Source organism: Pseudomonas sp. BS-2016 (assembly GCF_001806145.1).
Taxonomy (GTDB): Bacteria; Pseudomonadota; Gammaproteobacteria; order Pseudomonadales; family Pseudomonadaceae; genus Aquipseudomonas; species Aquipseudomonas lundensis.
Genome location: NZ_MLCT01000030.1, coordinates 112,852 through 170,522 on the forward strand (window position 1 = coordinate 112,852; position 57,671 = coordinate 170,522).

The 57,671-nt window shown below is 52.4% G+C and carries 42 protein-coding genes (2 of these 42 only partly in view); 23 read left to right on the top strand and 19 right to left on the bottom strand.

The genetic code is table 11. The features are described from left to right. The 5 genes from BKD70_RS15865 to sdhC form a co-directional block, all read right to left on the bottom strand. On the bottom strand, positions 1-1,105 hold the start of the coding sequence (locus BKD70_RS15865) for a 2-oxoglutarate dehydrogenase E1 component (protein WP_047274264.1). The gene continues 1,727 nt to the left of window position 1, outside the view; the window shows 1,105 of its 2,832 coding nt (coding positions 1-1,105); the start codon lies at positions 1,103-1,105; the stop codon falls past the left edge of the window. A 259-nt stretch (positions 1,106-1,364) separates the two neighbouring features. Beyond that, positions 1,365-2,069 (bottom strand): succinate dehydrogenase iron-sulfur subunit, encoded by a 705-nt coding sequence (locus tag BKD70_RS15870; protein WP_047274262.1) that lies wholly within the window; start codon positions 2,067-2,069, stop codon positions 1,365-1,367. A gap of 11 nt (positions 2,070-2,080) precedes the next feature. After that, positions 2,081-3,856 carry a succinate dehydrogenase flavoprotein subunit gene (sdhA, locus tag BKD70_RS15875; RefSeq protein WP_047274260.1) on the bottom strand — a complete coding sequence of 592 codons (1,776 nt, stop codon included), beginning with the start codon at positions 3,854-3,856 and terminating at the stop codon, positions 2,081-2,083. 3 nt (positions 3,857-3,859) lie between these two features. Then, complete coding sequence (gene sdhD, locus BKD70_RS15880) at positions 3,860-4,228, bottom strand: succinate dehydrogenase, hydrophobic membrane anchor protein (protein WP_003446906.1); 369 nt, start codon at positions 4,226-4,228, stop codon at positions 3,860-3,862. Next, positions 4,222-4,608, bottom strand: coding sequence for a succinate dehydrogenase, cytochrome b556 subunit (gene sdhC / locus BKD70_RS15885; protein ID WP_070411961.1), 387 nt, complete (start codon positions 4,606-4,608; stop codon positions 4,222-4,224). Before sdhC ends, sdhD begins: the two co-directional genes overlap by 7 nt. A gap of 351 nt (positions 4,609-4,959) precedes the next feature. Here sdhC and gltA point away from each other — a divergent pair, with 351 nt between their 5' ends. Continuing rightward, complete coding sequence (gltA, locus tag BKD70_RS15890) at positions 4,960-6,249, top strand: citrate synthase (RefSeq protein WP_047274256.1); 1,290 nt, start codon at positions 4,960-4,962, stop codon at positions 6,247-6,249. 326 nt (positions 6,250-6,575) lie between these two features. Here the strand turns inward: gltA and BKD70_RS15895 are convergent, their stop codons facing one another. From BKD70_RS15895 to BKD70_RS15905, 3 genes are all read right to left on the bottom strand, one after another. Next, complete coding sequence (locus BKD70_RS15895) at positions 6,576-8,234, bottom strand: cation acetate symporter (protein WP_047274254.1); 1,659 nt, start codon at positions 8,232-8,234, stop codon at positions 6,576-6,578. Next, positions 8,231-8,542: a DUF485 domain-containing protein gene (locus BKD70_RS15900; protein WP_047274253.1), complete on the bottom strand. Its 312-nt coding sequence runs from the start codon at positions 8,540-8,542 to the stop codon at positions 8,231-8,233. Before BKD70_RS15900 ends, BKD70_RS15895 begins: the two co-directional genes overlap by 4 nt. Positions 8,543-8,768: 226 nt before the next feature. Then, positions 8,769-9,620 (bottom strand): glycine betaine ABC transporter substrate-binding protein, encoded by an 852-nt coding sequence (locus tag BKD70_RS15905; RefSeq protein ID WP_047274250.1) that lies wholly within the window; start codon positions 9,618-9,620, stop codon positions 8,769-8,771. A 212-nt stretch (positions 9,621-9,832) separates the two neighbouring features. On the opposite strand from BKD70_RS15905, the gene BKD70_RS15910 reads away from it, so the two are divergent. Further along, a complete protein-coding gene (locus tag BKD70_RS15910; RefSeq protein WP_047274248.1) occupies positions 9,833-11,386 on the top strand; it encodes a glycosyl hydrolase family 17 protein in 1,554 nt (517 codons plus the stop codon). Between the two features lie 77 nt (positions 11,387-11,463). Here the strand turns inward: BKD70_RS15910 and BKD70_RS15915 are convergent, their stop codons facing one another. After that, positions 11,464-11,829 carry a hypothetical protein gene (locus BKD70_RS15915; RefSeq protein WP_047274247.1) on the bottom strand — a complete coding sequence of 122 codons (366 nt, stop codon included), beginning with the start codon at positions 11,827-11,829 and terminating at the stop codon, positions 11,464-11,466. A 229-nt stretch (positions 11,830-12,058) separates the two neighbouring features. On the opposite strand from BKD70_RS15915, the gene BKD70_RS15920 reads away from it, so the two are divergent. After that, positions 12,059-13,357: a serine/threonine protein kinase gene (locus BKD70_RS15920; RefSeq protein WP_047274245.1), complete on the top strand. Its 1,299-nt coding sequence runs from the start codon at positions 12,059-12,061 to the stop codon at positions 13,355-13,357. Next, positions 13,350-14,138, top strand: coding sequence for a VacJ family lipoprotein (locus tag BKD70_RS15925; protein ID WP_047274243.1), 789 nt, complete (start codon positions 13,350-13,352; stop codon positions 14,136-14,138). The genes BKD70_RS15920 and BKD70_RS15925 overlap by 8 nt, the downstream gene beginning before the upstream one ends. 938 nt (positions 14,139-15,076) lie before the next feature. Here the strand turns inward: BKD70_RS15925 and BKD70_RS15930 are convergent. From BKD70_RS15930 to BKD70_RS15950, 5 genes are all read right to left on the bottom strand, one after another. Next, entirely contained in the window at positions 15,077-18,745 is a 3,669-nt protein-coding gene (locus BKD70_RS15930) for an RHS repeat domain-containing protein (protein ID WP_052892153.1), read from the bottom strand. 154 nt (positions 18,746-18,899) lie between these two features. Beyond that, positions 18,900-19,376 (bottom strand): hypothetical protein, encoded by a 477-nt coding sequence (locus BKD70_RS15935; protein ID WP_047274241.1) that lies wholly within the window; start codon positions 19,374-19,376, stop codon positions 18,900-18,902. A 47-nt stretch (positions 19,377-19,423) separates the two neighbouring features. After that, positions 19,424-22,396: a hypothetical protein gene (locus BKD70_RS15940; RefSeq protein ID WP_047274240.1), complete on the bottom strand. Its 2,973-nt coding sequence runs from the start codon at positions 22,394-22,396 to the stop codon at positions 19,424-19,426. A gap of 49 nt (positions 22,397-22,445) precedes the next feature. Continuing rightward, positions 22,446-24,791, bottom strand: a complete 2,346-nt coding sequence (locus BKD70_RS15945) for a hypothetical protein (protein WP_047274238.1) — start codon at positions 24,789-24,791, stop codon at positions 22,446-22,448. A gap of 42 nt (positions 24,792-24,833) precedes the next feature. After that, complete coding sequence (locus BKD70_RS15950; RefSeq protein ID WP_047274236.1) at positions 24,834-26,630, bottom strand: hypothetical protein; 1,797 nt, start codon at positions 26,628-26,630, stop codon at positions 24,834-24,836. 303 nt (positions 26,631-26,933) lie between these two features. On the opposite strand from BKD70_RS15950, the gene BKD70_RS15955 reads away from it, so the two are divergent. The 5 genes from BKD70_RS15955 (at position 26,934) to BKD70_RS15975 (ending at position 37,283) form a co-directional block, all read left to right on the top strand. Beyond that, on the top strand, positions 26,934-31,976 hold the full coding sequence (locus BKD70_RS15955) for an RHS repeat domain-containing protein (protein ID WP_052892152.1): 5,043 nt from the start codon (positions 26,934-26,936) through the stop codon (positions 31,974-31,976). A gap of 243 nt (positions 31,977-32,219) precedes the next feature. Beyond that, positions 32,220-32,768, top strand: coding sequence for a fimbrial protein (locus BKD70_RS15960; protein ID WP_047274234.1), 549 nt, complete (start codon positions 32,220-32,222; stop codon positions 32,766-32,768). 77 nt (positions 32,769-32,845) lie between these two features. After that, a complete protein-coding gene (locus BKD70_RS15965) occupies positions 32,846-33,601 on the top strand; it encodes a molecular chaperone (RefSeq protein ID WP_080960318.1) in 756 nt (251 codons plus the stop codon). A gap of 35 nt (positions 33,602-33,636) precedes the next feature. Next, the gene (locus tag BKD70_RS15970; protein ID WP_052892151.1) at positions 33,637-36,135 is read left to right on the top strand and encodes a fimbria/pilus outer membrane usher protein; all 2,499 of its coding nucleotides are present in this window, start codon (positions 33,637-33,639) and stop codon (positions 36,133-36,135) included. Positions 36,136-36,368: 233 nt separating this feature from the next. Next, positions 36,369-37,283, top strand: coding sequence for a fimbrial protein (locus BKD70_RS15975; protein ID WP_170320296.1), 915 nt, complete (start codon positions 36,369-36,371; stop codon positions 37,281-37,283). A 44-nt stretch (positions 37,284-37,327) separates the two neighbouring features. Here the strand turns inward: BKD70_RS15975 and BKD70_RS15980 are convergent, their stop codons facing one another. The 3 genes from BKD70_RS15980 to BKD70_RS15990 all read right to left on the bottom strand — a co-directional run bounded on the left by BKD70_RS15980 (position 37,328) and on the right by BKD70_RS15990 (position 43,379). Then, complete coding sequence (locus tag BKD70_RS15980) at positions 37,328-38,845, bottom strand: hypothetical protein (protein ID WP_047274232.1); 1,518 nt, start codon at positions 38,843-38,845, stop codon at positions 37,328-37,330. A 186-nt stretch (positions 38,846-39,031) separates the two neighbouring features. Further along, entirely contained in the window at positions 39,032-41,245 is a 2,214-nt protein-coding gene (locus tag BKD70_RS15985; RefSeq protein ID WP_047274547.1) for an autotransporter outer membrane beta-barrel domain-containing protein, read from the bottom strand. 163 nt (positions 41,246-41,408) lie between these two features. Continuing rightward, positions 41,409-43,379 (bottom strand): hypothetical protein, encoded by a 1,971-nt coding sequence (locus BKD70_RS15990; RefSeq protein ID WP_047274230.1) that lies wholly within the window; start codon positions 43,377-43,379, stop codon positions 41,409-41,411. A 192-nt stretch (positions 43,380-43,571) separates the two neighbouring features. Here BKD70_RS15990 and BKD70_RS25695 point away from each other — a divergent pair, with 192 nt between their 5' ends. Next, positions 43,572-43,859: a DUF6124 family protein gene (locus BKD70_RS25695; protein ID WP_371057953.1), complete on the top strand. Its 288-nt coding sequence runs from the start codon at positions 43,572-43,574 to the stop codon at positions 43,857-43,859. Between the two features lie 68 nt (positions 43,860-43,927). Here the strand turns inward: BKD70_RS25695 and BKD70_RS16000 are convergent, their stop codons facing one another. Further along, positions 43,928-44,860, bottom strand: coding sequence for a lipid A biosynthesis lauroyl acyltransferase (locus tag BKD70_RS16000; protein WP_047274228.1), 933 nt, complete (start codon positions 44,858-44,860; stop codon positions 43,928-43,930). A 120-nt stretch (positions 44,861-44,980) separates the two neighbouring features. Here BKD70_RS16000 and minC point away from each other — a divergent pair, with 120 nt between their 5' ends. From minC to BKD70_RS16035, 7 genes are all read left to right on the top strand, one after another. After that, complete coding sequence (gene minC / locus BKD70_RS16005) at positions 44,981-45,718, top strand: septum site-determining protein MinC (protein WP_047274226.1); 738 nt, start codon at positions 44,981-44,983, stop codon at positions 45,716-45,718. A gap of 201 nt (positions 45,719-45,919) precedes the next feature. Continuing rightward, positions 45,920-46,732 carry a septum site-determining protein MinD gene (gene minD / locus BKD70_RS16010; RefSeq protein ID WP_047274223.1) on the top strand — a complete coding sequence of 271 codons (813 nt, stop codon included), beginning with the start codon at positions 45,920-45,922 and terminating at the stop codon, positions 46,730-46,732. A gap of 3 nt (positions 46,733-46,735) precedes the next feature. Further along, positions 46,736-46,990, top strand: coding sequence for a cell division topological specificity factor MinE (gene minE / locus BKD70_RS16015; protein WP_003175252.1), 255 nt, complete (start codon positions 46,736-46,738; stop codon positions 46,988-46,990). A gap of 90 nt (positions 46,991-47,080) precedes the next feature. Beyond that, positions 47,081-47,716: an RluA family pseudouridine synthase gene (locus BKD70_RS16020; RefSeq protein WP_047274219.1), complete on the top strand. Its 636-nt coding sequence runs from the start codon at positions 47,081-47,083 to the stop codon at positions 47,714-47,716. A gap of 122 nt (positions 47,717-47,838) precedes the next feature. Continuing rightward, positions 47,839-49,128, top strand: a complete 1,290-nt coding sequence (locus tag BKD70_RS16025; protein ID WP_047274218.1) for a M18 family aminopeptidase — start codon at positions 47,839-47,841, stop codon at positions 49,126-49,128. A gap of 135 nt (positions 49,129-49,263) precedes the next feature. Further along, the gene (locus tag BKD70_RS16030) at positions 49,264-49,446 is read left to right on the top strand and encodes a hypothetical protein (protein ID WP_047274215.1); all 183 of its coding nucleotides are present in this window, start codon (positions 49,264-49,266) and stop codon (positions 49,444-49,446) included. 290 nt (positions 49,447-49,736) lie between these two features. Then, positions 49,737-51,893 (top strand): mechanosensitive ion channel family protein, encoded by a 2,157-nt coding sequence (locus BKD70_RS16035; protein WP_047274213.1) that lies wholly within the window; start codon positions 49,737-49,739, stop codon positions 51,891-51,893. Here BKD70_RS16035 and BKD70_RS16040 read toward each other — a convergent pair. After that, complete coding sequence (locus BKD70_RS16040) at positions 51,890-52,612, bottom strand: UTRA domain-containing protein (protein WP_047274211.1); 723 nt, start codon at positions 52,610-52,612, stop codon at positions 51,890-51,892. The genes BKD70_RS16035 and BKD70_RS16040 overlap by 4 nt on opposite strands. 333 nt (positions 52,613-52,945) lie before the next feature. Here BKD70_RS16040 and BKD70_RS16045 point away from each other — a divergent pair, with 333 nt between their 5' ends. The 6 genes from BKD70_RS16045 to BKD70_RS16070 all read left to right on the top strand — a co-directional run. Then, the gene (locus BKD70_RS16045) at positions 52,946-54,013 is read left to right on the top strand and encodes an ABC transporter substrate-binding protein (protein WP_047274209.1); all 1,068 of its coding nucleotides are present in this window, start codon (positions 52,946-52,948) and stop codon (positions 54,011-54,013) included. A gap of 79 nt (positions 54,014-54,092) precedes the next feature. Further along, positions 54,093-54,908, top strand: a complete 816-nt coding sequence (locus BKD70_RS16050) for an alkaline phosphatase family protein (protein ID WP_047274207.1) — start codon at positions 54,093-54,095, stop codon at positions 54,906-54,908. Continuing rightward, on the top strand, positions 54,905-55,741 hold the full coding sequence (locus BKD70_RS16055; RefSeq protein WP_047274205.1) for an ABC transporter permease subunit: 837 nt from the start codon (positions 54,905-54,907) through the stop codon (positions 55,739-55,741). The genes BKD70_RS16050 and BKD70_RS16055 overlap by 4 nt, the downstream gene beginning before the upstream one ends. Then, positions 55,728-56,528: an ABC transporter permease gene (locus BKD70_RS16060; protein WP_047274203.1), complete on the top strand. Its 801-nt coding sequence runs from the start codon at positions 55,728-55,730 to the stop codon at positions 56,526-56,528. Before BKD70_RS16055 ends, BKD70_RS16060 begins: the two co-directional genes overlap by 14 nt. Further along, positions 56,525-57,514 (top strand): ABC transporter ATP-binding protein, encoded by a 990-nt coding sequence (locus tag BKD70_RS16065; protein WP_047274201.1) that lies wholly within the window; start codon positions 56,525-56,527, stop codon positions 57,512-57,514. The genes BKD70_RS16060 and BKD70_RS16065 overlap by 4 nt, the downstream gene beginning before the upstream one ends. A 34-nt stretch (positions 57,515-57,548) precedes the next feature. Further along, positions 57,549-57,671 carry the start of an HAD family phosphatase gene (locus BKD70_RS16070; protein ID WP_047274199.1) on the top strand. The gene runs 531 nt beyond the window's last position, so only the first 123 of its 654 coding nucleotides appear in the window; its start codon is at positions 57,549-57,551; the stop codon falls past the right edge of the window.

The window sequence follows — 57,671 nt, forward strand, 5'->3', positions numbered from 1 at the left end:
GACCTGCGAACGCAGCGTCACCGTGGATGGAAATCGGCAGAACCTTGTCGCCCGTCTTGTCGTTACGACGATCCTGGCGTGCACGTACAGACCCTTCAACCACCGGAGAAACGATTTCCAGGTGGGACGGGTTAAACGCCATTGCCAGGTGAACTTCGCCACCGGAGGTCATGACGTTGGAGGAGAAGCCCTGGTGGTATTTAACGTCACCGGAACCCAGCTCGATCTTTTTCTTGCCTTCGAACTCGTCGAACAACTCGCGCGGGTTTTTGCCGAAGGTGTTCACCAATACGTTCAGACGACCACGGTGGGCCATGCCGATGACGATTTCTTTGGTGCCGTAGTTGCCCGAACGCTGGATCAGCTCGTCCAGCAAAGGAATCAGGCTCTCGCCACCTTCCAGGCCGAAACGCTTGGTGCCCGGGTATTTGGTGCCCAGGTATTTTTCCAGACCTTCGGCAGCCGTGACGCGCTCAAGCAGATGGCTTTTGACTTCAGCCGAATACGTTGGGCGGCCGCGCACGCTTTCGAGGCGCTGTTCAAACCAGTGGCGCTGCTCGGAATCGACGATGTGCGTGAACTCTGCGCCAATGGTGCGGCAATATGTCTGCTGCAACGCTTCGAGAATTTCGCGTAGGCTCGCTTCCTCTTTGCCGATGTACAGGTCGCCGGCACGGAAGGTCGTATCAAGATCGGCATTGGTCAAGCCGTAATGATTGATCGACAGGTCTGCAGGTGCAGGACGCTGCCACAGCCCCAGCGGATCAAGCTGGGCTGCCTGGTGGCCGCGCATCCGATAGGCCTGGATCAATCGCAGCACTTCAACCTGCTTCTTCTCGTGCTCACTGCTCACGCTCCCGGCGGAAACCGGTTGGGCGCGGCGCTGGTTCTTTGCCAGCAGCACGAAATGGTCGCGGATTGTGGAGTGCGAAACATCGTTGGCAGAGTTGCCGTCAGTCGGCAACGTCTGAAATTTGGTGCGCCATTCTTCTGGCACAGCGTTAGGGTCGTGCAGGTAGAGCTCGTAGAGCTCTTCCACATAGGCAGCGTTACCACCTGAAAGATAGCCGCTGTTCCACATGCGCTGCATCACGCTTTCTTGCATGCTTGGTCACCCTCGGTTAGGGGACACCATCGACGAGAACACCAGAGCATGCTTGAGAAAGTCCGAATACAGCGACTAAAACAAGCCACTTAGGATCACGCTGATAGTCCGGGTACCAGCCCGGATGCCCCTGCTGGTCTCATTTCTTCAAAATAAGAGCCGCAACTTTGTGAGCTGCTGCTCAGGTTAAAACTACGGCGCCGGTTGAAGCCTGCGCCGCAGCATCTTCGGTTACAGCGATCTACGGTAGAGCGGTGTATCAGACGCCGCTTTGCAGCAGCATGCTACGCACGTGGCCGATGGCCTTAGTCGGGTTCAGACCCTTCGGACACACGTTCACGCAGTTCATGATCCCGCGGCAGCGGAATACGCTGAACGGGTCATCCAGTGAAGCCAGACGCTCGCTGGTCTTGGTGTCACGGCTGTCAGCCAGGAAACGGTAGGCTTGAAGCAGTGCAGCAGGGCCCAGGAACTTGTCCGGGTTCCACCAGAAGGACGGGCACGAAGTCGAGCAGCAAGCGCACAGGATGCACTCGTACAGACCGTCGAGCTTTTCACGCTCTTCTGGCGATTGCAGACGTTCGATGGCCGGGGCCGGCGTATCGTTCTGCAGGAACGGCTTCACCTTCTCGTATTGCTTGTAGAAGATGCTCATGTCGACGACCAGGTCACGGATAACCGGCAAACCTGGCAGCGGACGGATCACCAACTTGTTACCTTTTACGACAGCGGACAGCGGCGTTACGCACGCCAGGCCGTTCTTGCCGTTGATGTTCATGCCGTCGGAGCCACACACGCCTTCGCGGCAAGAGCGACGATAGGAAAAACCTTCGTCCTGCTCTTTGATCAGGGCCAGAACGTCCAGCACCATGAGGTCTTTACCATTGGTATTGACCTGGAACTCTTGCATGAACGGTGCAGCGTCCTGATCCGGGTTGTAGCGATAAACACTGACTTTCAACATATCGGCCACCCTTAGTAAGTACGAACCATTGGCTGGAAGGTCGGAACGGTTTTCGGCGAGAAGTTCACCGCACGCTTGGCTACGCGTTTCTCACCCGGGAAGTACAGGGTGTGGCACAGCCAGTTAACGTCGTCACGATCTTCGTAGTCTTCACGGGCGTGAGCACCGCGCGATTCTTTACGGGTTTCAGCAGCGATTGCAGTGGCTTCAGCCACTTCAAGCAGGTTTTGCAGCTCAAGTGCTTCGATACGGGCCGTGTTGAATGCCTGGCTCTTATCGTTGATTTTCACGTTGGCGATGCGCTTGCGCAGTTCTTGCAGCTGGGCAATACCCTTCTGCATGTATTCGCCGGTACGGAATACACCGAAGTAGTTCTGCATGCAGCTTTGCAGCTCTTTACGCAGGGTAGCCACGTCTTCGCCATCAGTGCGCGAGTTCAAGCCATCCAGACGTGCCAGGGCAGCGTCGATATCAGCCTGACGTGGACGGGCGTAATCAACGCCTTCTTTCAGGGTCTGCTCAAGGAACAGGCCAGCCGCACGACCGAACACCACCAGGTCGAGCAACGAGTTGCCGCCCAGACGGTTGGCACCGTGAACCGATACGCACGCCACTTCACCGACCGCGAACAGGCCAGGAATGATTGCGTCATTGCCTTCAGCGTCCTGAGTAATTGCCTGGCCATGAATGTTGGTGGCAACACCGCCCATCATGTAGTGGCAAGTAGGAACTACTGGAACTGGCGCCAGAACCGGGTCAACGTGCGCGAACGTTTTGGACAGTTCGCAGATGCCTGGCAGACGGCTGTGCAGCACTTCTTCACCCAGGTGATCGAGTTTCAGCATCACGTGGTCGCCATCCGGACCGCAACCGTTGCCCGCGATGATTTCTTTAACCATCGAGCGAGCTACTACGTCACGTCCAGCCAGGTCTTTGGCGTTCGGCGCATAACGCTCCATGAAACGCTCGCCGTGCTTGTTGATCAGGTATCCACCTTCACCGCGGCAACCTTCTGTAACCAGTACACCCGCGCCGGCGATACCGGTTGGGTGGAACTGCCACATCTCGATGTCCTGCACCGGAACGCCTGCACGCAGCGCCATGCCAATACCGTCACCGGTGTTGATCAGGGCGTTGGTGGTGGAGGAGTAGATACGGCCTGCACCGCCAGTCGCCAACACGGTTGCGTTCGCGCGAACGTAAGAGGTTTCACCTGTTTCAATGCAGATGACGATCATGCCGACAAAGGCGCCGTCTTCGTTCTTGACCAGATCGACACCGTAGTATTCGTTCAGGAATACAGTGCCAGCCTTCAGGTTGGCCTGGTACAGAGTGTGCAGCAGGGCGTGACCGGTACGGTCAGCTGCGGCGCATGTACGGGCAGCCTGGCCGCCCTTACCGAAATCTTTCGACTGGCCGCCGAAAGGACGCTGATAAATGCGACCCTGTTCGGTGCGGGAGAACGGCAAGCCCATGTGTTCAAGCTCGAACACGGCTTCCGGTCCTACGGAACACATGTATTCGATAGCGTCCTGGTCACCGATGTAGTCGGAACCCTTGACGGTATCGTACATGTGCCAGCGCCAGTCATCGTTCGGGTCTGCAGACGCGATGGCGCAGGTGATGCCACCCTGTGCCGATACGGTGTGCGAACGGGTCGGGAAGACTTTGGTGATTACAGCAGTCTTGTGACCGCCTTGTGCCAGCTGCAGGGCAGCACGCATGCCAGCACCGCCGCCGCCTACAATGATGGCGTCGAACGAAAGTGTATTAACTGTGTTAGCCATGACTCAGATACCCCAAAGAATCTGCACACCCCAGACGAAGTAAGCGAACATTGCAACGCCGCATACTGCCTGGAAGAGGAAACGTACTGCTGTCGCGGACTTGCCCAGCGCCATCGGCGTCAGGTAGTCGGTCGCGATGGTCCACATGCCGACCCAGGCGTGAGCGCCGAGTGCAACAAGAGCCAGCAGACTGAAGATACGCATCCAGTTGCTTGCGAACAGCTCATGCCATTGGGCGTAGCCAATGCCAGGGTTCGCAACGAGGTACCCGATCAGGAAGATGAAATAAGCCGCTAGAACGACCGCAGACACACGCTGTGCCATCCAGTCATAGAGGCCCGAACGCGACAGGTTCGTAACGCTGGTTACCATATCCAAACTCCCGCCAGAACGATCATCACCACGGAAATGACGATTACGATTTTCGAGCCCAGTTTGCCGCCTTCCAGCGTCTCACCGATGCCCATGTCCATGATCAAATGGCGAATACCTGCCACCAAGTGGTACAGCAAGGCAGAGAGCAGGCCCCACGCTACGAATTTGGCCAGCGGACTGGTCAAGCATGCCTTCACCTCGGCAAAACCTTCTTCCGAACCCAGGGATTTGCTCAATGCATAAAGCATGATGCCCAGGCCGAGAAAGAGAATGATGCCCGATACACGGTGCAGAAATGACGTAACGCCGGTAATGGGGAGTTTGATGGTCCTTAGGTCTAGGTTTACAGGTCGTTGGCTATTCACGGCTTTTTTCACACTGAAGAGCCCCTAACAATCAGGGCAAGTTTGTTGGGATGTGCACTGGTCAGGTACCCACCACCCAGGGAGTGACGACCCCCATCTAAACGGGCCCAAAAGCCCCTGGCGGTCGGCTGCCGAGTATAGACAGTTAGGTCACTAATGACAACGCAATCACCTCCCCCTAATAGCTCATTGCAATGAAGCTACAAAAGGCGTAAACGGCAGGGATAATCGCTAAAAAATGCTCCTGAAAGCCTTGTACAGCAAGACTTTAGGCAAATTGACATTCAAATTTATCTCACTATAGTGGTGCGGGCCCTGCGTGGGGGGTCTGTCTGATGATTTCAAGCATAAATAGGAGGCCACATGGCTGACAAAAAAGCGCAGTTGATCATCGAGGGCGCAGCCCCCGTCGAGCTGCCCATTTTAACTGGCACCGTGGGTCCCGATGTAATCGATGTGCGAGGCCTCACGGCCACGGGCCGGTTCACATTTGACCCTGGCTTCATGTCGACCGCGTCCTGCGAGTCGAAGATCACCTATATTGATGGTGACAACGGTATCCTGCTGCACCGCGGCTACCCGATCGAACAACTGGCCGAACACTCTGACTACCTTGAAACCGCTTATCTGCTGCTGAACGGCGAACTGCCGACCGCAGAGCAGAAAGCCCAGTTCGTCAGCACCGTCAAGAACCACACCATGGTTCACGAACAGCTGAAGACCTTTTTCAACGGCTTCCGTCGCGACGCCCACCCGATGGCCGTCATGTGCGGCGTAGTCGGCGCCCTGTCTGCCTTCTACCACGACTCCCTCGACATCAATAACCCGCAGCATCGCGAAATTTCCGCGATCCGCCTGGTTGCCAAGATGCCGACCCTGGCCGCAATGGTTTACAAGTACTCCATGGGCCAGCCCATGATGTACCCGCGTAACGACCTGAGCTACGCCGAAAACTTCCTGCACATGATGTTCAACACCCCGTGCGAGATCAAACCGATCAGCCCGGTGCTGGCCAAGGCCATGGATAAGATCTTTATCCTGCACGCCGACCACGAACAGAACGCGTCGACGTCCACCGTACGCCTGGCAGGCTCTTCGGGTGCCAATCCGTTCGCCTGTATTGCGGCGGGCATCGCTGCACTGTGGGGCCCTGCTCACGGCGGCGCCAACGAAGCCGTACTGACCATGCTCGACGAAATTGGCGATGTCTCCAACATCGACACGTTCATCGCCAAGGCCAAGGACAAGAACGACCCGTTCAAACTGATGGGCTTCGGTCACCGCGTTTACAAAAACCGCGACCCGCGCGCAACGGTCATGAAAAAGACCTGCGACGAAGTGCTTAAAGAACTGGGCATCCAGAACGATCCGCAACTCGAACTGGCCATGCGCCTGGAAGAGATCGCCCTGACCGACCCGTACTTCATCGAACGCTCGCTGTACCCGAACGTCGACTTCTACTCGGGGATCATCCTCAAGGCGATCGGCATTCCAACCAGCATGTTCACCGTGATCTTTGCCCTGTCGCGTACCGTGGGCTGGATCTCGCACTGGAAAGAAATGCTCTCCAGCCCGTACAAGATTGGCCGTCCGCGCCAGCTGTACACCGGCTACGAGCAGCGTGACCTGACCAAACTCGAAGACCGCAAGTAAGCGTCCGTCTAACGACCGCGCGACACCTGCAATAAATACGGCCTCTCTCCAGAGGCCGTATTTTTTGCCCTGAATTCTCCCCCGCCGCCCCAACACAGCGCGCACGCATAACGCAACGCTACCCGCCCCAGACCCTGCCGTTACTGGCAAGCACGCGCCCTCGGCCTCAAATCACCCCCCCAGCGCGCCTGAAGATTAAACTCACCACGCACCACAACTGCCTCGATTGCCGCACGGCACCAACGACCCCCTTTTTCAGGCATGCAAAAAATCCCCCTGCCTTTCGACAGGGGGATTTCAGGTTATTCCAGCCTTACAGCATGACCTTAGTGAGAAACCGCCCCGCTTGCCCCCAGGCCCGTCTGTGAACGCACAAACTGAGGGAAGAACAGCGCGCGCTCTTTCTCGGCCGACTTGGACTTGTCAGTGATCGAGAAGAACCAGATACCCACGAATGCAATGATCATGGAGAACAGCGCAGGGTATTCGTAAGGGAAGATGGCTTTTTCATGATGAAGGATCTGCACCCAAATGGTCGGGCCTAGAACCATCAAGCCAACGGCACTGACCAGCCCCAGCCAGCCGCCAATCATTGCACCGCGCGTGGTGAGGTTTTTCCAGTACATGGAAAGCAGCAACACCGGGAAGTTACAACTGGCTGCAATGGAGAACGCCAGGCCCACCATGAACGCAATGTTCTGGCTTTCAAACAAGATGCCAAGGCCAATTGCCAGCACACCGAGAGCGATGGTGGTGATTTTCGAGACGCGAATCTCGTCCTTGTCGTTTGCCTTGCCCTTTTTGATGACGCTGGCATACAAGTCGTGAGACACCGCCGAAGCACCTGCCAACGTCAGGCCCGCTACCACCGCCAGAATCGTTGCGAAAGCGACAGCCGAAATGAAGCCCAGGAAGATACTGCCACCCACGGCATCGGCCAAATGCACGGCCGCCATGTTATTGCCGCCCAGCAGCGCGCCTGCCGCATCTTTAAACGCAGGGTTCGTGCTGACAAGGATGATCGCGCCGAACCCGATGATGAACGTCAGAATGTAGAAGTAACCAATGAAGCCAGTCGCATAGAGCACGCTCTTACGGGCTTCCTTGGCATCACTCACCGTGAAGAAGCGCATGAGAATGTGTGGCAGGCCAGCCGTACCGAACATCAGGGCCAGACCCAGTGAAAACGCCGAGATCGGGTCCTTCACCAGACCGCCAGGGCTCATGATGGCTTCACCTTTGGGGTGAACCTGCACCGCTTCGGCAAACAGCGAATTGAAGTCGAAGTTGACGTGCTTCATCACCATGACAGCCATGAACGTCGCACCGGATAACAACAGCACCGCTTTGATGATCTGTACCCACGTGGTGGCCAGCATGCCGCCGAACAGCACATACAGGCACATCAGGATGCCCACCAGGATTACCGCAACGTGGTAATCAAGACCGAACAGCAGCTGGATCAGCTTGCCCGCACCCACCATCTGGGCGATCAGGTAAAACGCCACCACCACCAGCGATCCGCAGGCCGACAAAGAGCGGATCTGAGTTTGCCCAAGACGGTAGGACGCCACGTCGGCAAAGGTGTACTTGCCCAAGTTACGCAGACGTTCCGCAATCAGGAACAGGATGATGGGCCAGCCCACCAAAAAGCCGATGGAATAAATCAGGCCATCGTAGCCCGAGGTGTACACCAGCGCGGAAATACCCAAAAAGGACGCGGCCGACATGTAGTCACCCGCAATCGCCAGACCGTTCTGGAAACCGGTGATCTTGCCGCCCGCGGCGTAGTAGTCCGCCGCCGACTTGTTACGCTTGGAGGCCCAATACGTGATGCACAGTGTGGCGCCTACGAACACCACAAACATGATGATCGCCGACACGTTGAGAGGTTGCTTCTGCACTTCGCCGGTCAGGGCTTCGCCCGCCCAGACGCCAGAAGACAAGGCTGCCAGGCCCAGTGTTGCCAATAGACGCCGGATCATTGCGCAGCCTCCTTGAGAATTGCATTGTTCAGGTCGTCAAACTCGCCATTGGCACGGTGTATATAAATAGCTGTCAGCACAAACGCTGAAACAATCAGCCCGACACCGATCGGTATTCCCCAAGTAATGGACGAACCGGGGCTCAACTTCGCCCCCATGATGTGCGACCCGTAGGCAATCAACAGGATAAAACCGGCATACAACCCAAGCATGATCGCCGAAAGAATCCAGGCGAAACGCTCTCTTTTTTTAACCAGCTCCTTGAAACGGGGGCTGTTTTGAATCGTGAGGTAAATGCTGTCGTTCATTATTTTTGTCCTCGCAGCACAGATGAGATGGAACGATTTCACTATTAGGGGGCTTCAATTTCTAAGCCAGACGACTTTAGTAGTAGAACCACCTATTCACTGTAGCCCCCGGTTTATCTGGCCTGCATGGAAGTTGACATCATTTTGCCTGCCCCAGAAACGCAAAAACCGCCTGACGCACGCATCAGGCGGTTACGCAAACACCGGGCTAGACACCTCGCCGTTTTTATTGAGTCCACTCAGCGACACGATCGGGGTGTTTGGCTACCCACTCCCGAGCCGCCACTTCTGGCTTCTCACCTTCCTGTATGGCCAGCATCACTTCGCCAATTTCGTCTTTCGATGCCCACTGGAATTTTTTCAAAAAGGCCGCCACCTCCGGCGCTTTGCTGTCCAGCGCTTTGCTGCCAACACTGTTAACGGTTTCTGCGGCCCCATAGACCTGCTTTGGATCATCGAGAAAACGCAATTTCCATTTGGCAAACATCCAGTGCGGTACCCAACCGGTGACCACCACCGGTTCATTTTTGGCATAGGCACGCCCCAGTTCTGAGGTCATGGCCGCACCGGAGCTGGCTTGCAGCTTATAGCCCAGGCCGTAATCTTTGATGGCCTGATCCGTTTTGAGCATCACACCGGACCCCGCATCAATCCCGACTATTTTTTGCTTATAACCCTTGTCCTCTTTAAGGTCGGCAATCGATTGGGCGTTGACGTATTCAGGCACGATCAAACCGATTTTCGCGTCTTTGAAATTGGGACCGTAATCCACCACTTTGTCCTTATTCTTCGCCCAGTATTCACCATGGGTCACGGGCAACCAGGCGGACAACATAGCGTCCAGCTTACCGGTGGCCACACCCTGCCACATGATCCCGGTCGCCACCGGCATCAACTTCACGTCATAACCCAACTTTTGCTTAATCACCTCTGCGGCCACATGGGTCGTGGCCACACTGTCTGACCAACCATCGACATAACCGATATTAAGTGTGGGCTTTGCCTGCGCACAGGCCACGCCTGCCCCCATCGCCAGCACCAAGGCAGTCCCCACACTCAAGAGTCGTCGCATCTTCATCAATGAATCCTCACCGTGTCGGGCCCGACGGGTGCCGGACCGCTTGAACCCGTATTTCGATGATCGACCCCTGATTAAATGCAACCTGCTCTGACGGCGACCTCAAGGCAACTGCAAACGACATGTGCCCAGACGTAACAAAATCATTCGCACGCGCTGACTCGCCTCAATTGCAGGTAAGATGCGCGGCTTTGCTCCCATACGGCCCGACCATGTCTGCGACTGCCCGCTTTCCTGCATTCCCTTATCTCTTTGCGTGCTTACTGAGCCTGTTTGCCGTGGCCGGTTTCTGGTATGGCCTGGGCCAGCCGGTGATCCTGCCCGATGCGGCCACGCCCACCCACAAGTTGCAGTGCGCCTCCTACACGCCGTTCGACAAGGACCAATCGCCTTTCGATCAACCTTTCGTGCCGCGCATTGAGCGCATGGATGCAGATCTGGCCCTTCTGGCAACGCGCTTTGAGTGCGTGCGCACCTACTCCCAGGCCGGGCTTGAAGCCCTGCCCGAGCTGGCTCGCAAACACGGGCTCAAGGTGATGATGGGGGCCTGGGTCAGCCGCGACCCGGTGGCCACTGCCGCTGAAGTCAACGCGCTGATCGCATCGGCCAATGCACACCCGGATATCGTCAGTTCGGTCATCGTGGGTAATGAGGCATTGCTGCGCAAGGAAATCACTGCCCCGCAACTGGTCCAACTGATCGAGCAGGTGAAAAGCCAGATCAAACAACCGGTGACCTACGCGGACGTCTGGGAGTTCTGGCTGCAACACCCGGAAATCGCGCCCGCGGTCGACTTCCTGACCATCCACCTGCTGCCCTATTGGGAAGACGACCCTGCGGGGATCGATCAGGCGGTCAACCATGTCGCCCAAATTCGCCAAGCTTTCGGCAGCAAATTTGCACCCAAAGACATCGTGATCGGTGAAACCGGCTGGCCAAGCGAAGGTCGCCAACGCGAAACTGCACTGCCCAGCCGGGTCAATGAAGCCAGGTTCATTCGTGGCTTTGTCACGCTGGCCGAGCAGAACGGCTGGAAATACAACCTGATCGAAGCCTTCGACCAACCCTGGAAACGCGGCAGTGAAGGCGCCGTTGGCGGTTACTGGGGCCTGTTCGATGCCGATCGTCAAGACAAAGGCATACTCGCCGGGCCCGTGACCAACTTGCCCCACTGGCCCGTTTGGCTCGGCCTCGGCGGCGCAGTATTCATCGCCACCCTGCTGATCGGCGGACGGGTTCGCAGTACCCGTGCAGCACTGCTATTGCCTGCATTAGGCGCACTGTCGGGGTGCTCGATCATTGCTTGGGCGCAACTCGCGTCAGTCACCAGCCGTTATGCCGGTGAATGGATAGGGGCCGCAGCACTGCTGTTGCTCAACCTCATCGTCATGGCCCACGCTGCGTCGGCATTGGGGCAAAGAGACGGATGGCGCGAGCGCCTGTTCAATGTGCTTGAACGCCGCGCTGGCTGGTGGCTGGCCGCTGCGGGGTTCGCCGGAGCCGTCCTGATGCTTGGCCTGGTGTTTGAACCGCGTTATCGCAGCTTCCCGAGCGCTGCGTTGTTGCTGCCGGCACTGGTGTACCTGCTGCGCCCCGTGCGCGGGCCGCGCCGTGAATTGGGGTTGTTGGCGTTTATCATCGGTGCGGGGATTCCATTGCAGCTGTACGGTGAAGGTCTGCGCAATGAACAGGCCTGGGGCTGGGCGCTGGTAAGCGCATTACTGGTCGTGGCGCTGTGGCGCAGCGTCAGGTTGCGCCGCCCTTAGTCACGCTAGAACAACGCGAGGCGCACCGACCCGGCGTCTCGCGCAGCTCATCAGCCCCCACAAGGCAAACGCATCGTTCAAACGCGCTTGGCCCTCACCAGGCGCAATCCTGCAATCACCACCGCAAACACGGCGAGACTGGCGTTATACAACGCCAGTGCTGGCAACCCGAAGACCAAGGCCAGCACCGCCAACGCACGGCCAAGGCGGCCGCGTACAAAAAAAGCCACCACCGCCGTGGCAATGGCTGCCCAACCCAGCACCCTGAAATGAATCAACAAGCCCAAGTTAGCGCGCAACTGGCACTCCCAACGGGTCGCCTCGGCCACGCAGGTGCCCACCCACTGCGGATCCTCCATCAAGCCATAACGCAGGCCATAACCGGCAGCCAGCCACAGGGGCACAGCCATAAACAGCAATATCAACGGCAAACGAGGGCGCATAACAACTCCGATAGGCAAAAGCGGCGCTCAGCTTAATCACACTTGTCGGGTATGCAAGCCTTGCAATCAGATATCTGTTCACTAAAGTCAATCAACGTGTATCGTCTGGTAGCCATTTGCCGCCTGCGACGCGTGGGGGGATTTATTTAGGGGTGCAAAAGGCACTTCGAAGGTAGCCCTGTGGTCATAGCCTGCGAATCTTCTCAGCTCCTTCTCTAGGATAGTCTTCATGCTTCGTTCTCTGTCCCTTGCTGCCCTGCTGGGCGGCCTTATATTGAGTGCGTCCGCACAGGCGGTCGATGTCGACCCCGCAACCTATGGCTACCCGATCACCAATCCGTTCGAAGCCACGATCGCCACCACGCCACCGCAGATGCGCCCTTATCTGCCGAGCGAAGATGACATTCGGCAATCGGATTACAGCCTGACCCTGCGCCCGGAGCGTGAGTTCACCCTGCCCGCCAACTTTTGGGCAGTCAAAAAACTCACCTACCGCATGGCCAGACAAGACCACCCGGCCCCCTTGATGTTCCTGATTGCCGGCACCGGCGCGCCTTACAACAGCAGCCTCAACGAATATCTGAAAAAACTGTTTTACCAAGCCGGCTACCACGTGGTGCAGCTGTCATCGCCCACCAGCTATGACTTCATGAGCGCGGCCTCTCGCTTTGCCACCCCGGGTATCAGCCAATACGATGCCGAAGACCTGTATCACGTCATGCAAGCGGTCCGCGCACAGCAGGCCGACGTTCCGGTGACCGACTATTACCTCAGCGGCTACAGCCTGGGCGCGCTCGACGCAGCCTTCGTCAGCCATCTGGATGAGACGCGCAAGAGCTTCAACTTCAAAAAAGTGCTGATGCTTAACCCGCCAGTCAATCTGTACACCTCCATCAGCAACCTCGACAAACTGGTTCAAACCGAAGTCAAGGGCATCAACAACAGCACCACCTTCTATGAGCTGGTACTGAACAAGTTGACCCGGTACTTCAAGCAGAAAGGCTACGTCGACCTCAACGCCGCACTGGTGTACGACATCCAGAACTCCAAGGAACGACTGACCAACGAACAAATGGCGATGCTGATCGGCACTATGTTCCGCTTTTCGTCAGCCGACATCGTGTTCACCTCCGACCTGATCAACCGTCGCGGCCTGATCACCCCGCCAAACTACCCGATCACCGAAGGCACCAGCCTCACGCCGTTCCTCAAGCGCTCGCTGCTGTGCGACTTCGATTGTTACCTGACAGAGCAAGTCATCCCCATGTGGCGGGCCCGCACCGATGGCGGCACGTTATTGCAATTGATCGACCAGGTGAGCCTCTACGCGCTGAAGGACTACCTGCAAAACAGCCCGAAGATTGCCGTGATGCACAACGCCGACGACATCATCCTCGGCCCCGGCGATCTTGGGTTTCTGCGTAAAACCTTCGGCAATCGGCTGACGGTTTACCCGTATGGCGGCCATTGCGGCAACCTCAACTACCGTGTCAACGCTGACGATATGCTGGAGTTCTTCCGTGGCTAAACATTTATTACTGGTCGCCGCCCTGCTCAGCGCCGGCATCGCCCAAGCGGACAACAGCAAGGCCAACCTCGAACGCACCCAAGACGTCGATGGTTTCACCCAACCTTTGAAACTCCTGAAGTTCAACCCCGGCCTGGATCAACGTGAATTTGAACGCGCCACCATGAACGCCCTGAGCGTTTATGACCCGCTGGAGTCCGTGAACCGCCGGATCTACCACTTCAACTACCGCTTCGATCAGTGGGTGTTCCTGCCGGTCGTCAACGGCTACCGCTACGTGACACCCAGTTTTGTGCGCACAGGCGTGAGCAACTTCTTCAACAACCTGGGTGACGTCCCCAACCTGTTTAACAGCCTGCTGCAACTCAAAGGGCAGCGCTCGCTGGAAACCACCGGGCGACTGCTGTTGAACACCACCCTTGGCGTCGGCGGCCTGTGGGACCCGGCCACGTCGATGGGCTTGCCTCGCGTGAGCGAAGACTTCGGCCAGACCTTGGGTTTCTATGGCGTTCCAGGGGGGGCTTACTTGATGCTGCCGATTCTTGGCCCGTCCAACCTGCGGGACACCACAGGGCTAGTGGTCGACTACGGCGTCAATCAGGAAATCAACTTCCTCAACGTGCCCCACGAAAGCACGCGTCATCCGGAAATCTGGGTACTGGGTGCTGTCGACAAGCGCTACACCACCAGCTTCCGTTATGGACAGTTCGACTCACCGTTTGAGTACGACAAGTTGCGTTATATCTACACCGAGGCACGCAAGCTGCAAATTGCAGAATAGGTTAACTCCCACACAGCCAACTGAAGTGCCAGCGGGCTTAAGTTGGCTGTGGAGTGAGTACTCTGTGCCGATTAAAAAACAGCGTTATACATGACAAAATTCCTTAAACGTATAGATGTATCCTAAAAACACATTGCTAAACACCTTGTTAACGTGCGCCCCTAATACGCTTACTCTGGATTAGTCGTATGTTAACTACCCAATGGCCTGAAGATAGTACAGAGCCCACCGTAAGAATTATTCTCGCCGATGACCACCCCGTAGTACTACTTGGGACTCGCGTGGCTTTGAAAAAATATCCAGACCTCACGTGCCTATCATCGCAGAGGCTTCGTGTACAGATTCATTACTTCGAGCATTTGACCACAGCCCATGCGCTCTTCTAATCACAGATATTTCTATGCCGGGAGGCACATTTGTTGACGGCATCAGTTTGATAGGCTATCTATGCAGAAAATACAAAAATCATTGTCATGACAATGACTAACAATGAACTAATACTAAAGCATTTGCTTGATCTCAACAGACACGGACTCTTCGACAAGCACGCCTCACTCAACGAACTCAACAAGGCTGTTCAGTATGTCATTCAGGGCAGAAGATAGATAAGCCAGGGTTTTTCATCAACACTGACGGCGAGCCACTGTGGCCAACCTAGGCAAAATGCGCTATCAATAAAATAAGTTGAAGTTATGCGCTTACTGGCAACCGGCCTTGCAGGCCGAGAAATAGCCACACAGGTAAACCGCAGTGAAAACAATTAGCCGACAAAAACGCTCAGCCATGCATAAAATGGGAATCAACAGCCTCAGCAAGTTGAACACTGTCACTTGGAATGGTTTTTAAGCGTAGCGACGGGATTGTCTTCTCAAATGCAGTCCAAAAAAGCCTGAGCAACACTTGTATGCATCGCTCAGGCCAGCGCAAGCATTGATGAACTAAGGAGTGACAGGCTCACTCACATTAATCAGGCGCCCTAAATCGTCATAAAACAAAGCACGTCCGCATTCATCCTTAGTCATATTCCCATCGTCATCATATTCCAGATCAATCTGTGACGGATAACTGGCATGCGTGTTAACTACTTTACTCAATTGCACAGGATCTAAATTATCGTAGTAGTAGGTGGCAATATTGGACTGGTTAGCAAAAGACGTTTTGACACGCGTGATATTATCCAACGCATCAAACCTGAATATTTGCTCATCAATGGTATTCCCGTAAGGATCAACAGGCTTCTGAGTTCCCTCACATGTATATTTTGTTAGTCTAGCCCGCGCATCATATTCGTATGACTGATCCCGTAACACTTCACCATCATCGCCCTCTTCATTAAGGCTGATTAACACTCGCCGCTCAAGATTATCTACAGCTGTGTACATTTGCGACAGCTTCTGCTTGGCACCATTAAGATCAAAAATTCTTTCTATTTCTCGACCAAATTCATCATATTGCAACTCAATAATGACGAACCGCTCATTTAACTCATCCGTTGCATCTGTGGTTGTAATCCTCTTGGTCTGCCCTAGTTCATCATACGTAAAGTAGGAAGCTATGTTGCCCAAACAGGTCGAGCTCACGCGACCGCCCTTTTCAAAATCATACTCATAATCCTGAGTATTACCCAGCACATCCGTGTAAGCCAATATAAGGCCACGCAAGGAATAACGATAAGACATCGAATACTCCCCCATCACCTCACGACTGAGCTCGCCAGTACTGAAATAATCACGGGTCATTGTGACTCCGTTCTCAGAGCATGAGTTCATGCGAGCATTGGAAGGATCATAGTTATAAATAGCTTCTACACCATTTAGTTTTCTTAATTTTGGTTCCTCCCCCAGCAGTGGATTATATTCATAGTCAATGCTTCTATTACGAGATTTGATGACTTTATTCGGCTGAGTCTGACCGAGAGCGTATTCATACGATTGCTCACGCATACCGATCGTAGACGATGACATGCGACCTAGCCCATCAAACTTTTGTGTCCCAAGCAATTTATCGTCCACACTAATAGAGACCGGCAGATCTTCGATGGTATGCAATGCATAATCACGCGTTACGATTGCACCACCAGGCAGTGTGGTATGTATAGTTCGATCATAAGCATCATACGAATAAAGCGTACTATTAGAGAGCGCATCCACCTCTTTAGATTTACGTCCAAGGCCGTCATATTCGTAAGCGTGAGTACTGTAAAGAGTGCCCAGCTCATTAAACCGCTGGATCCGTACAGGGTTATCAAATTTGTCAATATAAGTTACAGTCTTGCCAGTTGTTTTGGTGACATTACCATCATTGTCTACAGATTGCTGCCAAGAAGTTTTGATACCTCCTTGCTGCCAGTCATCAGCTCCGCGGGGTTCCATAACCTCGTACGTTTCCACGCTATCAGGTCCAACCGAACAGAACTGCTGCCCCCAATCGTCATAACGCAAGTGAGTGACTAGAGGCCAATCCTTTTCCTCCTCCCAATCATATTCAGTTTCTTCTACCAACTGACCCAACGCATCATACAATGCCGCATAAGTAGGTCTAATAAGCTGCGCATTTAACTTGCTGTCAACGTTCATACGCTGCTCAGCAATCGTTCGATTGAAACCGTCGAAAAAAGTAAACGTCAAAACACCCTTAACATTCTTTGACGTTTGTGTTGCTTGGTCCCCAGGCTTTGAACACAATATGTAACTGTAATTGCGTGCGGCTTCATAGTCAGTACCGGGTGCCACAGTTTCGCGAGTGATGCGCTGCAAAGCATCGTACTCATAACGTATTTCAACATCGTTATCATCACGAACCAATAACGGCTGCCCAGAATAAATAGAGGCTTCACTCAATACCGTTTTGGTATGCGAATCCACATCAGATCTATTGACAATTTTAGTTCGTACTAGACCAGAGCCCGAATCGTTTTTAGCGGAAACGACTAACTCATACTCATATTCAGTTGTCATGACATGGCCATTTATATTGAGCGTTTCACGCGCTAATAAGCCATGACGCAATGGGTCAGTCACATCATTATTGTATTCATATTGAGTGCTCTGCAATACCTGAGTGGATTGGGTATCAATAGATTCCAGCAATGCGGTGTCCATAACGTGCCATTGATCTAACACATTATTGACAGAAGGTAATAACTTATAAGTGTAAGTAGTACTCAGTACAGGGGCTGCATGCACAGCCGTGAGTTCCGGTTTGATAGTTGTATTCTTCAGATGCCGTATAAAACCTTTAGGATCAGGCGGACAGGCTTGCCCTTCTCCTTCCCAAGGATAATACGTCGACGTCACAATCACACCGTTTGCTTGTTTAAACAGCGTCTCATTACCCTGCATATCATATTCTCGATACTCAGTCTGGCTACGTAACAAAGACTCTGTATTCGAACTCCATTGAGTAGTCGTGTTTTTAGGCAACTGGCAGTATGGCCATTGCTGACTGAAAGGCACATCAAATTGAAGATAGTACTCCGTGCTAACGGTCATCACGTTAACGCCTTGAGTGGTTAGCTCCGATGTCAACAAATGAAAACTATTGAATAGCCGCTCTATTGTTTTTACAGCTTGCCCCGCCACATGCCAAGACTCCGTAGACTGGTACACATAATCCATCGATGCTTGATACAGGTTATCAGCACCTGAATTATCCCAAGTGATACCAGATCCGGCACCCAAGAAGTTAGTATCAGAGTAGCTGTACTGAGTCTCGACTATTTCTTGGCCGAAACCCGGGTCGCGCTTGCAGTGCGTAACTCGGGGTAAAGTGGTACTAAAAGCGCCCGGTGGTAATGGATGCCCCGACCAGTCATAAGTAATATCGTCCTGACCGCCCACTGGGGTCTGAGCTTGAACAATAAACATGAGACCCGTTACGGGATCCTTCCGGTACTTGAACCTCCAGCTTGCCCGCTCAGGTGTGGGCAAAACTAAGGACTCAACAGTGTTGTCACTACCGAGCAACAGTTCGAAGGTCGCTAAGGGTGTGCCTTGCTCACCCGCGTAGGGGTGCACATGCATGACCACGTTATTGTCAGAACCACGTGTTGAGTTAAAAATAGTCTGAGCCTGTTCATCTTCAATACGTGTCAATAAGAAGGGGAAATACAAGTGCTCATAAAAAAAAGAAACCGTACGGCCTTCTATAGAATGTGCACGGGTAGGTAATGCCATTTTCGACCCCGTCGCTCCCAGTTCTTCTAACTCCTCGAGCAGTCCAGACTTGTGGGCAACCAAGTATCGCCCATTACCCTGATCATAAAACTTGAAACTAAGAATTTTTTGTTCTTCGATTTCGCACAAGCCTTCCATGCCTGGGAGAACGCGATTGACTTTGAATGTCTCACCCGAACTCAAGGAAATAATAGAACGCACTGGATCATATTCAGTCCGTTGTAAAGACCAGCCCAGCCCACAGCCCATATCTTGTGCATTGAGGGGGTTAAACAAAAGTTGAAGAGATAGCTCAGGCCCTGCAAGGTTATTAACTTTTAGCGCAGGCAGACTAACAGCGACTGTGTATTGCCCTGTACGCGGGTCAACCCCTCCCTGCAAATAGCTTAAAAAATTAAATGCATTCGAATGAACAGCGGTAGATGCTGCCATGACGGCCTCCATCAACAACAAGTAAGAAGCTCAGGCTGGCCTAGCTAACGCACTGCGTTAGCCGCCCAAATAAATAAAGCCAACCTGAATTTTTGATACCCAATTTAGTACTTGAGCACCTGAAATATATTGACGTTGCGACTTTAAACAATGGCTATTCAGAGCGTATTATTTCTAAGCAGGTCCATTTGCCTCCAACCGTACCACCGGTCCCATGCTTTTCAATTAGTCGCAACCCAGGTGTGATAACTGCCCCTTCTTCAAAACTTGAAATCTCAGCAAGGCGAACAAGCACTGTAGTGACCTCATACTTTATAGTTTTAAGCCTGAAATAAAAGTTCTCATCTTTCCCACAATCCCCTGCATCCGAGAGGATAATGGTCGCAGCCGACGGCACATTGAGCAACTTAAAACTATAGAGCTCATCATTCCTACATTTATTACCTTCACCCAGCCTATGCTTCCCCGTGGTAAATGTGAATTCACAGTCCTTATTATCATTACCATCAAACAGCTCTATCATTCCATCTTCCGCTGTTATTTTCACATTTGATGATTCATCCGCCGCCGCGTAAGCTGCAAACCCAACAACCAGCGCCAAAGCGAACCCTGGTATTAATAACTTTTTCATTTCACATCCTCATCTCAAACAACATTAAACCTTTAGAATATTAATTATTATAAAAATCTAACCGCTAAATTTTCCCGATCATGCACTTTCTCTTCCGGAAAACTTACCTCCATAAGATACCAACATCCATACTCGTCCATCACATTGGCAAAAATTGAATCGTACAAGGCATCACGTACTATTAGTGCTTCGCCCTCTTTGGCATCACCATAACGTACATCATCTGTACGATGCATACTGAATATAATGCCTCCTACAGCTGCGGGCCGTGCCACCGGAATTGTCAGTGCTCCTTCCTTTGTCACCAACAGATTCAAGTCAGGATCAAACTGCAAATGATTTTTTTTTGGTTCTCCCTCTGGTATGCCTTCCAGTAAGGCTGGGTTCCACGCATACCCGGTATAACTGAACATTGTTTCCTCTTGAAGCCTCGACTCCCAGCGAACAGTAGACTTACGAGCAAAACCGCCACTGTCTTGATCGGTCGTAAACTTAAAACTCGCGATTTTTCTATTCAAAAAATTAAACTCGTAATAAGCAATAGTTCTCAATTTAAAATCGTATTCAGATCCAGGTTCAGGTTCAGGTTCGAGCGCAACAGTTCGTGCTAAATGCTGCTGCGAGGGTGCGGATGAATCAGCTGACACGAGACGTGTGCCATCGTCGATCTCGGTCCTGACGAAAGTAAATTCATTTTCTTGGATTTTAGGAATTTCTATAGGGGTCAGCGTTACCTTACCTAAGCTTTCATTCAATTCAGTTGAATACCAGGTTTTATTAAGAGCTCCTCCGATGAAACTCATGTGAAAAGTACTGTTCTCTTTTGCCGGTGCCGTGGTATGAACGTATATCTCCAGCCTAACTGTACTTTCCTCATCCAAAGGTACAGGTAGGGAGGCTGACACGGAAGCGCTTGAAACAGGATACAGATGAACACTATTAGCAATAGTATGGGTCGCCCAGCTAACAGACGTTCCGGGAATGATACCTGACTGCTCAGGTAATAACGGATCCACGACGGACCCATTACTGAATAAAAGTCTCAGGGTTTGTAATTCTTCTGCAGAAGGACGAATTGAATCTTGACCCACTTTCTTAGTTTCAATGACGACAGCTAACTTGATTTGCTGCAATCCATTACGATAGGCATATCCAGCATCTGTCAAACTTCCTCTACTGTCCAGTACCCTTATGCTGAACGTGTTGAGGTCTTTCCAGTCGGGTTCATCTTCAAACCGATCAAGCTCTACCGTGCTATAAAAGGATCTCGTTAAACCTTGATAAATCCAATCACATTTAATAATAGAGACAGACGCGGTAACCGTATCAGGCGCGGTGAACTCACCGACGGAGGGATCCTTAAATTCACCCTCACCACTAATGACACTCCAATGCTTAGTGCCCTCGCCTGTATCATCAGCAATTTCGAAAAGCTGCGACGCAGACCGTTTCATGTGACGAACATAACTAGGTGAAACCTTACTTGTAAGAAAATCATTAAACAACAAAACCGTTGAGGACGCTGATTGATCAGTGGACGCATCGTAAGCGGTGATGATTTGTACCGTTTCGAACTCGGCTTGTTCAAAAGTGGGAGGGGTATAGATCGCGGTATTGGGCGTAGGGAACTCCAGTGTACCGACGTCAGGCTGTGACAGAGTCCAGGTCAACTGTGACCGTGAGGTAGAGGTGACACTTAATTTGATCGGCTTAGGGTTTTGTTCAATAATTCTACTACTGAGTTGAGGGGCCACTACCATATTATCTACAAAGACTGACACACCGGCAGAAACAGTGAAGACCCTATCCTCTTGATAGACTGTTCCAGTAATGACGACTCGCACTGTGTCATGTCCGATATATTCCTGATCCGCAGCAGTATAGACACCACTTGAGCTTATTGAACCAGCGGCATTTAGGGTGCGACTGTTCAAACTTTTTGCTGTCCATACCACACCGGTTACAGGTACACCTTGAGCATCTAAAAGTTTAAATGTCTCAGACTTACCCGCCTGTAATGTCACCATCGAAGGCTCAATGGCTAACTGAGTGCTTGCCGGATTTACATTACCAAAATTTACATAGTCATGGGGAGTCGCAGTGTCCTTACTTTCAAACACCTCTGCGCCAGGATACAGCAAACTACTTAATTTAGAGATCTGCTCATCCCCTACATACCTTTTCCATTTTTCAGCAACTACGATGGCTGCTGAATAAATACTTACGCCCTCCTCTTCATCGTCAGGAATTAAGTAAGGAAAACCTGAGCCCTCACTCGGCAACACCCCTTTCTCTTTATCACCGGCCACCCGAATGAAAACCACCACACCCCCATCCCCGTAATTTGAGGCGGCAATTTTTTCAGCTCCCGGAGCACGTTGAGTCAAAATGGCAAACTCTTTAGGGGCCAAAGGATCATATTGACTGACATCCAGCATTCCAAGAACGAAGACGCGCTGATAGACGGGCAAACTCTCAAAGTAATCTTTAAATGCAAGGCCTATTGCCGCTTGGTCCAGGTAGTCCGGTAATACATCACAGGTAAAATCGACCCCCTCTTTTAAATCCATGATAACCAGGCCCTGATCATTGATAGAACCCGCCACCACCGATAATTTAATACGAAGTTTTAATTGATAGCCCTGTGATTCTCGGATCCTGAGGCTCGTTGCCACTCGCGCCACCCTTTCACCGGGCTGCATCATCAGCACAGTGCCAGACACCATATTCATAGTGACAGTGGCATAAGACTCATCCAGCGAAGCTTCATCGGCAAATGACAATAAAGGCTTGCCCAGCATAATCGACTCAAGCTGTACTGTGGCCGAAGCGTTCCCCTCAAGAGTAACAGCACCTTTAAACGCAGGGATAAAACTATACCCTTGCATACGCGTGATGTATTGCTGCTCTAAAAAACGATTGATTCGCGTGCGATTGAATACAGTTATCGCCCCCCAACCGGACATCACTGATTTACCAGCCATTTGATTCAAAATTTCGTTGCGAGAATTAGTACCCATTGCTTTCACCTTACATGGACTGCCAGAGGAATAAATTACGAACCACTTCTTATTCACCACCTTCATAAGGACTTAGCGGTAAGGGAATCAGAATATAAGAAAGTGCAGAACTACCAAAATAAGAGGTATTGCAACCGACCAATGCAAACGGTTCTTTTACTTCAGCAGCTTGCGTATACAGACCCGTTTCACTAATAGTGCCTGCCCCCCCTAACAACACATTAAATTCAGTAAATGGGGTCACATCATCCTTACCCACCTTACATTGCAACTGAACAGTGGTGGCAGTCGCCGAGCCTTCAGTCATGGCGGAATTGATATTGACAGCATGATTAACAACGATAATCGCGCGCTGTTCTAAACCGTTACTATCTGTCAAAATTATTTCATCAACGACGTAAGCATCCTCTACCTCATCATAGGGTCGTGGCGTGTAAACATTAGAGAAGCCTTCCTCAAGGTCGAGTGTGCCTTCAGTACCGGTTTTTTTAAGTGACCATTTAGGCGGAATACCGTCTGCTGTATTGGCGGTCAGCGTAACTTTATCTGCGTCACTTGGATCTTCGCCGATTACCTTTACAGTAACCAAGGGGTTAACGGTAATGGTCTTTTTCAACACACTTACCAACGCGTAGGTTTTGTAACCTCCCTGTGTGGCAATGACACGGACACGTGCTTGTGAGCCTTGGTAATTACCGAGATCTGGCGCAGTATATAGACCGCTAGTCGCATCAATGCTGCCAATAAACAGAGGGTCACCCGAGGCACTTTCAATAGACCACGTGACACCCGTAGCTCCCAGAGGGGTGATGGCAAACTGCTGGGTTTCGCCGTTTAGCATCACAGCTTCCATAGGCGTGATTTCATAGGCTGCTTGACTCGGACCCACCTCACCAAACATCACCAAATCATTCGGCAGGGCGCAAGAAGACAACAATACGGTATCTTCGTTTTTGAACAGAATACTTTCAAGAACAAACGTATTCAATTCGGGTAAATCAGAAATAACTTCAACCGTTGGGGTAATTATCGTGTTGTCCAGCTCAGGTAAATATTCATCCCTGAATTGAGGGCACAATTCCTCGATGGCGCGTCTAAGATGGGCGGTAGCGTCTGGTATATTTGTACATTCAATGCCTCGCCCCCATTCAATTACATGGCTCATCACATCAGAAGCAACCACACCACTTCCATCCGATTTGACTATGTACTCAACCTCAGAGAATGCTAGCCAAGACTGCTTAATAAGCCCGTGCCATCTCTCTCCCCATTGATTATTGAAACCCGCCTGCACACCAGCCGCATTGGAAGCAATCCATCTGGAACGCAAGACACCGTTATCGACACCAACCGATAAACCATTTCCATCACTAGGATCTCCAAAAAAAAATTCTTGGCTGCTAATTTTGACGGGGTATGTCGAGCCGTCTTCTACATAATAATATTCTTTAGCTTGCGAAATGCGACTTCCAGAAATCACATTCAGCTTATAAAGATTGCCATCCAGTACCACGCGAGTGTCAGCCGATGGATAATAATTCAGTATTTGGTGGCTAACAGCCTTATCGAGTAGTGTTTTTTGCCCCAAAATAATAACAGCAGAGTTGAGCTCTGTTAAATATTTAAAATCCTCGGGCAGTGAGTAACCTGCGACGTCACCCTCCATACTTACACATATGATTAACTCACCATCAGCTATCTCCGCAGCCTCTCCCCGCTTACGTACCGATAGCTTAACGATTGCAGGCTTCAGATATTGATTTTTACTGGTATCAATCTGACTTAAGGCCCACACTTTTTTGTCATCAGGTAGCGCAGATTCAAAATAGGCTTTAAAGGCGCTCCCCACCTCAACTTGATCAAGGTAATTATTATTAACATCGACAGAGAATTCAGTACCTTTTGCTATATTAAACATTACTTGATTTTTGTCGTTAACCGTTCCAGTTTCCAGGTTCATAATCATTGACAATACTTGACCGTCCAAGGGGTCAAACACCGAGATAGAAGTCACAATTCCTTTTGCCGCTACCGTTTTATAAGACCCTGCGACGATAGGCATTCTTATGACACAGCGAGGTTCATTTTTAATATCAGAGTCAGAATAGTTTTCAAATGACATCAGCGGCGCATCAAACTCATACCCATATAACTGTTTACGTTCCGCTCCCCCTGGAACATCAATATCAACAGGCAACATAACAGACTCGCTATTAAATCGACCAATATACTCCTGCTTTAGCATTTTATTAGCTTTTTGGCGGTCATACGCCAGAATAGCCCCCCACCCATAGGTTCGAGGTGTTTCTTCTAACCACGCCATCAACTGCTCTGATGCCCTGGGTGATGCAGGTAGTTTATTCAAGTTACGCACGGCTTGAAATATTTTGGTCATGTCACTGCTTCCTTCAAGTAGAATTTACACGCAAAAGCACATTTATTTTTTAAGCATCAACGTCAGCAAACGAAAAGGCAAATAGGTTTCCCCTTTATCAAAACTAACCTGAGTACTTATTGTGAACGTTGTATTAGGCGTGAGTTGTGTCAAAAATTCCTTTGATAACAAGGCACTGAATCGGCCTATGCTGACATCGCCCTCATGCACTTCAACTTCACGACACAAATACTCTTGAACATCGGGTTCACTCGTACCTCCTTTTGCTTGAATAGTGACACGCTGACCAGCAGCCATAAACTTCCACGTCTCCAATACAAATGGAGCCCCCGCGTCGGGCACCGCGGCCAAGGACAAAGTATTAGCATCCCCTCCCAGTTCATGCTTCAACAGTGGGAACTGGTTAGTGGGTAAACGATTAACTTGAACATCGAAAAAATCTGAATAATAAACTTCACCTTCCACGTGAGTAGAGTTGGGTGTCACACTGTAGGCCACATTGATACGCTTACCCATGAAGGGTGCAATGTACTCGAGGGGTATATTAAACTCTCTTGGTTTGTCTTCGTAGGATGGACCTGTATAAGCAGCCACGGTTCCGTCAAAGGCCCACTCTACGTTGACCGTATCGGTAATATCGATAACTGCTGCATCGGGAATAATGACATCGATACCAGCCACCGATCCTTCAATCGCATCGAACCAAAACTGATCGTTACCGTCCGGGTAGGCCGTTTTAACCATTGGAGCAATCAAGTCGCGTTTTTGCCTTATGGCAAGTGATAAAGAATTCGAACTTCTCGAGAACGTGTGACGCCCCCACTGATAAAAAAAATCTACCGCCTGCCAATTGTTAGCGACTAACCAATCATAATCAAAGTGACACTCTACTCGTCCACTATCAAGGACCGAAGGATCTACACGCAATGTGCGTAGAGCACTTAGCACCTGCAAACTGCTCGAGCCATAAACCCTTAGATCGTCACCTATTCGTGCGTTGTGTAACAACGGGATGCTCACGGTAATACCTGACTTATAATCGTCAGGATTAAGTTCTACGCCACTGAGATCATCGAAATCATTGATTGTCGGCGCCTCGAGCAAACTCTCACTTGACGGGATTATTACAAATCGTTGCTGAGTAGCATATGACACGCCTACGTTTGAAGGTGCGCTGTATTCTACGCAATAGTCCAAGTGGCCATAGCCACCTTCTATAAATTCAAAATAGGTCTTTTCAATAACCCATGTTAATGGCTGACCGATATCTTTCAGCGTGACGTCGTACTCATAACTGACGCTATCATCATGCGAACCGTCATCCATATATCCTTGCCACATAAAGGTGACTCTATCACCTGCGGCCATTGCTTGATAAGGCAAGACAGTAACACTTGCCCCAGTCCCTGGGAGATCATCAATATTTATACATAATGCATTAGACTCCGTAATGTGCGCGCAGGGCAGCCTTTGTGCGGGGCGTTTACCGACGTAAATAACCTGTCGCTTGGACTCAGGCTCTAGATCTTTTTCACCTTTAAGTTGAATGGCATACGAATAGAAAGCCCAGCCTTGATCAAGTGGAACCAGCAAATTATTGGGTACACTCACAGGCATACCTTTGCTAAAGTCTCCTTCGACGTCTACCCCAGAACGATCCAGATCCAATACCTCGCCCGAGGCACTGCACCCGCGCCAATTAGGCCATACTGTATCGCCCTCCTTAATGCCTTCATACCATACGTATGTCTGCAAATCGGCAGTACCTAACGCAACAAGATCCAGTACATTTTCCGGATCCAGACTATTGATGATAGGTTGCGGGTATATATCAACCACAAGATTTACTCCACGAAAGCACGCTAAGCAAGCGGGCATAGATGAGTCATGTATTTTTTTGGACATCGGTGTAGGTATTTTTTACACCTCAAAATGCTCCTTGCCTACTATCAGAAGTACTAGGTCCACTTGAGCTCAACAGCTGCTAAGCTGGCTGAAATCCCCCATGAAAACAGACACTGCTCCGGGTGCGAGCGCACAGCTGACAGTCTTGTTTGATCGTTATCGCACAAGCTTATTGCTTTTCATTTTTTAAGGTCGTTAACGTCTATTGATACACTTTTAAATAAGGAAACTTAACCCATGGTCGCTTCCACAGCAGTGCATTCAAACGCGTTCAACTTTTTAGGTGCTCTTCAAAACGGGGTTGATCCTCGCACCGGCCAATACACCATTACGGTAACGTTACCTGAACTTAAAACCTATTATTTAAATGGTCCAAGCCTTCCACTGACACTTTCATTCAATCCAATAAGTAGAGTTGATCGTGGTTTTGGCTATGGTTGGAACTTAAACCTCACTCACTACGATACGTCCACACAAATCATTTCATTACACACCGGAGAGACTTATAAGGTAGAGGGTTGGGATCCAGAAACGGCCCGCGCAATCATCCCGGAGCAAAGGCTAGATACGTTTCACCTTTATGATGAAGGTAACAACACTTATCGCCTGATGCATGTCTCTGGGGAAATGGAAATATTAGTTAATCAGGGCACCAGTGCAGTGCCTGAAGAATTTTACTCCGCCCAAGGGCAAAAAATTATATTGGCGTATACCGATTTTAATGGCTACCCGTTGCTCAACAGCATCACTGATGCGAACGATTTACTTGTTCTGTCAGTGACACGTGAGTCTGGAAGCAGCTTTATAGACATTGAGTTGTATCCATTTTCTGCGGAAGGGGGGACACCTGTTGCACATTACAGCTTGGAATTAACAGGCGATGAGGGTTGGGTCACCCAGATTCATCTACCTTCTGACGACAACGCCAAGTGGGAATTCACTTATAAAAATGTTTTTGGATGCCTGTGCATCGAAAGTGTCACTTCACCCGCGGGCAGCCAGGAACATCTCACCTATGACAATCAGGGACATGCACACCCGGCTCCTGGCAGTCAACCTATCCCACGGGTGTTCAAACATGTTGTATTTCCTTTTTTTGACCAACCGCCAATAGAGCACCACTACACCTACAGTAGCGAGAACTTTTTAGGTTACGGCGCGGGTAGCTTTGAATGGAATGATGATGGGTATGACAACCTGTATAAGGTATTAAACGACTACACCTATCACAGCACCCAAACACTAATCGTCAATGAGAGCCCTGTGCTCACCCAGGAACGCACGTTCAATCGCTATCACCTGCTGATCCAGGAGGTAACGACGCAGAACGGTCACGTACATCGCGTGATTTCAGAATATGCGATTAATCATAACCAACCTTTTCATCAGCAAGTTGCCTATTGCCAACTGCCTATTAAAAAGAAACAAACGTGGTATCTAACCGGTGATATTAATCAACTGCGAAGTTGCACAACTTCTAGCACGTACAACAACAGAGGCTTGATAACCAGTCATACCAAAGAAACCGGCGAGGTGGAACATTACACGTATTACAGCCCCGATGGAGAAGACTCAGAGGGTTACTTTTGCCCCCCAGATCCGGAGGGGTTCGTGCGATACCTGCGTGACAAAACAGTCACTCCGACTGTAGGTCAGCTTGGTTCAACGGCACCTAAACTACTAACCTGCTTTTCTTACACCTCGCTGAGTTCGCTGGCTTACGAGCAGATGGGCGATTCCATCTTAGTCCGTGAAGAGAATCTCTTCGAACTTAAAGACAACACACAATTTGCATTGCAGAAGACGTTAACCACTTATATTGATACTCCCAGCGCCCCATTACTGCATGGGCGTTTGAATAACAAAACCGTGATCGTTGACACCACTGCCTTAACCACAGAATACAACTACGAGCTCGACGATGATCCCACTCTCTTAGTCGTAACCCAAATAGATCGCACCAACGTTCTGGATCAACAACCACTGAGCAAGACTTCAGTCACCAAGCTCTCCATCTTTGATGCCGAACCACGTCAGCGCATTGAAAACTCAATTGTTCAAACTTATCGTTACGACAGCTTAGGCAGGCTGACTCAGGAAACCATTGCACCCGGTACAGAAGTAGAAGCCTCAAAATTTTACACTTACACCCTTAGTGTTGAAGGCTCTCAGTCCAAACAAGTAACTTTAAATGTTGACGGCGTTGAGACACACACTTATTTTGACGGACTTAACCGTGCTGTCCGTGAGGCTCGTCTAGACCCGACTGCTGGCGTTTTTGCCGGCGAAGAGGTCCGCACGTACAGTGCCCATTACGACGCCCAAGGCAATCTGATTAAAGAGTCCAGTTATGATTGGCTGGAAAACATTGAGCATGTATTTTCTCGCACATACGACTATGACAATTGGGGCCAGCAGTACTCTGTAACTGCACCAGACGGAACGCGCACGGTAACGTGTTACGACCCTATTGGTATTGATGTAGGCACTCCAGCAGTAAAACACCCTACCGAAACTCACTACATACAATGTGCTGCCGAACCTACGCTCATCAGTGGTTTAACTGTCACCGTGCTTAATGCTTTTGAGAAACCTATCCGCATTGAGTCCCTTGCTGCCAACGGTAAACTGTTGGCCATTAAAACGTTCGCCTATGATGGATTTGGACGTTGTATTGAGTCTAAAGATGAGTCTGACCGTATTACACGCTATCGCTACGACAGCAGATCACGCTTACTGTCTACCACCCTCCCGGATCTGACCGTGGTCACCAACACGTATGCTCCCCATCCGCAACAAAGCCTACACACTTCGATATCTGTAAGCACTAACAATCATTTAGTGCCCACACAGTTGCTGGCCGAACAGCAGTTCGACGGATTTGGACGCCTCTTCTCAAAGACGGTCGGAACACTGACTGAGCATTACGACTATGTCGAAGGTCAAGATCAACTCAGCGGCTTAAAAAAACCCAGCGGTAATTACATAAAGTATGACTACGATCTGCGACTGATAACGCTGCCTAAAACTATCATGCTCGAGAATGAAACTGCACCATTGTGTATGTTCGAATACAACAAACTTAACGCCACGATGACCAAAGCCAGCAATGCTGATGGTGCCACGTATTACGAATATGACAGTCGCAAAAATCTTATTCGGGAAACGCACTCAGACAGTTCTGGCCATGAATTAATTAGCCAGTATGGTTATTCTGTAAATGGTCTTCCGTTGATTAAAACTGATAGCACAGGGATGGAAAAGCGATATTCCTATGACCAATTTTCTCGGCTCGAATCTGTAAAGCAGTCTCAGAACGAAGATAATAAATCGCTCAGCATCACCTTCACTTACAACCGTCTGGGGCAACTTTGGCGCACGACCACTGTAGACGAGGCTGCCAAAACAACGCTTCTTGTCGAGATCGAGTATGACGATCAGGGTCGGGAGGTTTTTCGTACTCAAACGCTAAATGCTCAAGCCCCACACACTTACTCGCAGCGTTGGTTACCCAATAACCTGCTAAATACTCGCGAACGCACAGTCGCCGGTATTTCGCAGCTCTTGGAACAATTTGAATATGACGCTAAGGGTCGCCTGCGTAAACACACCTTTAAGGGGCCTGCATTACCCAAAGATCGGTACGGTCATGAAATCACCCGTCAGGTATTTCGCTTTGATGCCCTCGATAATATACAGCGTTGTTGGACTACTTTTGCCGATGGACAATCAGATCTTGCCCTGTTCACTTACTCAACAGATGATGCGTGCCGCCTGCTCAGCGTCACTCATGATCATGCAAGTTACCCGACCTATCAGGCGTTTACGTATGACGCTGATGGCAACATGCAAAATGATGAGCAAAACCAACACTTGTTCTATGACACGCTAGGTCGTTTAGTACGCGTTGAAGCCGCAGACAGTGGGCAAATAGTCGGCAGATATCGTTACGATGCACACAATCATTTGATTGCAACACAAGTAAAAGACCAGTCTGAAACCTTACGTTTCTACGAAGGTAATCGCCTGAGCTTGGCTGTTCATGAAGGTATCAATACCCATCTGCTCACGGTTAATGACCAACCCATTGGCCAGCAACAAAATGGGGATGAGGCTAAAACATTGATATTACTTACTGATGCTAGCCACAGTGTCGTGGGGGAGTGCTTCAAAAACGAACTCCTTACCGCTACTTACACCGCCTATGGAGAACGCACTAGCGATCAAGCGCTTCAGAGCATGATGGCCTTCAACGGTGAAGTACTGGATGAGGCCAGCGGCTGGTATTTGCTGGGTAAGGGGTACCGCGCTTACAACCCACACCTGATGCGATTTCATAGCCCAGACTCCATGAGCCCGTTCGGTGCTGGTGGCCTAAACCCTTATGTATATTGCCTGGGAAATCCAATCGCTTTGCATGACCCAACAGGCCACGCCGGGTCGGGTCGTAACATACGTCCCAAAACTCAGAGACCTTCACGTGGGGGGGGAGTGATGGAGTGGATAGGTGTCATCATTGGCGTTCAACTTTTGATGATGGCCATTGTCGCAACGGTCTTCTTCCCACCTGCTGCTGTTGCAGCTTCGGCTATAGCAACCATGTTTTCTACCGGTGTTGTTAGTGCGGCTACAGCCGTAGGCGCCAGTGCTGGAGTATCTTCTTATATCGGTATGGCTGCTTACGCCGCAGCATATGGAGTTTCCTATCTGGCTTTTTCAATATTCCCAGTCACCAATATCCTCGATAAATCTTTATTTACTGTTGATGTTGCCTTGACCGGAGCTGAAGCGACTTCAATCATAACCAAGGATCATAAAAGCTTAGGCATTATTGAATTGGCCGGCTGGGCACCACTTCCAGCAAGTTTGATAGGCGGAATATTCATGGGGGGTGCCAAAGGCATTAAAGCGGCCTCCAAGAGATCTATAGCTCTTCCTGATGACCCGCATGTTAGTGCATATGATCATTTCCCAAGAGGGAGTGATAACTTCAATAACATAGATTCATCACTATTTGATCAAAGCGCGCCTGCGCCTGCGCCTGCGCCTGCGCCTGCGCCTGCGCCTGCGCCTGAGACAGCGTCCAGCTATTCCTCCGGAGAAGAAGTTTTATTCCAAAAAGTAGACTCTATCACAGTTACTAATACCTCGCGCAGAGGCAGTGTGACTACGACAGGATCGCCAAGAAAAATACATCCAACCATAAAAACAAATTACGCATTTTTGACCACTGGCCTAAGTGCGACAAGTCAGTACAAAACTTCTACTACCCGCTTGTAATAAAGGCTAATAAAACCCCATGCTCAGGTGCCCTCAGCGCACCCAGAGCATGGGGGGGGCACTGCCCGAGTGCCTTTACTCCTCACCGCAAAAATGAGAGTTCTCTCATATCTTCCGCCCACTGATCAATTCAGAATTCAGCCCGCAAAAAAGACTCACTCTACATACTCACTTTTAGATGCACTTAACAGTGAGCTATTTCGTTCCATGGACGCTGCATCTATCTCTAACAGGTTGAACTCCATGAAAAAAAAATTGATACCTCTGACGTTGGCTCTTCTAACGAGTGTGACCAGCCACATCGTTTCTGCGAACACCGGCACCATTAATTTTGTTGGCAAAATCGATAGTTCGACTTGCCCTATTGAAGTCGTGAATCCGGACAGCCAGGCGACCAGCAACGAAGTAAAAATGGGCACCGTCTCTCCGTCTAGGTTCACTGCAATCGGTCAAGAGTATCTGGGCAATGATTTTATCTTGCGCGTACCGGCTGACGCGGGTTGTAATTTAATCCCTGGAAATGTGGGAACAGTCACATTCACTGGAACTGCAGATGCGAGTGGTAATTTTTATGCGACCAAATCCTATACTGGTGCAGCTAAAGGCGTCGCGATTGTCATCAAGGATAGGACCGGTCAATCGGTTAACAATGGCACTCAATCTGCTGAATACCCGCTCAGTGATACCGTGGCCAGCGATATGAAGTTTGATGCTTACTACGTTTCAACTGCTGCCACGGTACAGCCCGGCCCTGCTGATGCCGATGTTAACTTCCTGGTCACTATCAACTGATCCATAAAGTGCGCCCTTGCTTTGCAAGGGCACACCCGTTACTCCTCTTTCTATCGTTATGCATAGGTATTCATCTAATGCCAGGCCTCTTCAGACGGGCAGCTTTTTCACGCCTCCTTTGCCTTGCCATCTCTGTTAGCGGTACTGCACTGCTCTGTAGCTCACCCACCCATGCCGCACTCACCATCAACGGCACACGCATTATTTACGAGAGCCATAAGCGCAGCGTTTCCGTTATTATCTCCAACCCCAGTAAACGCCCATTTGCCGTTCAAACCTGGATAAATACCGAGCGCGATGACACCACCACAGCTGTTCCCTTCATGCCCACACCTGCACTCTTTCGGCTGAACGCAGGCAAAGAACAATACGTTCAAATCAATCAATGGCCCCATACACTGCCCGAAGACCGAGAATCTGTATTTTATTTTAATGTTCAGGAAATCCCTCAATCCAAGAGTTCGGACACGGGCGTTCTGAATATCGCAATGCGTACCCGGATCAAATTGTTTTACCGCCCAACGTCGATAAAAAACCCTGCGGATACGCATTTAAAACAACTGCAGTGGGCCGTTAAAAAAATGGATGGGCACTACTATTTAGAAGCTCACAACCCGTCCCCTTACTTTATTTCTTTTGCGAGCCTTGAGCTGAGGTTTAGCGGGCAAAAAGAGCTCCCAACCAATCCTGCGATGGCGGCTCCATTTTCTCGCCAACTGTATCGACTCTCTGAGTACAAGCCCACAGCAGATACGCAAGTAACCTTCTCATCCATCAATGATTATGGCGGTGTTAGTCGTCCTCTTACGGTTGCTATCACTCCTGCCGATTAATACATCGCTGCGCTTCAATCTGTCTGGAACTCATCATGATCTGTCTATCCGGTCTGAGGGGCACCACTGCGTGTCTGTCTATCAGCCAGTTCGCATTAATCTGTGCCAGCGTTAATCTATTCACATTGCGCGACGTCCACGCTGAAGAACATGAATATTTTCAATCGAGCTTTATGCGCCAAACATCAGAGGCCGGACATCTTGCACTTGATGCGCTGTCTCAGGGGCAAGACGTGGTACCAGGGCGTTATTGGGTTGCGATTCACGTGAATTCACGCTTGATAGACCAACAGCACCTTGATTTCAAACTGGCAAACGATAACGAAACCCTTGAGCCCTGTTTGCCTGCCAGCCTCCTGACCTTGAGTGGTGTGAAGCTTGACGCCTTTGAAGATCCGATCTCTATGCAGGCGAACTGCCTGGATCTTTCAATCTTAATACCTGGTTCAACAGTTGACTTCGACAGTTCCAAAATGCTGATCGATATCTCTATTCCACAAATCGCACTTCGAGCTGACGTCGTAGGTTATGTTGACCCTGAGCGCTGGGACGCGGGCATAAATGCCGCCTACCTGAACTATCAAGCGTCTGCCCAACGCGGCAGAAATCGTTATAACGGCCTAACCGCTAGCGAAGATTTACTCCTCAACATGGGTGTCAATTATGAAGGGTGGCGTTTTCGGAGCACACAGGCACTGCGACAGGGTGAGTCGGACAAACGTGATTGGGTCCGCTCCTCAACCTTTTTACAACGCGACATACCGGGCACCTTTGCGAACATTACCCTGGGAGAAACCTCTACCGATGGCGATGTTTTTCGCAGCATCCCCGTACAAGGCGTTTTGATTCGTTCGGATGCAGGCATGCTTCCTGACGCGCTGCAAGGTTACGCTCCGATCATCCGAGGCGTAGCTCAAACACGTGCAAAACTTGAAATTCGGCAAAATGGTTATCCCATTTATTCAACTTATGTCAGTGCCGGGCCCTATGAAATAAACGATCTGAACACTGCGGGTAGCAGTGCAGAACTCGAGATTATTCTGACAGAGGAGGATGGCCAAGTGCGGCGCTTTACTCAACCCTTCTCGACCTTGAGCAACCTGCTGCGCGAAGGTGTTTGGCGATACAGCGCTTTCGCCGGTCGTTACAACGCCGTAAATGATTTGAGTTCCCCGCTGCTTTGGCAAAGCACGTTGACTGTCGGTACGGGTTGGGACACCACGCTGTATGGCGGGCTGATGGGGAGTGACTTTTATCAAGCGGGGTCTTTAGGTCTAGCCAAAGACCTAGGCGCCATTGGCGCACTGGCATTTGATGTGACGCGCTCCAATGCTCAGATCAACACAACCAATGAACACAGCCTGCGAGGGATGAGTTATGCCATCAAATATGGCAAATCTTTCACAACGGGTACTGACTTACGTTTTGCGGGTTATCGCTATTCAACCCAAGGCTATCGTGACTTTGATGAAGCGTTACGCGAGCGCTCTCAATACTCAAGTTTCTTCGGTAGCCGACGGAGTCAGATTGTTGCCTCGCTCTATCAAAAATTAACGAACAATAGCTCCGTTAATTTGTCACTCTCGCATCAGGACTATTGGGGGACAGACTACAAACAGCGTCAATTTCAGTTCAGTTTTAACACCCAGCATAAAGGTATTACCTACAGCTTGATGGCCTCTCAGGCGTTGAGCGATACGTACAAGAATGATCGGCTAATCAGTCTGAGTGTTTCGATTCCTCTAGACTTTGCGCTGGCCTCCAATGCCACTTTTGATCTGCAAAAAAATGGCGAGCACTATAGCAAGCGCTCAAGTATCAGCGGTAAAACCTATGACCATAAACTTAGCTATCGAGCCTCATTCAGCCAAACGGAATCTCAGCAAACGTCCACTTCCTTTTCGACAAACTATCAAACGTCATTTGCGAGTCTGGGTGGGGGCGTCACCTATGGCACCGACTACCGTAGCTTAGCCATCAACACCAGTGGCGCGGTATTACTCCATGACCAAGGGATTGAATTCAGCCCTTACTTGGGAGAGACGATTGCGCTGATTCAAGTTCCGCAGATCGCTGGAGTGGGTGTCGTCAACGCGACCGGAGCGCTGACTAACAATGAAGGATTTGCCATAGCACCTTATATGCGCCCCTACCGCATTAACCACCTAGAGCTCCAAACTGACGACATTGACCCCAGCATCGAAATTGAAAATGGCACTGCCCAAGTTGTTCCTAGGCGCGGCGCGGTTGTCAAACACGTGTTCACAGCACGAAAAATCAACAGACTGCTGTTAACAGGCTCGCTGCCAAATGGGCAGCCTCTGCCTTTTGCAGCCCAAGTGAGTACAGCGGACGGTGAGCAGTTAGGGGTCATCGGCCAGGCGGGACAAATACTGCTGTCGACTGACTTAACACCACAAGTCCTAACAGTGCGGTGGGGCGTTTTGAGTGATCAGCATTGTGAGCTGAAGATCGAACCAGAGGCTATGCAAAAGCTTGATGGTTTTTACACGCAGGATTTGGTCTGCCGATAACTCTCTTGCGCAAATATAGTGGCGACCTTTAATAGGCTCGCCCGGTACCTTTGGGGTGTTTAATGACAACACTAATGCGACGGTTCGCATGCTTGATCGGCCTTTCTACTTGGTTAGTAATGCCATTGGCATCAGGGGCTCAGGAAGACAATAAATGCTTTTGGGCGGTCGGGGCAGGCCCGGTAACCTTCACCCCCAGACTTGGCACACTTTATGTACCCCGAGATGCGCCTGTGGGTACTCTCATTGGCTCAGAGCAGAGTTTGTTCACGCCCAACGATGAAGGAGCAAGAATAGAGTGCAGGAACGATGGGAATACCGTTTTAAACTTCAATGCCATGGCATCTGCTCCCATTTATATTGGCCCCATCCCACCACAGCCGGGGACTGTTTTGCATACCAATATTCCTGGTGTGGGGGCCTTGATCAAATTGGGAAGACCGCTGGTCAAAGAGTTCAATGAAGAGAATTCGTTTACCGCACTCAATGGCCCTTACGTGCCGATGCTCAGTGAGCACCGGCAACCGATGGGCAGTGCAAATTTCAGCCTTGGTAACTTAAGGCATACGCTAACCTTGATAAAAATTGGTCCCATTGCCCCCGGCGTGCATATATTGAATGGCAGCCCTCTCTTTAGTGGTCATTTCACAGGTATAGGCAAAGCCTTTAACTACGGCCTGGACGGCACTGTTGTTCAATCTCAATGCAGTTTGTCAAGTAACCCGGTCAGTGCAGATCCGGTGCAACTGGGTGACTGGGACAGTAAACACTTCACCCAAGAGGGTGATACGACAGACGCCGTAGATTTTCACATCAATATGGTTTCGTGCGAAACCGATCCATCGGGGGAATCTATTGCCATGGCTCATATTCGCCTAGAGGGCGCTAAAGGCTCTGTACCGTTTGACCCAGTCAACGGTATTTTCACCTTGGCGACCAATGCGACAGCAAAAGGCGTGGGCATTCAAATGCTAAAAGAGGATGGTCTAACCCCTGTCCCGCTAGGGGTCGATGTTCCAATTGTTTCGATAGTCCCGGGCAATATGGCTATGCACTTTAAGGCGCGCCTCTATCAAACCCACCCCACCGTTAACGTTGAGCCAGGCTCAGTAGAAGGTGCTCTGAATTTTACCTTGACGTATCAATGAATTAACCCCGCCCTGACCCACAACTTAAGGGCGGGGTTACCCTGCTAGTCCTTCAGTAGCGCCCATTCACGCCTGAAGTTGTACCAATAGCCTTTGTTATTAAAACTCACCCGCCCCTCAAAATTAAGCTGAGTACCCACTTTAAATTTTTCGAGATCTGCCTTTGCCACGACCGTTGATACTTTTTCTTCGGTCACTTCCTCTTCCGTGACAGCGTGCTCGGTAAAATACTCAATCGTCAGGTTTTTACCATCCACACCTAACCCTACCAAACTAAAAGACAAAAACTGATCATCTGCCATAAAAGGCCAATAGCTGACAAATACAAAAGCACCACTTTGCGGTACATTTGCCAAACTTAATTCATGACCTTTGACACTTTCGCACTGCAGAGTAGGATAATTGGCCGCAAGCACATCAGAAATAGCCAAGTTATAAACTTTTGACGTCGCCAGCACTGTCATGCCTGAGCTATCAAGCACCTCGTAATACACAGGGATATAGCCTGCCCCATCTGCCAAACTGCTGACCATATGGGCTGCAATATAATCTTTAGACACCTTAAACTGTAAAGGGTCTATCGGATCTGCGTCACTGAGGCATAGTGAATTAAATGCCAGTGGATCAGCCCATTGCAAACGAACCTTCTCACCCTCATAAATATCAGCATCGGCGGGGAGTTTAACAACGACACCGTCTCCTGCAAAGTCGATATTCAATTTCCCATACTCAGCGGAGCCGCTGGCGCCTGTAACTTTTACGAAGTTAAGAGAACGCGGCGTCATGTCTACTTCAATCGGTACAGACTCACTGATCGGACTACTATTGCCTGCTTTATCGTACAGTTTATATTCGGCATAACACTCACCGTTCTGTGCAGCTTCAATCTGCACACGGGTGTAAACTATTTTTAGATCCGCCGGGACTGGAATTCGATTAATGTGTTGACTGCCTGCACTTGTTTTCCAATAATAATCCACTTCATCGCCCTCTTGGCGATCCGCATAATCCGGTATCACACAGACAAATTCATCACCGTGGGCTTCGAAGAATGGAATTGTAATTTGCGTGGTAGGCAATATCAATGCACCGGGCGGTGCGTGTTTATAGGGAGGGCTGCGATCAATGACCAAGGGGGTAATTTTTGAGTCATTTTCAGCGCCTCCATTATGTCCAATTACAAGATACCTAAAGTCAAACGGCCCTTCTTCGTAGTCTAATTTCCCCGCATCTATAGTGAGTAACAAAGGAAAATCTGTATCGTCAAGCGGCCCTTTAATTTCATACGCTTGCAGCGTATTAAACGCGTTTGAAGTATTCTGTCTACGCCATTGAAATGAAAGTTTATCAATGGCATTTTCTGGCGGGAGGTTATCCCATGCAGGCACCTCCACGGATAACGGTTGCTCCAGTGCTGAGGCGGGTAGTAAACCTTCGGGGGCTCCCGGCAAAGTTCCCAGTATATGGGGTACCTCCAACTCAATGTGTTTTGACCCTACCGTGGGGGCATCCACTGAGCCGTTAATTACGTTCACATTTTTTTTTCCGTCAGAATCAGTCATTGCCGTCACTCACTAAATTTCAATTTAATTGAACCTTGATCTGACGAGCAAAGTGAAAAGTCACTTTGCTCGTACAGCACGCCAAGTATATTTAGCAGGTTTTTGATCGGCCTGTTACTATCAGAACTACTAGCCCCCTACCTTTTTAGCGATAGACTATTACCTTACTTAACGCACACTTCATACTCACCAGCTGTAATGAACCCCTACAGAACCACCCAACGGTTGCTCAATGCCATCGCCCTTGCTGTATTCCAGGTCAGCATATGCCTTAACTTTCTGAGTCAGGGTCATCGTCACACCTGCGCCAAACTCACCCCGCGAACCTGACAAATCGTTGTTAAACACATTGTCGTTCACTTTAACTTCGTTGTTTTTAGAGAACTCATGCACGTACGCTGCACGCAGGTAAGGCTGTACGAGCTGGCCGCTCGCCAACTCAATATTACGACCAACCGTAGAGCCAAGTTCGCCCAACAATGAACGCGTGCGATCACCTTCGGCACGCAGTCCATTATCAAGGTCATAATTTTTACCTTGAATCACTACGCTCGATACTTGGGCATAGGGCTCAACAAAATACCCGTCCTTTAACGTTATATGCCGCCCAACCTCTGCAGAGGCACCGACACCATAATTGTTATAACTGCCTTTTGCGCTCGTGTTATCACTCAAGTTCACATCTGATTTATTCTGAAAGCGGTTAACCTTCACGACACCATCAAAGTAATAACCTGTTTGCGCATCAAGCCACGTGGTGTAGGCACCCGCGTAGTAACTGTTTACGGTACCGGAAGTACCGCGATCAAGGTCAAGATCAGACTGGCTATAACCGGCCATCAAACCCGCCAGCCACTGCCCATCACCGATAGGCAACGGTGCATCCGCACCGAACGTTAACCCTTGCTGGTTTTGCTTATAGCCCACACCGGTAGAAGCGGACACCACGTACTTATTACCATAGGCTCTAACCCACGCACCGGACTGACCCGTACCGACGCGCAACTCACCCATGCGTGAACGCAGTGTTGTCAACTCTCCGTACCAGATAGTCGGTGCCGTGTTAAACAATGCCATGGCCGACTGAGTGCCGGGGCTGATGGTCTTACTTTCCGGGTTCAAATACCAATCGGTTGCGCCTCCAGTTTCAGTGCTAGCTAACTGATAGGAATAAGCCCCAAGGTCAATCCGATCATTCAGCAGCGAAAATTTTGCATCCCCTGCTGCGGTATGCACTAGATAAAGCTTGTCTGCATTAATCGGATCAGCACCGGAACTGGCCACTACTAATTGGTGATTCCCGGTCGCGGTGCCAGTCACGTCAAGTTGATCGGTCTGGCCTGTTGAAAAATCTGAAGCCATAAAGAAAGTGCCGCCAGTCCCACTCAGGTTACCCACCGACAGCGTGAAGTAAGAAGTAGGCTCACCAAACTTAACCGAACCGCCATTCATGGATAAGTCGGACACTGTACCGTCTTCAACCATCACCCACTGAGCTTGGCTATTGATTGCCAGACTCGTGAGATTTTCGAGGCGCCCGGTTAAGGTAGCTTGATTATCAAGGATCACGTTGGCAGTAGCGCCGGATGCGGCAATCACATCTCCCGCAAGGTGGGTATTGCTGTCACTGACTCGCAAGGTAGCCGTGGACGTGCCATTAACCTCCAGTAAGTGACCGTTACCACCGGAGAGTGTGGCGCCATTCATCACATTGATTTGAGTGTGAGTAGCGCCTGAATCGTAGTTTTCTACAACGATGGCTGACCCGGTACGCCCGACCACTGTTGTGCTGTCGAGGTTAATAAGCGTATCTTCGGGGTTAAAGTAATCAAAGACTTGTATGCCGTTCAGCCCCCCAACAATCGTGCCTCTTACCGCTGAGGCCGTACCATTGAACACCTCAAGTCCGATGCCATCGGCCCCGTTGGCCAACAACGTGGTGTCGGTCATCTCCAGCCGGCTCAATTGAGAGACAGTTGCGCCGCGAGTCATACCTGTGATGGTGCTACTGAATACCTGTGCAGCAGACCCTACTCCTGTATCCGCAGCGACCCTAAGACCGATCTCATTACTGTTAATCGTACTGCCCGTGATGGTCGCCGTGCTGCCATAAAGACTCACGCCGGGCTCGGTACCGTCACCGTTTACGGTTGACCCGTTTAATACCAAATTTGACGTGGTCACCTCAATATTGCGTGAAGTCGCATTATTGGCAGTCAGCGTCCAGCCATTGAACACTTTATATTTATCCAGCGGACTACTTGAAGCATCAATAATGGCATCTTCATACCCGATAACCACCGTTTCAGCATACGAGCGCTCACTGACCAACAGACTAGAGCCCATTACAACAAGAAATATACTTTGAGAAAGCGGAGAGTGTAGATAGGGCATAGTCATCAACCTAATAACTGGTGCGGGTTTTATGCAAAGAATCACCTTAGGCTTCTCTCGGCACATTCATACAAAGCCAACGCATGTTACGCACCTTGTCTAAGCCTTAATGTAGGACTATCCCTACGCTTCTGTAAGGATAGTCCCGACAAATGGGGCATTTGAAAATCTATGGATTGGGGGGAATAGTGCACGGCCCACCGGGGCTATACATCCCGATTTTCACAGTCGCCTCTCCAGGTTGTTCTACACCATCAATAAGCAGGGTGTACTCAAGCTTGCCACTGCCATAAGGATTACCATCAGCATTGTAAATAGGTAGAAAATAGGTTTCATAAGGTCTGACCCACCAGTCAAAACCCTCTTTTTCTTGCTCCTCAGTCACCGTAAGCTCGCCACTTTCAAGTGGGCCACCCGGTATTGGATCTACGGTGTTGTCATCAATATAACTGGTCCATTTCAGTTTTATTTTTCTGCCCGCATTCAAATACCTAGACGCTGGTATATGCACACGAACCCCATAGGTGTTATCATCGGTCAACTCTAATGAGGGACAATTCAGCCAGTTATAATTGGGATCAATTTTAGGGAATTGAGGCGCCTCCAGCACAATAGGGACCCCCGTTACCTTTACTGGCTTGGGCTTTGATTTTTCTTCATTAATAAAATCTTTATGAGAGACGGTAAACCACGCATCAATGTCGCCGTTGCCCGCCGCGTCAATATCGGCCCAATTAACAGTGAGCTCTATGTCAGGATCGCCAGGGGCCTCTGTAGTGACTGTATGGGTTCCGATGGATTTACCTCCCCAAAAAAATTCGATTAACTGGTCGGTGGCAATCCCCACATAAGGGGACAGTTTTATCGTGGCAGGTTGGTTAGCATCAGCATCCACTATTTTATCGATTTCACCCGTATAACTGTTTACGGTCACTACGCCGAGTGCTGGGTTTACTGGATTAGGCTCATCCGGGTTTTCAGGACCCACCTTGGACAAATCAACCTGAATCGTTACATCGGCAGAACCCAAGAGTATCGAGCCCCGATAATAATCGTACTTAACAGTGGTGGCTTGAGAACCAGACGTCGTGAAATCATAGGCCGCTTTCAAAACAGCCCACGGCACAGGAACATTAACTGGAAACTGATTAATTGGATAAGGGGGAACCAGTTTTTCACTTCCCCACGTGACCGTAATAGCATCGCCAATCTTCCAGTTGAGTACCTCCGTCTTGATATCAACATAAACACCCAAAAACGCATCATCACGGTCAATTATATTATCTGAACCATCATCGGCATGGCGCACCGTCAGCGCCGGGAACGGAGCCACAGGCCAAGGCCCAAGCGCTACTGGCATTTTCACGGACTTGCCAATGCGACTGTCATTACCAGCTTTATCGACCAAGATATAACACGCGTAATAGTCACCATCACCCGCGTCAACGATAGTTGATTGGGGAATGGTGAACTGTCGATTTGTCGGAATATCTTGATAGCCACCGATCGGCGTCAAACCCGATATATCTTCGGGCACATCACCTTTCACCCAAAACACGCCAATTTTATCGCCATCCGCTTGATCCTGATACGAAGGAATAGTGGCTACCACGGCATCACTGTTTGCATCCGTGATAGGGCCAGTCGGGAGGACCAAGTCTGCGGGATAGGCATTGCCATAGGGCGGAAGAATATCGAGCACTATGGGCGTTGCTTCCGACCTTTGTTGTACGCCATTACCGAAAACTTTGTATCGAAAATAGAAAGCACCATGCACATTTTCAAAAAACTCAACCGGTATCTCTAGAGGGATAGGATCCGGGTGCGCTCCTTTTATCTCTGTTTTTAGAAGGTCTGTATACGAAGTATCGTTGTCGTCACTGTTTTGCAGCCGCCATTGCAGAGTTAACTCGTCTCCTACCGGAAAATTGGGATCCTCAGGAAGACCCGCCCAATGCGGAATCCCAACCTTGAGAGGCTCTTTTAAAAGCGCTTTAGGCATGAGCCCCTGCGGTTCACCCGGCAAAACACCTTGCACAGTAGGCTTAGCAAGTTCATTAACACGCCTTAACTCAGCACGACGTTTTAAAAAAGCCTTACGCGCATTTCGAGCAGCCAATTTCCTCTCAAGCATATTCATCGTTCAACCCTCAATTCATAGAGAAAGTACCAGTACCTCAGCCCCCCTGATAGCAACTTAGTTTTTGCCTTGGATAAACAGGTAAAGCACGTGTTAAAGTCCGAAGCATAAATACAAACTCATCAGGCATGACTCTATTGAAAGAATATTTTCATCCATAAGTGCCTGAGTATTTCTAAACGCTTAAAAGTATTGAACGCCTTTTTATGGCGGCTGAATACTGTCAGAAATGACAGGTATACCCATTTTTTCCATCAGACCACCCACCGCACTCCCCCCTCCAAGATCCCCGGCAGTGTCAATTTAGAAGCGGCGTTGGCCCAAGCGTCAGACTTGTTGCGCTGCGCGGGCGCTTCGGCGAATGAAGTGGGCAATGGCATGCCCGGCGCCACACGCGACTTGGTGATGTCGATAGGGCATGTGGTGGAGCTGGCCAAAGCCTATGTCGATAAATCGCTGGACGGTTTAACAACGAACTGACGCTGCACGCGCCTGGGTACAAGCAGGCGCGCGCCCCAATATCAACAAGCTCGCTCACCGTAGGTTTCTTACTTACGCTTTTGGTACAACTTAGGCTCACCGGGCGGACGGGTCTTGAAACGGCGGTGGGCCCACAGGTATTGCTCGGGGCATTCACGAATGGCCCGCTCGACCCACTGATTGATGCGCAGGCAATCGGCCTCATCGCTTTCTCCGGGGAAATCCTTCAAAGGCGGATGAATCACCAACTTGTAGCCACTGCCATCCGCCAGTCGTTGTTGAGTAAAGGGCACAACGTGCGCTTTGCCCAGCTTGGCAAACTTGCTGGTGGCGGTCACGGTGGCCGCCTGAATGCCAAACAAGGGCACAAAGATACTCTGCTTGGCGCCGTAGTCCTGATCCGGCGCATACCAAATCGCACGCCCCGAGCGCAGCAGCTTGAGCATGCCGCGCACGTCATCACGTTCCACGGCCAGCGAATCCAGGTTGTGGCGCTCGCGGCCCCGTCGCTGAATAAAATCGAACAGCGCGTTCCCATGCTCGCGGTACATGCCATCGATGGTGTGTTTTTGCCCGAGCAGGGCCGCGCCGATTTCAAGCGTGGTGAAGTGGAACGCCATGAGGATCACCCCTTTGCCTTCCAACTGCGCCTGCTTGAGGTGCTCCAGCCCTTCTACATGGGCCAGCCGGGCCAGGCGCGGCTTGGGCCACCACCAGCTCATGGCCATTTCAAAAAATGCGATACCGGTGGACGCAAAGTTCTGCTTGAGCAAGTGCTTGCGCTCGGCGGCGCACTTTTCGGGGAAACACAATTGCAGGTTGCGCGCGGCAATGCGCCGACGATCACCGGCGACCCGGTACATCAGCGCGCCCAACACACGCCCCAACCCCAATTGCACTTTATAAGGCAGCTGCACCACCAGCCACAGCAGGCCAAGGCCAAGCCACAGCAGCCAAAAACGCGGGTGAAAAAAAGCAGCACGAAAACGCGGGCGATCCATTAATGATTCCGGACAGACACAAGGGCCGGGCATTCTACATCGTTCGACCCCGCTTGCGGCTCGCGGGCGATCTCGTTATAAGTCTCAGCACTTTAAGTGACAAGCCGCATTAAGCCGACCATGAGCCAAACCGAATCGCTAGACCAAGCCCCTGTGTTCCAGCTTAAGGGCAGTATGCTCGCCATCACGGTGCTGGAACTGGCCAAAAACAACCTTGAAGCCCTGGATCGCCAACTGGCAGCCAAAGTGGCCCAAGCCCCGAATTTTTTCAGTAATACCCCGCTCGTCCTGGCGCTGGACAAAATGCCCGCCGGTGAAGGTGCGATTGATTTGCCAGGCCTGATGCGTGTCTGCCGTCAACATGGCCTGCGCACACTGGCCATTCGCGCCAGCCGCATAGAAGACATTGCCGCCGCGATTGCCATCGACCTGCCTGTGCTGCCACCGTCCGGCGCCCGTGAGCGGCCGATTGAACCGGTCGAAGCCGAGGTGAAGAAAAAACCCGAAAAACCGCCCGAGCCTGTGGTCAAGCCGACCCGCATCATCACCAGCCCCGTACGCGGCGGCCAGACGGTGTATGCCGAAGGGGGCGACCTGGTGGTCATGGCGGCGGTCAGCCCCGGTGCGGAACTTATGGCCGATGGCAACATCCATGTGTACGGGCCAATGCGCGGTCGAGCACTGGCCGGGCATAAAGGCAACACCAAGGCGCGCATTTTCTGCCAGCAGTTGAGCGCCGAGCTGGTGTCGATTGCCGGCAAGTACAAAGTGTCAGAAGACCTGCGCCGTGATCCATTGTGGGGTGCAGGGGTTCAAATCAGTCTGTCAAGTGACATGTTGAACATCACCCGTCTTTAACGGATACTCTCGCCATTTTCCAACCATCTCAAAAGCGTAGAGAAAACAGTTTAAACCTTGTAGGAAATCACCAATCAGCCAGCGCTTACGGCTTGTAAACGCCGACCTGAACGATCATCCGCCAGGACTGTTCACCTGCCGTCGTTAATAGAGATGTTATTCAGGGGCTAAAAAGTCCTTTTTCCTTAGGGGTGAAACACCTTGGCCAAGATTCTCGTGGTTACATCCGGCAAGGGTGGTGTGGGTAAGACCACCACCAGCGCCGCTATCGGTACCGGCCTCGCACTGCGCGGCCATAAAACAGTGATCGTCGACTTCGACGTCGGCCTGCGTAACCTGGACTTGATCATGGGCTGCGAGCGCCGCGTGGTGTATGACTTCGTGAACGTGGTCAACGGCGAAGCCAACCTGCAACAGGCCCTGATCAAAGACAAGCGCCTGGAAAACCTGTACGTGCTGGCCGCCAGCCAGACCCGTGACAAGGACGCACTGACCAAAGAAGGCGTCGAAAAAGTTCTGATGGAACTTAAACAAACCTTCGAATACGTGGTGTGCGATTCCCCGGCCGGTATCGAAACCGGTGCGCACCTGGCCATGTACTTCGCTGACGAAGCGATTGTCGTGACCAACCCTGAAGTTTCCTCGGTACGTGACTCGGACCGCATGCTCGGCCTGCTGGCCAGCAAGTCCAAGCGTGCTGAAGAAGGCCAGGACCCGATCAAGGAGCACTTGCTGCTCACCCGTTACAACCCGGAGCGCGTCAGCAGCGGAGAAATGCTCGGCGTTGAAGACGTCAAGGAAATCCTCGCCGTGACCCTGCTGGGCGTGATTCCGGAGTCCCAGGCTGTTTTGAAGGCTTCCAACCAAGGTGTGCCGGTCATTCTTGACGACCAGAGCGACGCTGGCCAGGCCTACAGCGATGCCGTCGATCGCTTGCTGGGCAAGTCCGTGGAACATCGATTCCTCGATGTCAAGAAGAAGGGATTCTTCGAGCGTATCTTTGGAGGCAACTAAACAATGAAATTTCTCGACTTCTTTCGCGCCAACAAAAAGCCAAGCACCGCGTCGGTCGCGAAAGAGCGTCTACAGATCATCGTGGCGCACGAACGCGGCCAACGGAGCACGCCGGATTACCTGCCCGCCTTGCAGAAAGAGCTGGTAGAAGTGATTCGCAAATACGTCAATATCGGCAACGATGACGTGCATGTCGCGCTGGAAAACGACGGCAGCTGCTCGATTCTGGAACTCAACATCACCCTGCCAGATCGTTAACCGATCCGGCCGACACCACGGCGACCTGGGCACCTTCTTTACGGAGACGGTTCCCACGTCGCCGTTGGCGTTTCTCAAGAGGCTGTTTTAATGCCGTTGTCCAACATCCACATCATCCACGAGGACGCTGGCGTTCTTGTGGTCAACAAACCGACGTTGCTGCTGTCCGTGCCCGGCCGCGCAGAAGACAACAAGGATTGCCTGATTACCCGCCTGCAAGAAAACGGCTACCCCGAAGCGCGGATCGTACACCGCCTTGATTGGGAAACGTCCGGGATCATTTTGCTGGCGCGGGATGCTGACACCCACCGCGAACTGTCTCGCCAGTTTCATGACCGTGAAACCGAAAAAGCCTACACCGCACTGGCGTGGGGCCAACCGGCGCTCGACAGCGGCACCATTGATCTGCCGCTGCGCTACGACCCGCCGACCAAACCCCGGCACGTGGTGGATCACGAGTTTGGCAAAAATGCCCTGACGTTCTGGAAAGTCCTGGAGCGCTGTGGAGATTACTGCCGCGTGGAACTGACGCCGATCACCGGCCGCTCGCATCAACTGCGGGTACACATGCTGTCCATCGGCCACCCGCTGCTGGGCGACGGCCTGTACGCCCATGAACAGGCGCTGGCGGCATACCCACGCCTGTGCCTGCACGCCAGCATGCTGAGCTTCACTCACCCGCAAACCGGTGAGCGCTTGCGCTTCGAGTGCCCGGCACCGTTCTGACTCCCGCCCCTGCGTGGTCGCTGCCAGGCAACACAGGCGGCGGCTGCGGGATTGAGGTTCAATCGGGGTCAATTTTTGTGACCAATGCGCTAAACTCGCGGCCTTGCTGTCTGGAGTAACTTATGCGCGAAGAGTTGAACCAAGGCCTGATCGACTTTCTCAAGGCCTCCCCTACCCCCTTTCATGCCACCGCCAGCCTGGTGCAGCGTCTGGAGGCCGCCGGTTATCAGCGCCTCGATGAGCGCGAGACCTGGTTCACCGAAACCAACGGTCGCTATTACGTCACTCGCAACGACTCCTCCATTGTCGCGTTCAAGCTGGGCCGTCACTCGCCCTTGCACGGCGGCATTCGCATGGTCGGCGCGCACACAGACAGCCCCTGCCTGCGGGTCAAGCCTCAACCCGAACTGCAACGCCAGGGTTTTTGGCAACTGGGCGTCGAAGTCTACGGCGGCGCCTTGCTGGCCCCCTGGTTTGACCGCGACCTGTCACTGGCCGGGCGCGTGACCTTCCGCCGCGACGGTAAAGTCGAAAGCCAGCTGATCGATTTCAGGGCGCCCATTGCGACCATTCCGAACCTGGCGATCCACCTCAACCGCACCGCCAACGAAGGCTGGGCGATTAACCCGCAAACCGAGTTGCCGCCGATTCTGGCCCAGGTCGCGGGCGATGAACGTGTGGACTTCCGCGCCTTGCTGACCGACCAACTGGCCCGCGAACACGGCCTGAACGCTGACGTGGTGCTCGATTACGAGTTGAGCTTCTACGACACCCAGAGCGCTGCGGTGATTGGTCTCAATGGTGACTTTATCGCCGGCGCCCGTCTCGACAACTTGCTGTCGTGCTACGCCGGCCTGCAAGCGTTGCTCAATACCGAGACCGACGAAACCTGCCTGTTAGTGGCCAATGACCATGAAGAAGTCGGCTCCTGCTCGGCCTGCGGCGCCGATGGCCCGATGCTGGAGCAAATCCTGCAACGCCTGCTGCCTGAAGGGGATGAGTTCGTACGCACTATCCAGAAATCCCTGCTGGTGTCGGCTGACAACGCCCATGGCGTTCACCCCAACTACGCCGACAAACACGACGCCAACCACGGCCCCAAACTCAACGCCGGGCCGGTGATCAAGGTCAACAGCAATCAGCGTTACGCCACCAACAGCGAAACGGCCGGTTTCTTCCGCCACCTGTGCATGGCCGAAGAAGTGCCGGTGCAAAGTTTTGTGGTACGCAGTGACATGGGCTGCGGCTCTACCATCGGCCCGATCACCGCCAGCCTCTTAGGGGTGCGCACGGTGGACATCGGCCTGCCAACGTTTGCCATGCACTCCATTCGCGAATTGGCCGGCAGCCATGACCTGGCGCATCTGGTCAAAGTGCTGAGCGCGTTCTACGCCAGCCAGCAACTCCCGTGAAGGGCCTCGGAGCGGGCCTGCCCCGCTCCAAACCCTGCAAGGTGCAGGCCTGGCGCTCAATTTTGATACACGTCACCGCACACTTTCACAATCGGGCCTAGACTGGAGCCCATTCATTCCTTCAGGTCCATAACAATGATCGAGATGTCTGCGTTCCACTCCATGATGATTCCCATTGTGTGCGGCATGTTGCTGCTGACTATCGGTTTCACCCTTCGCGAGCGAACCAGCGGCATCGGCGTCCTGATGATCTGGTGCGGCATGCTGCTGATATTCGGCACGATCGTGTTCAAGATTCTGGCCAAGCTGAATGCTTGAACACCTGCGTTTTTTCGCAAAATCCAGCGCTGATTGATTTCATGTGTGACAAGAAGCGAATCAGCGCTGCCCCAGAGTCTGTTCCCGTTTCATAGCAGCCGCGACGAACACCAACGGGTCGCGGGTTGCATTAAGTCAGGCTGCATTGCAGCGCTTGAGAAGGGAACAACCATTGCCTTCGCTCTGCGCCTTGCCTGGCTAAATGTGACCCCGCGACGCGGTTTGCAGTGAAACGGGAACAGACCCTAGCGTACACTCGGTCGACCTGCCCCCTTGAGGTTGACCGCCCAGTGCTTGTTCGTTTGTTCGCCCTGCCGTATTTAGTGCTCGTTTGCATGCTGACGCTGCTCCCCATCACGTCTGCGCACGCTGTCGGCCTGCCCGGCCTGCTCAGCCCGGATAAAACCCAGGCCCAACCCACCGAGCCGTTGGGTCAGTCGCTGGACGAAGTGATCAAAAACCTGGAGAACGACCAGCAACGCAGCAAGCTGCTGGCCGACTTGAAGAAGCTGCGCGACGCCACCAAAAAGGCGCAACCCGAAGCCGAGATCGGCGTGCTCGGGCTGATCGGCAGCACCCTCACCGACCTCGAAAAACAGTTTTTGGGCAATGACAGCCCGACCTCGCGCTGGGCACGGGAGATTGATCAGGCACAGGACGAACTCAAGGCGCTGATGCTGCCGGCCAGTCAATGGCTGCCGATCATTTTTGCCTTTGCGCTGATCATCATGGTCTGGAGCTTGCTGGCCGCGCTGCTGATTTGGGTCAGCCACCGGGTGCGCCTGCGCTTTGGCCTGAGCGAAGAGTTGCCGCAACACCCCAAGGCGGTGGACATGCTGCGGTTTGCCTTGCGCAAGCTGGGGCCGTGGCTGGTGGCGTTGGTGATGACCGTGTACATGAGCTATTCGTTGCCGTCGTCGCTGGGCAAGGACTTGGCGATGGTGCTGGCGTATGCGCTGGTCATCGGCACCTGTTTCTCGGCCATTTGCGTGATTGCTTTTTCCCTGCTCGACGGCCCGCACCGCCACCGCGCCCTGCACATCCTGCGGCATCAAGCCTTTCGTCCGCTGTGGTGGATCGGCAGTTTTGCCGCCTTCGGCGAGGCCTTGAGCGACCCGCGACTGGTCGCCACCCTGGGCGTTCACCTGGCCCACACGGCCGCCACGTTTGCCAATGTCATGGCGGCGCTGTCCACCGGTTTGTTCATCATTCGCTTCCGCCGCCCGATTGCTCACCTGATTCGTAACCAGCCCTTGTCGCGGCGCCTGACCCGTCGTGCCTTGAGCGACACCATTGAATTGCTCGGCACGTACTGGTGGATTGCGGCGCTGATTCTGGTGGCCATCTCACTGGCCGCGACGTTTATTTCGGCCGGCGACACCAGCACCGCGTTGCGTCAGTCACTGATCTGCACCGTGCTGGTGGTGCTGTGCATGGTGATTAACGGGCTGGTGCGCCGCCACGCGCAAAAACCACAACGCGGGCTCAAACGTCACGCCTTGTATTCAGAACGCCTTAAAGGCTTTGTCTACACCCTTGCGCACCTGGTGGTGTGGCTGGTGTTCATAGAATTGGGGCTGCGAGTGTGGGGGCTGTCGCTGATTCGCATCACCGAGGGCGACGGCCACGAGATTACCGTCAAGCTGTTCGGGCTGGGCGGTACGCTGCTGTTTGCCTGGCTGATCTGGATTCTGGCCGACACCGCCATTCACCACGCCCTGACCCGCTCGCGCAAAGGGCTGGCCAACGCCCGCGCGCAAACCATGATGCCGCTGATCCGCAACGTGCTGTTCGCGGCCATTTTCATCATTGCGCTGATCGTTGCCCTCGCCAACATGGGCATGAACGTGACGCCGCTGCTGGCCGGTGCCGGTGTCATCGGTCTGGCCATCGGTTTCGGTGCGCAGTCGCTGGTCGCGGACTTGATTACCGGCCTGTTCATCATCATTGAAGATTCACTGGCCATCGATGATTACGTGGATGTTGGTGGCCACCTGGGCACGGTCGAAGGGTTGACCATTCGCACCGTGCGCTTGCGCGACATCGACGGCATCGTGCACACCATTCCGTTCAGCGAAATCAAAAGCATCAAGAACTACTCCCGCGAATTCGGCTACGCGATCTTTCGCGTGGCCATTCCCTACAACATGGAAATCGACGACGCGATCAAGCTGATGCGCGAAGTGGGGCAAAAGATGCGCTCCGACCCGCTTCAGCGCCGCAACATCTGGTCACCGCTGGAAATTCAGGGGGTTGAAAGTTTTGAATCGGGCAGCGCCATTTTGCGTGCGCGCTTCAAGACCGCGCCGATCAAGCAATGGGAAGTATCACGTGCGTTCAACCTGTCGCTCAAACGCCACCTGGACGAAGCCGGGCTTGATCTGGCCACGCCGCGCCTGAGCGTACAAGTCGTCACGGCGAGCAGCGGGATCTTGCAGAAGGATTAACCCTGCGCCGGCACCTCCACGCCGACATGAATCGCGTCATGGCGCCAGTACTCCAGGTCACAATCGATCAGCCGCCCGTGCTGATCGTAGTTGACCCGCGCAATGCACAACCCCGGGCTGCCCGTTGAGACTTTCAACGTGGCGGCGGCTTGTGTGGGTAACGCAGTCGGCACAATTTCGAATTGCACCCGACCGTAATGCAGGTCGAAGTGCCGGGCATACAGCTCGGTGATGGATTGCGTCAGATCAAACTCTAAAATTCGCGGGAAATACTGCGGGTTCAAGTAGTGCTCGACATACAGCACCCGTCGTCCGTCGATACGCCGCCCCCGGCAAATCTGAATCACGCTGGACAGTGCCGGCAACTTCAAACGCTCGCACACCGCTGCCGACGCGGGCTGTAGCCGCGCCGATATCACATCTGTGGTGGGCACTCGCCCCTGGGCGCTGACCATGGCGTGAAAATGGCTGCGCTGCATCAAGTTGTAGGCCAGTCGCGGTGGCGAGATAAACCAGCCACGCCGTTCTTCGCGGTACACCACCCCTTGGGCTTCGAGTTGCAACAGGGCTTCGCGCACTGTCACCCGCGTGGTATCGAACAACTCACTGAGCTTGCGCTCGGCAGGCAACTGGCTGCCGCACGCCAGCAAACCGTGCCCGATTTGCTCCTGCAACGCACGGCTGATGGCTGTCACCGCTTTGGGGGCCTCTTCACGCATCAACGTTACCTATCTGGACTAGTCCAGCACCAAATATGGGCAAAGGCGGGGTCATCCACCCCGCGTTCCTGAGGGGCCAAGCCTAGGCAGCTCACATGACTGTTCGATGACAGCCCAGGCCCTCTGTGCCCTCAACGCCCCGAAAAACGGGGGCAAAGGCATGGTCTACGCTTACTCGCAATGAGCGCATCGGGCTCGATCAGCCCTTGCACGGTTGATGCCGACATCAAAGTGTCATACGCCCGTCCTAAATTGGCTCGGGTATTGCTGACCTAGACCAACACCTGCAAAAGACCCATAACAATCAGCGTGAAAACGCCCAAGGAGCTACGGATGAAACAGTTTTTTCTGGCATCACTGTTAGGTTCAAGCATCGCTCTGTGCAGCACGGCCATGGCCGCCGACGTCGATTTGCAAAGCCTGGAAGCCGCCGCGCGCGCCGAAGGTGCAGTCAACAGCGTGGGCATGCCCGATGAGTGGGCCAACTGGAAAGGCACTTGGGCCGATTTGAACCGGCTCTACGGCCTCAAACACATCGACACCGACATGAGTTCGGCGCAGGAAGTGGCCAAGTTTGCAGCTGAAAAAGACAACGCCAGCGCCGACATCGGTGATGTAGGCGCGTCGTTCGGCCCGATTGCCGTGGCCCAAGGCGTCACCCAGCCCTATAAGCCGACCACTTGGGAGCAAATCCCCGACTGGGCCAAGGACAAAGACGGCAACTGGGCGCTGGCTTACACCGGCACCATTGCGTTTATCGTCAATAAAAAACTGTTGCACGGCTCCGACGTCCCCACCCGATGGGCGGACCTGAAAAATGGAAAATACAAAGTATCTATCGGGGATGTCAGCACAGCGGCCCAAGCCGCCAATGGGGTACTGGCCGCCGCACTTGCCAATGGCGGAGACGAAAAGAACATTCAACCGGCGTTGCTGATGTTTGCTGACATCGCCAAACAAGGGCGCCTGTCGCTGGCCAACCCGACCATCGCCACCCTGGAAAAAGGTGAAGTCGAAGTGGGCGTGGTCTGGGACTTCAACGGCCTGAGCTATAAAGCCAAGATGGCCAACCCGGATGACTACGTGGTGCTGATCCCGTCAGATGGCTCGGTCATCTCCGGTTACACCACCATCATCAACAAATACGCCAAGCACCCCAACGCGGCCAAATTGACCCGTGAATTCATCTTCAGCGATGCAGGGCAGACCAACTTGGCACGCGGCAACGCACGGCCGATTCGGGCTGAACACCTGAAACTGCCTGAAGACGTGCAAAAGCAGTTGCTGCCCAATGAACAGTACAAAGATGTAACGCCTATCAAGGATGCCGCAGCCTGGGAGAACACCTCCAAGGCACTGCCGCAGATGTGGCAGGAAGAAGTCATCATCAATATGCAGTAACGCCCTTAACCCTGGAGCGGCTGCCGCAGAGTCGGCAGCCGCAATTGGAAGGCATGCTCTTTCCCTGGTGGAGTCGTACATGAAACACAAGGTCATTCTGGTGGTGCTCGACGGGCTCAACGATGGCGTTGCCCGCCATGCCATGGGGCACTTGCAAGCGTATGCCGCCGCCGGGCGCGCGGCCCTGTACACGCTAACGTGCGAATTGCCCGCCCTGTCACGCCCGCTGTACGAGTGCATCCTGACCGGCGTGGCGCCCATTGACAGCGGCATCGTGCACAACAATGTGTCGCGCCTGTCCCACCAGCGCAGCGTGTTCCACTACGCACGTGAAGCGGGCCTGAGCACGGCCGCGGCGGCCTATCACTGGGTCAGCGAACTGTATAACCGCTCGCCGTTTGTCATCTCCCGCGACCGTCACACCGAAGCACCGGACTTCCCGATCCAGTACGGGCATTTTTACTGGAACGATCATTACCCCGACTCGCACCTGTTCGCTGACGCGGAGCATTTGCGCGTAAAGCATTCGCCTGACTTTCTGTTGGTTCACCCCATGAACATTGATGATGCCGGGCATAAGCATGGCCTGGACTCGGCGCAGTACCGCAACAGTGCGCGCTCGGCCGACATCCTTCTGGCCGACTACCTGCAAGGCTGGCTGGACGCGGGTTATCAGGTGCTGGTCACGGCCGACCACGGCATGAACAACGACCGCTCGCACAACGGTTTGCTGGAGGAGGAACGTCAGGTGCCGCTGTTTGTGCTGGGCGATGCGTTCAGCTTCAACCCCGACGTCGAACCCCGGCAAACCGAGCTGTGCGGCACGGTCTGCGCGTTGCTGGGCGTGGCCCATGACAAGCCGGTGTGCCGCGACCTGCTGAGGCCCGCCGTATGAGTCGAAGCAAAGGGCTGGCGCTGTTGTGTCTGTTGCCGTTCGCGGTGTTTTTTATCGTGTTTCAAATTGCGCCGCTGGTGTGGGTGCTGATCCACAGCGTGCAGTCGCAAGACAGTGGCTGGGGCCTGGCCAACTTCAGCAAGATTTTCAGTTCCAAGTTTTACCGACAGGCCATTGAGCACAGCCTGCAGATCAGTTTCTGGTCGAGTGTGTTTGGCATTGTGATCGCGGTGCTCGGCAGTTATTCGCTGCGCAAGGTGGATTCGCGGCTGCGCAATTTCGTCAACGCCTTCGCCAACATGACCAGTAATTTCTCGGGCGTGCCGCTGGCCTTTGCTTTCATCATTTTGCTGGGGTTCAACGGCAGCATCACGATCATGCTCAAACAGGCGGGGATCATCGAAGATTTCAACCTGTACTCCAAAACCGGGTTGATCATTCTGTACACCTATTTCCAGATCCCTCTGGGGGTATTGCTGCTGTACCCCGCCTTCGACGCGCTGCGTGAAGACTGGCGCGAATCGGCCTCGCTGCTGGGCGCCAGCAGTTGGCAATTCTGGCGTTTTATCGGCTTGCCGGTGCTTACCCCCGCCCTGCTCGGCACCTTCGTGATTTTGCTGGCCAACGCCCTGGGCGCATACGCCACGGTGTACGCCCTGACCACCGGCAACTTCAACGTATTGCCGATCCGGATTGCTGCGCTGGTGTCCGGTGATATCAGCCTCGACCCGAACATGGCCAGTGCGCTGGCGGTGATTTTGGTGGGTTTGATGACCCTGGTAACGCTGGTGCATCAGTGGCTGTTGAAGAGGACTTACCATGTCGCGCGCTGAATCCACCTCCGCCAGCCTCTACCACCGCAGCGTGGTCTGGCTGCTGTTCCTGATCCTGCTGCTGCCGCTACTGGGCACGCTGATTTACTCCATCGCCAGCAGTTGGTCGGCCACCGTTATGCCCAGCGGGTTTACGTTCAAGTGGTATGTGCAGTTGTGGGGCGATCCACGATTCCTTGCAGCGTTCGGGCAGTCGCTGTTGGTCTGCGTGGCGGCACTGGCGCTATCAGTGGTGCTGATTTTGCCGTTGCTGTTTGTGGTGCATTACCACTTTCCCAAGCTCGACGCGCTGATGAACATTCTGATCCTGTTGCCCTTTGCCGTGCCGCCCGTGGTGTCGTCGGTGGGCCTGCTGCAACTGTATGGCTCCGGCCCCCTGCAAATGGTCGGAACCCCGTGGATTCTGATCGGCTGCTATTTCACCGTGGCCCTGCCGTTCATGTACCGCGCCATCACCAACAACCTGCAGGCGATCAACCTGCGCGACCTGATGGACGCCGCGCAATTGCTGGGCGCCAACACCTGGCAAGCGGCGTTTCTGGTGGTGTTGCCCAACCTGCGCAAAGGCTTGTTGGTGGCACTGCTGCTGTCGTTCTCGTTCCTGTTCGGTGAGTTCGTGTTTGCCAACATTCTGGTGGGCACCCGCTACGAAACCCTGCAAGTGTTCCTCAACAACATGCGCAACAGCAGCGGCCATTTCACCAGCGCACTGGTGATCTCGTATTTCCTCTTTGTATTGGTGCTGACCTGGGTTGCCACCTTATTGAACAAGGACAAAAGCCAATGAGCTTCGTCAGCGTCGAACATCTGCAAAAAAGCTATTCCGGCACGCCCGTGTTCAGCGACATCAATTGCAGCATCGCCCAGGGAGAGTTCGTCACCCTGCTCGGCCCGTCGGGTTGCGGCAAGTCCACCCTGCTGCGCTGCATCGCCGGGCTCACCCCCGTGGATGACGGCAAGATCCTGCTCGACGGTCAGGACATCGTCCCGCTGAGCCCGCAAAAGCGGGGCATTGGCATGGTGTTTCAAAGTTATGCGCTGTTCCCCAACATGACGGTCGAGCAAAACGTGGCCTTTGGCCTGCGTATGCAAAAGGTCAACGCCAATGACAGCCAAAAGCGCACGACAGAGGCGCTGCAACTGGTGGAGCTCAATGACTACGCCAAACGTTACCCGCATCAGTTGTCAGGCGGGCAATGCCAGCGCGTGGCACTGGCGCGCTCGCTGGTCACCCGCCCACGCCTGTTGCTGCTGGACGAGCCGCTGTCTGCCCTGGATGCGCGCATTCGCAAACACTTGCGCGAGCAGATCCGGCAGATCCAGCGCGAACTGAACCTGACGACCATTTTCGTGACCCACGATCAGGAAGAAGCGCTGACGATGAGTGATCGCATCTTCCTGATGAATCAGGGCCGCATCGTCCAGAGCGGTAATGCTCAAACCCTGTACGCGGCCCCGGTGGACGCCTTCGCGGCCGGTTTTATTGGCAACTACAACCTGCTTGAACCCGAGGCCGCCACGTGCCTGTTGCAACGCCCGGTCACCAGCCGCATTGCAATCCGTCCCGAAACGCTCGCTTTAAGCCTGCACGGTGAGCCGGACGCGGTGATCCGCGGCCACAGCCTGTTGGGCAATGTGATTCGCTATCGGGTTGAGGTGCGCGGCGTGGAGTTGATCGTTGACGTGCTCAATCGCTCATCCGCGGATTTGCTTGCAGATGGCCAACGGGTTGCCCTGACCATCGATCCGGGCACCCTGTGTGAGGTAGCCTGATGCGCTTCAATTCATTGCAAAGAGAGTGGCGCTGATGGCTTTGGCAATTTTTGATCTGGACGAAACCCTCATTCACGGCGACTGCGCCACCTTGTGGAGCGAACAGATGGGCCGTCTGGGCTGGGTCGACCCCATTTCGTTCATGCAGCGCAACAAC

Excerpts from the sequence above, each read along its gene's own strand:
- BKD70_RS15895 (WP_047274254.1), bottom strand. The coding sequence starts at position 8,234 with ATGATCCGGCGTCTATTGGCAACACTGGGCCTGGCAGCCTTGTCTTCT.
- BKD70_RS15935 (WP_047274241.1), bottom strand. The coding sequence starts at position 19,376 with ATGAAAAAGTTATTAATACCAGGGTTCGCTTTGGCGCTGGTTGTTGGG.
- BKD70_RS16030 (WP_047274215.1), top strand. The coding sequence starts at position 49,264 with ATGATCGAGATGTCTGCGTTCCACTCCATGATGATTCCCATTGTGTGC.
- BKD70_RS16000 (WP_047274228.1), bottom strand. The coding sequence starts at position 44,860 with ATGGATCGCCCGCGTTTTCGTGCTGCTTTTTTTCACCCGCGTTTTTGG.
- BKD70_RS16055 (WP_047274205.1), top strand. The coding sequence starts at position 54,905 with ATGAGTCGAAGCAAAGGGCTGGCGCTGTTGTGTCTGTTGCCGTTCGCG.
- BKD70_RS15905 (WP_047274250.1), bottom strand. The coding sequence starts at position 9,620 with ATGAAGATGCGACGACTCTTGAGTGTGGGGACTGCCTTGGTGCTGGCG.
- minC (WP_047274226.1), top strand. The coding sequence starts at position 44,981 with ATGAGCCAAACCGAATCGCTAGACCAAGCCCCTGTGTTCCAGCTTAAG.
- BKD70_RS15960 (WP_047274234.1), top strand. The coding sequence starts at position 32,220 with ATGAAAAAAAAATTGATACCTCTGACGTTGGCTCTTCTAACGAGTGTG.
- BKD70_RS15915 (WP_047274247.1), bottom strand. The coding sequence starts at position 11,829 with ATGCGCCCTCGTTTGCCGTTGATATTGCTGTTTATGGCTGTGCCCCTG.
- gltA (WP_047274256.1), top strand. The coding sequence starts at position 4,960 with ATGGCTGACAAAAAAGCGCAGTTGATCATCGAGGGCGCAGCCCCCGTC.
- BKD70_RS16050 (WP_047274207.1), top strand. The coding sequence starts at position 54,093 with ATGAAACACAAGGTCATTCTGGTGGTGCTCGACGGGCTCAACGATGGC.
- BKD70_RS15985 (WP_047274547.1), bottom strand. The coding sequence starts at position 41,245 with ATGACTATGCCCTATCTACACTCTCCGCTTTCTCAAAGTATATTTCTT.
- BKD70_RS15965 (WP_080960318.1), top strand. The coding sequence starts at position 32,846 with ATGCCAGGCCTCTTCAGACGGGCAGCTTTTTCACGCCTCCTTTGCCTT.
- BKD70_RS15930 (WP_052892153.1), bottom strand. The coding sequence starts at position 18,745 with ATGGCAGCATCTACCGCTGTTCATTCGAATGCATTTAATTTTTTAAGC.
- BKD70_RS15945 (WP_047274238.1), bottom strand. The coding sequence starts at position 24,791 with ATGACCAAAATATTTCAAGCCGTGCGTAACTTGAATAAACTACCTGCA.
- BKD70_RS16020 (WP_047274219.1), top strand. The coding sequence starts at position 47,081 with ATGCCGTTGTCCAACATCCACATCATCCACGAGGACGCTGGCGTTCTT.
- BKD70_RS15920 (WP_047274245.1), top strand. The coding sequence starts at position 12,059 with ATGCTTCGTTCTCTGTCCCTTGCTGCCCTGCTGGGCGGCCTTATATTG.
- sdhD (WP_003446906.1), bottom strand. The coding sequence starts at position 4,228 with ATGGTAACCAGCGTTACGAACCTGTCGCGTTCGGGCCTCTATGACTGG.
- BKD70_RS16025 (WP_047274218.1), top strand. The coding sequence starts at position 47,839 with ATGCGCGAAGAGTTGAACCAAGGCCTGATCGACTTTCTCAAGGCCTCC.
- BKD70_RS15910 (WP_047274248.1), top strand. The coding sequence starts at position 9,833 with ATGTCTGCGACTGCCCGCTTTCCTGCATTCCCTTATCTCTTTGCGTGC.
- BKD70_RS15970 (WP_052892151.1), top strand. The coding sequence starts at position 33,637 with ATGATCTGTCTATCCGGTCTGAGGGGCACCACTGCGTGTCTGTCTATC.
- BKD70_RS15940 (WP_047274240.1), bottom strand. The coding sequence starts at position 22,396 with ATGGGTACTAATTCTCGCAACGAAATTTTGAATCAAATGGCTGGTAAA.
- BKD70_RS15870 (WP_047274262.1), bottom strand. The coding sequence starts at position 2,069 with ATGTTGAAAGTCAGTGTTTATCGCTACAACCCGGATCAGGACGCTGCA.
- BKD70_RS16065 (WP_047274201.1), top strand. The coding sequence starts at position 56,525 with ATGAGCTTCGTCAGCGTCGAACATCTGCAAAAAAGCTATTCCGGCACG.
- BKD70_RS16060 (WP_047274203.1), top strand. The coding sequence starts at position 55,728 with ATGTCGCGCGCTGAATCCACCTCCGCCAGCCTCTACCACCGCAGCGTG.
- BKD70_RS15955 (WP_052892152.1), top strand. The coding sequence starts at position 26,934 with ATGGTCGCTTCCACAGCAGTGCATTCAAACGCGTTCAACTTTTTAGGT.
- BKD70_RS15900 (WP_047274253.1), bottom strand. The coding sequence starts at position 8,542 with ATGAACGACAGCATTTACCTCACGATTCAAAACAGCCCCCGTTTCAAG.
- BKD70_RS15990 (WP_047274230.1), bottom strand. The coding sequence starts at position 43,379 with ATGAATATGCTTGAGAGGAAATTGGCTGCTCGAAATGCGCGTAAGGCT.
- minE (WP_003175252.1), top strand. The coding sequence starts at position 46,736 with ATGAAATTTCTCGACTTCTTTCGCGCCAACAAAAAGCCAAGCACCGCG.
- BKD70_RS16040 (WP_047274211.1), bottom strand. The coding sequence starts at position 52,612 with ATGCGTGAAGAGGCCCCCAAAGCGGTGACAGCCATCAGCCGTGCGTTG.
- sdhA (WP_047274260.1), bottom strand. The coding sequence starts at position 3,856 with ATGGCTAACACAGTTAATACACTTTCGTTCGACGCCATCATTGTAGGC.
- BKD70_RS15980 (WP_047274232.1), bottom strand. The coding sequence starts at position 38,845 with ATGACTGATTCTGACGGAAAAAAAAATGTGAACGTAATTAACGGCTCA.
- BKD70_RS16045 (WP_047274209.1), top strand. The coding sequence starts at position 52,946 with ATGAAACAGTTTTTTCTGGCATCACTGTTAGGTTCAAGCATCGCTCTG.